At 71.8% G+C, this 57,671-nt stretch carries 44 protein-coding genes and 2 pseudogenes (1 of these 46 running past the window's edge); 22 read left to right on the plus strand and 24 right to left on the minus strand.

Translation table 11 applies throughout. From position 1 onward, the window contains the following. Positions 1–440: 440 nt before the first annotated feature. A complete protein-coding gene (locus ACZ6D7_RS34640) occupies positions 441–818 on the plus strand; it encodes a VOC family protein (RefSeq protein WP_469499749.1) in 378 nt (125 codons plus the stop codon). A 358-nt stretch (positions 819–1,176) separates the two neighbouring features. Next, the gene (locus ACZ6D7_RS34645) at positions 1,177–1,998 is read left to right on the plus strand and encodes an isocitrate lyase/PEP mutase family protein (RefSeq protein ID WP_469499752.1); all 822 of its coding nucleotides are present in this window, start codon (positions 1,177–1,179) and stop codon (positions 1,996–1,998) included. Here ACZ6D7_RS34645 and ACZ6D7_RS34650 read toward each other — a convergent pair. After that, positions 1,986–2,582 carry a TetR/AcrR family transcriptional regulator gene (locus ACZ6D7_RS34650; protein WP_469499754.1) on the minus strand — a complete coding sequence of 199 codons (597 nt, stop codon included), beginning with the start codon at positions 2,580–2,582 and terminating at the stop codon, positions 1,986–1,988. The genes ACZ6D7_RS34645 and ACZ6D7_RS34650 overlap by 13 nt on opposite strands. Positions 2,583–2,804: 222 nt before the next feature. On the opposite strand from ACZ6D7_RS34650, the gene ACZ6D7_RS34655 reads away from it, so the two are divergent. Then, on the plus strand, positions 2,805–3,929 hold the full coding sequence (locus tag ACZ6D7_RS34655) for a hypothetical protein (RefSeq protein ID WP_469499756.1): 1,125 nt from the start codon (positions 2,805–2,807) through the stop codon (positions 3,927–3,929). A 113-nt stretch (positions 3,930–4,042) separates the two neighbouring features. Here the strand turns inward: ACZ6D7_RS34655 and ACZ6D7_RS34660 are convergent, their stop codons facing one another. Together ACZ6D7_RS34660 and ACZ6D7_RS34665 are read right to left on the minus strand one after the other, a co-directional pair. Next, entirely contained in the window at positions 4,043–5,374 is a 1,332-nt protein-coding gene (locus ACZ6D7_RS34660) for a jacalin-like lectin (RefSeq protein WP_469499758.1), read from the minus strand. Between the two features lie 121 nt (positions 5,375–5,495). Then, positions 5,496–6,035, minus strand: a complete 540-nt coding sequence (locus ACZ6D7_RS34665; RefSeq protein ID WP_469499759.1) for a hypothetical protein — start codon at positions 6,033–6,035, stop codon at positions 5,496–5,498. A 125-nt stretch (positions 6,036–6,160) separates the two neighbouring features. On the opposite strand from ACZ6D7_RS34665, the pseudogene ACZ6D7_RS34670 reads away from it, so the two are divergent. Beyond that, positions 6,161–6,397 (plus strand): annotated as a pseudogene (locus ACZ6D7_RS34670) (MFS transporter); the annotation flags it as partial. An 8-nt stretch (positions 6,398–6,405) separates the two neighbouring features. On the opposite strand, the gene ACZ6D7_RS34675 reads toward ACZ6D7_RS34670, so the two are convergent. The 9 genes from ACZ6D7_RS34675 to ACZ6D7_RS34715 all read right to left on the minus strand — a co-directional run bounded on the left by ACZ6D7_RS34675 (position 6,406) and on the right by ACZ6D7_RS34715 (position 18,566). After that, entirely contained in the window at positions 6,406–7,206 is an 801-nt protein-coding gene (locus tag ACZ6D7_RS34675; RefSeq protein ID WP_469499761.1) for an ABC transporter permease, read from the minus strand. 5 nt (positions 7,207–7,211) lie between these two features. Beyond that, a complete protein-coding gene (locus tag ACZ6D7_RS34680; protein WP_469499763.1) occupies positions 7,212–8,015 on the minus strand; it encodes an ABC transporter permease in 804 nt (267 codons plus the stop codon). Then, positions 8,015–9,010: an ABC transporter ATP-binding protein gene (locus ACZ6D7_RS34685; RefSeq protein WP_469499764.1), complete on the minus strand. Its 996-nt coding sequence runs from the start codon at positions 9,008–9,010 to the stop codon at positions 8,015–8,017. Before ACZ6D7_RS34685 ends, ACZ6D7_RS34680 begins: the two co-directional genes overlap by 1 nt. Before the next feature lie 342 nt (positions 9,011–9,352). After that, positions 9,353–12,244, minus strand: coding sequence for a glycoside hydrolase family 2 TIM barrel-domain containing protein (locus ACZ6D7_RS34690; RefSeq protein ID WP_469499766.1), 2,892 nt, complete (start codon positions 12,242–12,244; stop codon positions 9,353–9,355). Between the two features lie 12 nt (positions 12,245–12,256). Beyond that, on the minus strand, positions 12,257–13,153 hold the full coding sequence (locus ACZ6D7_RS34695; protein ID WP_469499768.1) for a carbohydrate ABC transporter permease: 897 nt from the start codon (positions 13,151–13,153) through the stop codon (positions 12,257–12,259). Next, the gene (locus tag ACZ6D7_RS34700; RefSeq protein ID WP_469499770.1) at positions 13,150–14,115 is read right to left on the minus strand and encodes a carbohydrate ABC transporter permease; all 966 of its coding nucleotides are present in this window, start codon (positions 14,113–14,115) and stop codon (positions 13,150–13,152) included. The genes ACZ6D7_RS34695 and ACZ6D7_RS34700 overlap by 4 nt, the downstream gene beginning before the upstream one ends. A gap of 20 nt (positions 14,116–14,135) precedes the next feature. Further along, complete coding sequence (locus ACZ6D7_RS34705; RefSeq protein WP_469499771.1) at positions 14,136–15,398, minus strand: ABC transporter substrate-binding protein; 1,263 nt, start codon at positions 15,396–15,398, stop codon at positions 14,136–14,138. A 352-nt stretch (positions 15,399–15,750) separates the two neighbouring features. After that, positions 15,751–16,998, minus strand: a complete 1,248-nt coding sequence (locus ACZ6D7_RS34710; protein ID WP_469499773.1) for an ROK family transcriptional regulator — start codon at positions 16,996–16,998, stop codon at positions 15,751–15,753. 218 nt (positions 16,999–17,216) lie between these two features. Further along, entirely contained in the window at positions 17,217–18,566 is a 1,350-nt protein-coding gene (locus ACZ6D7_RS34715) for a D-arabinono-1,4-lactone oxidase (protein ID WP_469499775.1), read from the minus strand. A gap of 148 nt (positions 18,567–18,714) precedes the next feature. Between ACZ6D7_RS34715 and ACZ6D7_RS34720 the strand changes: the two genes are divergently transcribed. The 5 genes from ACZ6D7_RS34720 to ACZ6D7_RS34740 all read left to right on the plus strand — a co-directional run bounded on the left by ACZ6D7_RS34720 (position 18,715) and on the right by ACZ6D7_RS34740 (position 25,415). After that, positions 18,715–20,034: a radical SAM protein gene (locus ACZ6D7_RS34720; RefSeq protein WP_469499777.1), complete on the plus strand. Its 1,320-nt coding sequence runs from the start codon at positions 18,715–18,717 to the stop codon at positions 20,032–20,034. 344 nt (positions 20,035–20,378) lie between these two features. After that, positions 20,379–21,890: a cellulose binding domain-containing protein gene (locus ACZ6D7_RS34725; RefSeq protein ID WP_469499778.1), complete on the plus strand. Its 1,512-nt coding sequence runs from the start codon at positions 20,379–20,381 to the stop codon at positions 21,888–21,890. A 318-nt stretch (positions 21,891–22,208) separates the two neighbouring features. Next, a complete protein-coding gene (gene rsgA, locus ACZ6D7_RS34730) occupies positions 22,209–23,342 on the plus strand; it encodes a ribosome small subunit-dependent GTPase A (protein ID WP_469499780.1) in 1,134 nt (377 codons plus the stop codon). A 121-nt stretch (positions 23,343–23,463) separates the two neighbouring features. Continuing rightward, on the plus strand, positions 23,464–24,861 hold the full coding sequence (locus ACZ6D7_RS34735) for a bifunctional transcriptional activator/DNA repair enzyme AdaA (protein ID WP_469499781.1): 1,398 nt from the start codon (positions 23,464–23,466) through the stop codon (positions 24,859–24,861). A gap of 56 nt (positions 24,862–24,917) precedes the next feature. Continuing rightward, on the plus strand, positions 24,918–25,415 hold the full coding sequence (locus ACZ6D7_RS34740; protein ID WP_469499916.1) for a methylated-DNA--[protein]-cysteine S-methyltransferase: 498 nt from the start codon (positions 24,918–24,920) through the stop codon (positions 25,413–25,415). A gap of 57 nt (positions 25,416–25,472) precedes the next feature. On the opposite strand, the gene ACZ6D7_RS34745 is transcribed toward ACZ6D7_RS34740, so the two are convergent. Both ACZ6D7_RS34745 and ACZ6D7_RS34750 read right to left on the minus strand, forming a co-directional pair. Beyond that, on the minus strand, positions 25,473–25,955 hold the full coding sequence (locus tag ACZ6D7_RS34745; RefSeq protein WP_469499782.1) for a DUF456 domain-containing protein: 483 nt from the start codon (positions 25,953–25,955) through the stop codon (positions 25,473–25,475). A 54-nt stretch (positions 25,956–26,009) separates the two neighbouring features. Beyond that, positions 26,010–26,996, minus strand: coding sequence for a helix-turn-helix transcriptional regulator (locus tag ACZ6D7_RS34750; protein WP_469499783.1), 987 nt, complete (start codon positions 26,994–26,996; stop codon positions 26,010–26,012). A gap of 582 nt (positions 26,997–27,578) precedes the next feature. Here ACZ6D7_RS34750 and ACZ6D7_RS34755 point away from each other — a divergent pair. Together ACZ6D7_RS34755 and ACZ6D7_RS34760 are read left to right on the plus strand one after the other, a co-directional pair. Then, entirely contained in the window at positions 27,579–29,591 is a 2,013-nt protein-coding gene (locus tag ACZ6D7_RS34755) for a PP2C family serine/threonine-protein phosphatase (protein WP_469499785.1), read from the plus strand. Positions 29,592–29,851: 260 nt separating this feature from the next. Next, positions 29,852–31,483, plus strand: a pseudogene (locus ACZ6D7_RS34760) (nuclease/transposase family protein). Positions 31,484–32,008: 525 nt separating this feature from the next. On the opposite strand, the gene ACZ6D7_RS34765 reads toward ACZ6D7_RS34760, so the two are convergent. Next, positions 32,009–33,358 (minus strand): helix-turn-helix domain-containing protein, encoded by a 1,350-nt coding sequence (locus tag ACZ6D7_RS34765; protein ID WP_469499788.1) that lies wholly within the window; start codon positions 33,356–33,358, stop codon positions 32,009–32,011. A 279-nt stretch (positions 33,359–33,637) separates the two neighbouring features. On the opposite strand from ACZ6D7_RS34765, the gene ACZ6D7_RS34770 reads away from it, so the two are divergent. The 3 genes from ACZ6D7_RS34770 to ACZ6D7_RS34780 all read left to right on the plus strand — a co-directional run bounded on the left by ACZ6D7_RS34770 (position 33,638) and on the right by ACZ6D7_RS34780 (position 36,153). Beyond that, positions 33,638–34,270 carry a hypothetical protein gene (locus tag ACZ6D7_RS34770; RefSeq protein ID WP_469499789.1) on the plus strand — a complete coding sequence of 211 codons (633 nt, stop codon included), beginning with the start codon at positions 33,638–33,640 and terminating at the stop codon, positions 34,268–34,270. Between the two features lie 20 nt (positions 34,271–34,290). Beyond that, complete coding sequence (locus ACZ6D7_RS34775) at positions 34,291–34,761, plus strand: hypothetical protein (RefSeq protein WP_469499791.1); 471 nt, start codon at positions 34,291–34,293, stop codon at positions 34,759–34,761. Positions 34,762–35,667: 906 nt separating this feature from the next. Further along, complete coding sequence (locus ACZ6D7_RS34780; protein ID WP_469499793.1) at positions 35,668–36,153, plus strand: ATP-binding protein; 486 nt, start codon at positions 35,668–35,670, stop codon at positions 36,151–36,153. 116 nt (positions 36,154–36,269) lie between these two features. Here the strand turns inward: ACZ6D7_RS34780 and ACZ6D7_RS34785 are convergent, their stop codons facing one another. Both ACZ6D7_RS34785 and ACZ6D7_RS34790 read right to left on the minus strand, forming a co-directional pair. Next, the gene (locus tag ACZ6D7_RS34785; RefSeq protein ID WP_469499795.1) at positions 36,270–37,337 is read right to left on the minus strand and encodes a DUF2637 domain-containing protein; all 1,068 of its coding nucleotides are present in this window, start codon (positions 37,335–37,337) and stop codon (positions 36,270–36,272) included. 315 nt (positions 37,338–37,652) lie between these two features. Further along, positions 37,653–38,501, minus strand: a complete 849-nt coding sequence (locus ACZ6D7_RS34790) for a (2Fe-2S)-binding protein (RefSeq protein WP_469499797.1) — start codon at positions 38,499–38,501, stop codon at positions 37,653–37,655. A gap of 156 nt (positions 38,502–38,657) precedes the next feature. Here ACZ6D7_RS34790 and ACZ6D7_RS34795 point away from each other — a divergent pair, with 156 nt between their 5' ends. Then, positions 38,658–39,593, plus strand: a complete 936-nt coding sequence (locus tag ACZ6D7_RS34795) for a GntR family transcriptional regulator (RefSeq protein WP_469499799.1) — start codon at positions 38,658–38,660, stop codon at positions 39,591–39,593. 213 nt (positions 39,594–39,806) lie between these two features. Here ACZ6D7_RS34795 and ACZ6D7_RS34800 read toward each other — a convergent pair whose 3' ends face one another. Next, positions 39,807–40,580 (minus strand): hypothetical protein, encoded by a 774-nt coding sequence (locus ACZ6D7_RS34800; protein ID WP_469499800.1) that lies wholly within the window; start codon positions 40,578–40,580, stop codon positions 39,807–39,809. A gap of 147 nt (positions 40,581–40,727) precedes the next feature. Next, positions 40,728–42,401, minus strand: a complete 1,674-nt coding sequence (locus tag ACZ6D7_RS34805) for a PucR family transcriptional regulator (RefSeq protein WP_469499802.1) — start codon at positions 42,399–42,401, stop codon at positions 40,728–40,730. 396 nt (positions 42,402–42,797) lie between these two features. On the opposite strand from ACZ6D7_RS34805, the gene ACZ6D7_RS34810 reads away from it, so the two are divergent. From ACZ6D7_RS34810 to ACZ6D7_RS34830, 5 genes are all read left to right on the plus strand, one after another. Then, positions 42,798–43,688, plus strand: coding sequence for an FAD binding domain-containing protein (locus tag ACZ6D7_RS34810; protein WP_469499804.1), 891 nt, complete (start codon positions 42,798–42,800; stop codon positions 43,686–43,688). Further along, a complete protein-coding gene (locus ACZ6D7_RS34815; RefSeq protein ID WP_469499806.1) occupies positions 43,688–44,260 on the plus strand; it encodes a (2Fe-2S)-binding protein in 573 nt (190 codons plus the stop codon). Before ACZ6D7_RS34810 ends, ACZ6D7_RS34815 begins: the two co-directional genes overlap by 1 nt. 5 nt (positions 44,261–44,265) lie before the next feature. Then, positions 44,266–46,686 carry a xanthine dehydrogenase family protein molybdopterin-binding subunit gene (locus tag ACZ6D7_RS34820; RefSeq protein WP_469499808.1) on the plus strand — a complete coding sequence of 807 codons (2,421 nt, stop codon included), beginning with the start codon at positions 44,266–44,268 and terminating at the stop codon, positions 46,684–46,686. A gap of 194 nt (positions 46,687–46,880) precedes the next feature. Beyond that, positions 46,881–48,338 carry an NCS2 family permease gene (locus ACZ6D7_RS34825; protein ID WP_469499810.1) on the plus strand — a complete coding sequence of 486 codons (1,458 nt, stop codon included), beginning with the start codon at positions 46,881–46,883 and terminating at the stop codon, positions 48,336–48,338. Between the two features lie 47 nt (positions 48,339–48,385). After that, positions 48,386–49,537: an XdhC family protein gene (locus tag ACZ6D7_RS34830; RefSeq protein WP_469499812.1), complete on the plus strand. Its 1,152-nt coding sequence runs from the start codon at positions 48,386–48,388 to the stop codon at positions 49,535–49,537. Here the strand turns inward: ACZ6D7_RS34830 and ACZ6D7_RS34835 are convergent. From ACZ6D7_RS34835 to ACZ6D7_RS34855, 5 genes are all read right to left on the minus strand, one after another. Then, complete coding sequence (locus tag ACZ6D7_RS34835) at positions 49,489–50,772, minus strand: lanthionine synthetase LanC family protein (protein ID WP_469499814.1); 1,284 nt, start codon at positions 50,770–50,772, stop codon at positions 49,489–49,491. The genes ACZ6D7_RS34830 and ACZ6D7_RS34835 overlap by 49 nt on opposite strands. Positions 50,773–50,836: 64 nt before the next feature. Next, positions 50,837–51,277 carry an SRPBCC family protein gene (locus ACZ6D7_RS34840; RefSeq protein ID WP_469499816.1) on the minus strand — a complete coding sequence of 147 codons (441 nt, stop codon included), beginning with the start codon at positions 51,275–51,277 and terminating at the stop codon, positions 50,837–50,839. A 107-nt stretch (positions 51,278–51,384) separates the two neighbouring features. After that, a complete protein-coding gene (locus tag ACZ6D7_RS34845; RefSeq protein WP_469499818.1) occupies positions 51,385–52,173 on the minus strand; it encodes a polysaccharide deacetylase family protein in 789 nt (262 codons plus the stop codon). Positions 52,174–52,285: 112 nt separating this feature from the next. Next, positions 52,286–53,734 carry a family 43 glycosylhydrolase gene (locus ACZ6D7_RS34850; RefSeq protein WP_469499820.1) on the minus strand — a complete coding sequence of 483 codons (1,449 nt, stop codon included), beginning with the start codon at positions 53,732–53,734 and terminating at the stop codon, positions 52,286–52,288. 41 nt (positions 53,735–53,775) lie between these two features. Then, entirely contained in the window at positions 53,776–55,284 is a 1,509-nt protein-coding gene (locus ACZ6D7_RS34855; RefSeq protein WP_469499918.1) for a family 43 glycosylhydrolase, read from the minus strand. Positions 55,285–55,899: 615 nt separating this feature from the next. On the opposite strand from ACZ6D7_RS34855, the gene ACZ6D7_RS34860 reads away from it, so the two are divergent. Beyond that, the gene (locus tag ACZ6D7_RS34860; RefSeq protein WP_469499822.1) at positions 55,900–56,274 is read left to right on the plus strand and encodes a DUF5132 domain-containing protein; all 375 of its coding nucleotides are present in this window, start codon (positions 55,900–55,902) and stop codon (positions 56,272–56,274) included. Positions 56,275–56,709: 435 nt separating this feature from the next. Further along, a protein-coding gene (locus ACZ6D7_RS34865; RefSeq protein WP_469499824.1) for an ABC transporter ATP-binding protein crosses the window boundary here: on the plus strand, positions 56,710–57,671 show its 5' end (the start). Its footprint extends 1,150 nt past the window's final position; the window shows 962 of its 2,112 coding nt (coding positions 1–962); its start codon is at positions 56,710–56,712; its stop codon lies beyond the right edge, outside the window.

A 57,671-nucleotide genomic window follows, 5' to 3' on the forward strand; every position in this document is an offset into this window, starting at 1 on the left:
CCGGAGCAGATACGGCGACGCTCCGCGTCGCCACCATCAGATTCGCTTCACCCCCGGCGTGAACGCCGGGGCACTGCGAATGAATCCCGGTAGCCCGCCCAGCACTGCTCCCGCTGCACGACCGGCGCGGTGTCCGGGGCCCCGATCCCGGTCGAGACGAACAGGCCCGAGCGCCAGTCGTCGAAACAGAGAGAGGTGAAGGCGCCCGAGGCCTCGGCATGCAGGGCGATGCCCTCGTTGTGACTGCACCCCCAGCTCCACCCTCCGCCGAGCTTCGCCCCCTTGGCGCCGACATAGGCCGGCTTGTCGTCGTGCAGATGGCATGACCTGTGGTTGCCGCCGGGTCGGAAAGGGTTGCCGTGCCGTTTCTTCGGACGGGCCCGTTCTGTGCGGGAGAATCTCCGTTGCCCGCCGTGGACGGTGTGCAGAAGAATCCGCGCATGACTTCTGCCATCCGTCACATGACGATCGACTGCTCCGACGCCTACGTCCTCGGAAGCTTCTGGGCCGAGGTTCTCGGCCAGCCCATTCACGAGGACGACAAGCCCGGTGATCCGGAGGTGCTGATCGAGGGAGCGGGCCTGCTCTTCGTGACCGTCCCGGAGACCAAGACCTTCAAGAACCGCATCCACCTCGACCTCCAGCCGCAGGACCGCACCCGCGACGAGGAGGTCGAGCGCCTGCTCGCCCTCGGGGCCACGATGTTCGACGACCAGCGCAGGCCGGACGGCACCGGGTGGGCGGTCCTCGCGGACCCGGAGGGGAACGAGTTCTGCGTGGAGCGCAGCGCGGCGGAGCGGGCGGCCACCGCCGGCTGAGAAGGGTTTCGGTAACGGCTGCCCTGGGACGGGCGGATCGGGCCGTGGCGTCGCGAGTCAGGCAGCCTGCGGTGGGCGTGACGGTGGCGGCAGGCAGGCAGGCAGGCAGGTTGGTAGGCAGGTAGGCCGGCGGCGGCGTGACGACGAGTGCGCCCGACAGTTCGGCCGGCGCCGAAGGAACGGGGCTCTAACGTGCGCGTATGACGGCACGGGTGAGTGGGTCGAGCGGATACCGGCAGGGGTCGGCAGCGGAAACGGGGGCCGGGTCCGGTGAGGGGGCGCCGCGAGGGGCCCCGATTGCGCGGGTACGACGTGGCTGTGGTGCCGTGCGGGGTCGTCGCGGGATGCGGGAGGCGCTGTGGTGCTGACCGCATTCGCCGCCCTCCACCACGCCGACGCCCCGCTTCTCCTGCCCAACGCCTGGGACCACGCCTCCGCCCTGGCCCTCGCCGGCCTGGGCTTCCCGGCGATCGGCACGACCAGCCTGGCCGTCGCCGCGGCGATCGGTCTGCCCGACGGCGCGTCGTCGACCCGCGACGAGACACTCGGACTCGCCCTCCTCCTCGGCTCGCGCCCCTTCCTTCTCTCCATGGACGCGGAGGACGGATTCAGCGAAGACCCCGACGCTGTGGGGGAGTTCGCGCGACAGCTCGCCGCCGTGGGCGCGGTGGGCATCAACCTCGAGGACGGTCCCGGCCCGGCCGCCCGGCACGCGGCGAAGATCGCGGCCGTCAGGGCGGCGGCGCCGAACCTCTTCGTCAACGCCCGTACGGACACGTACTGGTCGGGATCCGGCGGCGACCCCGCGCGGAAACTGACCGAAACGCTTTCCCGGCTCGACGCCTACCAACAGGCGGGTGCGGACGGCGTGTTCGTTCCGGGCCTCGGCGACCCGCGCCTGATCGCCGAACTGGTCGCCCACCTCGACGCTCCGCTGAACATCCTCTACTCGCCGACGGGCCCGACCGTCCCCCAGCTCACCGACCTCGGCGTGCGCCGCATCAGCCTCGGTTCGCTGCTGTACCGGCGGGCGCTCGGGGCGGCTCTGGAGACGGTCACCGACATTCGCGAAGGCCGGACACCCGCGGGCCGGATCCCGACGTACGGCGAAGTCCAGGCGCTGGGCGCCGGGGCGCAGTCCGAAGGAGCCTCTCGGGGAGGGGCGCGTCAGTCCCCTTGAACGCCCCCGCCGCCGGCCTCGCGGGGCCAATGGGTCAGGGCCATGTGCAGGGCGTCGACGGCTTTGTCCCACGACCGCTGTACGTCCCGGGGCGCGCCGAAGCCGCCGCCGGCCTCCAAGGCGCAGTACCCGTGGAAGGTGCTGCGCAGCAGGCGGACGGCGTCGGTGAGGTCGGGTTCGTCGAGGCCGTAGCCGCGGAGCATGCCGTAGGTGATGTCGGCGGTGCGGCGCAGTTCGGGGGTGTCGGCCGCGGTGGACCGATCGATACGGATCTGGGTGGCCGCGTACCGCCCCGGGTGGCGGAGGGCGTATTCCCGGTAGGCCCCGGCGAAGGCCACCAGCGCGTCCCGGCCGGCGAGCCCGGCGACGGCCACCGCGATACGGTCGATCATCTCGCCGCCGACGAGCAGCGCGAGTCGGGTCCGCAGGTCCTGGAGGTTCCGCACGTGCGAGTACAGACTCGCGTCCTTGACTCCGAAGCGCCGGGCCAGCGCCGAGATGGTGACTCCCTCGAACCCGACCTCGTCGGCCAGTTCGGCGGCGGCCGCGACGAGACGGTCGGTGGAGAGGCCGGCTCGGGGCATGGGTTCCGCCTTGCTTGTGCTTGTGCTTGTGCTCGGGCTGGGATCGGGCCTCGGTGGATCAGGGAGGATCCTAAGGGGCGGGCTGTTCGGCGCGGCACGTCGACACCACACGCCGTGTGATCAGGTTCACATCAACCGATGGGTGATCTGGGCAACTTGTGGATTCGCAGGGACGTCCCCTAGGAGAAACAAGCCGGAGGCCGAAGAAAGGCGTTTCCCCCCGTGGTCGGCAGATCCCCTGAAGAGCCCGGAGACGGCTCGTCCATATCCGACGAGGCATTGCAGGCCTTCCTCCAGGAGAGCGAGGCGGGGACCGCCGCCCCGAAGGAGCCCTCCGCTCGCGCCCGTATGGTCACCGAGCGGCTGCGGCAGCAGGACGCCCGGGGCGAGATGCCCGCGGCGTGGCGGAGCGCGCCGGACACGGCGGCCCGCGGCGTACGGCGCCGGAAGATCTGGTCCGCCCTCGGGGTGGCCGCGGCGATCGCCGTGGTCGTCGTGGCTCTGAAGCCGTCGTTGCTGCCCGGTGACCCCTTCGGGCAGGGCGAGCCGGAGGTCGCCTCGTCGCCTCTCCCCCTGGAGACCGCCGCACCCACCGCTGCGCCTGCCCCGGCTCCCGATCAGGTCCCCACCCTCGACCGTCCGTTCGCCGGTTCCCCGGCCCTTCGCTGGGCCGACGGGGAGGCCGGGATCGTCCTGCCGGCCGCGAAAGCCGTCGGAGGGGCCTCGAAGGAGCGTGTTTCGCAAGCCTTGGAGCTGACCAGGAAACTGCTGGTCAGCGCGAACCTCGACCCGAAGACGCTGCGCGGGGAACGCCCGACGGCCGCGCTCTCGGTGCTCGACCCCAAGCAGCCGGACCTCCTCGACGACCTGAACACCTCCCTGAGGTCCCCGAGCGAGGCCCACGACCCGCTGTCGATGTTCAGCCGTTTCGATCCCGGCGAGATCAAGGTCGTCGGCGATGTGGTCAAGACGCGCGGGCGGATGACGTTCAAGAAGGGCGAGTTCGACGGCGTGGCCGTGCACGCCGACTACACCTTCGTCTACCCGGTCACCCGTGCCGACGGCTCCGTCGAGGTGACCCGCACCATCGTGCGCCGGGTGCTCGACGTGGAACTCTCCGACCCCGCGCACTACGACGTCACCGCCGGACGCCTGGTCGTCGTCAAGTACAACGAGGAGGCCGGCAACTCCGCCTGTGACGTCTACGACGGCTTCCTGCACCCGCAGTTCAGGTCCGCCGAGCCCACGGGGCCCGCGCCGACCGGCCCGACGACGGACCCGTACGACCGCAGCAAGGAAATCGGAGAGAACGCCTCCGAGGATTGCGGGACCGTGTCCCGCGTCTGATCGCGGGCGGGGAGCGCTGCCCGGGTGCCCAGGCGCCGCAGACGCCGGCGCCTCCGCCCGGGCGCTGTCCCGCCCCGGCGGAGGCGCTCTCTCGGGTTCGGCCCGGATCGGGCTCAGCCGATCGGCGCGTACAGCACGCCCAGCTTGTCCACCTCGTCACCCGAACGGCCGGTGAAGCCGACGATCTGCCAGCCGGAGGGGGCCGTGAAGGTGACGGTGTCAGCCGTCGCCGTTCCGGCGGAAAGCGTGCGGGACTTGTCGGTCGTGAAGGACGCCGAGAAGATCCTTGTGTGGCCGTCCTTCTGACCCTGGGTCAGCTTCACCGAGGTCAGGTGCTCGCCCCCCGCCAGGGTCAGCGACGTGGCCGTGCCGCCCGTGCCGCCGTGGGTCAGCGTCGTACCGCCGTCGTGCGTCAGCGCCACCGCGTCCAGGCGGGAGCCGCCCCGCAGCGTCAGGGTGCGCGGGGCCGCGGTGGCGGGCAGGTCGTCCGCGTCGTTGAACGCCGTGCCGTGCGGCCCGCCGAAGAAGTTGCCGGCCCGCAGGGAGGAGTTGAGGGTGTACGAGAAGTCGACCGTGTGCGGGAAGTGGTCCGACAGGTTGCCGCCCGCGGAGTCCAGGAAGGACGCCCACTCGTCGTTGTAACGGTTCGCGGTCAGGGAGAACAGCTTGCTGCCCCGGTAGAGGACCTTGTCGACCACCTCGCAGTCGTTCGGCGGTGCCGACATCGGGCACAGCAGCGCGTCCGCGCCCTGCGTCGGCCGCGTCCCGCCCTTGACCAGCTGCACCCAGGCGTCGGTCAGGCCGTTCTCGTCGGCGAGCGTGCGGATGTTGTCGCCGCTGCGGGTGTAGCGCGTGTTGGTGTCACCCATCACGATCACCGCGTTGCCGGACGAGTTGGCCTGGATGAAGTCCGACAACTGCTCGATGTTGGCGCGGCGGGCGGCCAGCGCGTCGTTCGAGTCGTCGGCGTTGGTGTGCACGTTGTAGAGGTCCACGAACGCCCCCTCCGCCACGCGCACCCGGGCCAGCGTGAAGCCCTTCGGGGTCAGGCAGTTGGTGCCGGTGCAGTTGTTCCAGCGCACCCGCTCGAAGTCCTCGAAGGGGTGGTCGGAGAGGGTGTTGAGACCGTCGCCGATGCCCGCGCCACCGCTGGTCGCCGTACGGTACGGGTGGTTGTCGCCCGCGTACAGCGCCGCGTGGTAGTTGAAGTCCTCCTGGACGTTGACGATGTCGTACGCCGCCAACCGCGGTGATATCAGCGGGGTGTTGGTCGCCGGGTGGCCGGAGCTGAGGCCTTCGGGCAGACCCGCGACGTTGTACGTCAGGACGTTGAAGGTGCCCGAGGCGGCGGCGTCGGAGGCCGCCTGGGCGGGGGCCGCGGCGGTCGCGGTGAGGCCCGTCAGGGCCAGCACGCCGGCCGCGAGGGTGCCGATGAGTCGTCTCATGTGAGGGTGTCTCCGGTCGGAGGGGGGAGCGGCAAGAGATGAACATTGCTCAGATTGGAGCCGACCCGGAGTGACACACAAGGGTTGTTGAGGAAACAGTGAGTGCAGGGAGGGAAATCGCTTACTGGGGCTTGTTCGCCCCACCCGGCTTGCTCTGCTTGTTCCGATTGCGCTGCTTGCGGCGCTCTCTCCGCGGGAGGTGTGGCCCCTCCAGTTCACCGATCGCCCGTACGTGGTCCGCGTCCTGTGGGTCCGGGCCTCCCGCGCAGCGCCACACCGCCCGGCCGTCCTCCTGGCTCGGGTGCATCCCGAGCCGGTGCTCGGCGCATTCGGGCCACACCTGCCAGAGACACTCCAGCACGGTGTCCTGTGCCGCCTCGGCGACGGCGGCGAGGGCGTCGTCGAGTGCGGTCCCCGAGTCCTGGTGCAGGTTGTCGCCGTGCCAGCGGCCGTCGGGCAGGGTGACGTACACGTGCTCGGACGCCTGCTCGTCGTCGGACCGTTCCTCCGTCCAGGACGGCAGCGCCATCAGGCGCAGCGGGCGCTGGTCCGGCAGCAGGGCGGTCAGGTCGCGGTTGACGACGGCCAGTGCCTCGTCCCACACCGGGTAGTCGCCGGGCCGGACCTCGCGGGGGCGGTGCGTGTCGAAGGGGTCATACATACAGGTCATCGTGGGCCATGCCGCGCGTCGGCCGCACCTGTGTATTTCTGCGGATCCGTATTTCTGTGGCCCGGTCCCGCGCGTTTCCCTGGGGGCCCGGCCCTGGCGCTCTCGCGGAACCGCTTTCTGCCTCCACGTCCTTGCGGCAGGAGGTCACCCCGGAGCCGTTGCTGGGACGGGTCACCGCCGCCTTCCGGACCCTCCAGTACGCCGCGGCCCCGGTCGGTGCGGCCCTTCTGACCTGGGCGGCGGAGCGGCACGGGAGGGCGCCGGTGGCACTGGCGGCGGGCGGTTGCTGTGTGCTCGTCGCGGGCGTGGCGCTGGTGACACCCGTCCGCGGGGCGGGGCGGCGGCTTCCGTAGGCGGCCACCTACCCGTTCACCCCCGCGTAGTGCCCCAGGCTCCACCGCCACAGCAGTCGCGAGCCCAGGTACGCCAGCACGCCCAGCAGCGGTGAGAGTGCCGCCAGCCCGTAGGGGACGCCGGTGTCATGGCCGTGGCCGGTGAGGACGGCGGCCGGGAAGTAGGCGACGAACGCGAGGGGAAGGCCGTAGGTCAGGAAGCCGCCCACCGCCCTCGGGAGCACGTTCAGCGGGTAGCTGCCGAACGTGCCGAGCAGTTCCTCCAGCCAGTTGCTCCAGTAGTCGGCGGCCGGGAAGCGCAGCGCCGCGGCGGCCACGGCCGTGAACAGGGCCGCCTCCAGGAACATGCCACCGACGACCGCGGCGATCAGGTACGAGATCCGGCCCGCCGACCAGTCCAGCTCGCTGCGGCTGAGCGCGCCCACCATCAGGCCCGCCGCCACGGTCAGGTCGCCGATCGCGTTGGTCGGGAAGTAGGCGAGCTGGACCTGGCGGTGCACCGGCATCGGGCGCACCAGATAGATGTCGATCCGTCCCTCCTGGATCTGCCGGCCCGCGAAGTGCATACGGCCCAGCAGCAGCACGAACAGGCCGTGCGCCAGCATCCGCGTCGCCGGGATGAGCAGCACCTCCGAGCTGTCCCAGCCGCCCATCCCGGTGAACCGGGAGAGCAGCACGGTCGCGAACACGATCACCGACACCTGCCAGACGGCGCCGATCGCGATCATCAGCAGAAACTCGGAGCGATACTCCAGCTGCGCGCGGAAGTTGAGGCGCGTGACGCGCCAGGCGATCCGGACGGCGTTCAAGAGCCTCAGCCTCCCTGGGAGATGACTCGGCGGGCGGCCCGCCGCCACAGGAACCGGGTGAACAGGGCGAGCACCAGGACCCAGGCCGCCTGGACGGCCAGTTCACCGGCGGCGTCCGACAGCGGGATGCGGCCGATGTAGAGGGACAGCGGCACGCTCAGCGTGGCCTGGAAGGGCAGGAAGGAACTCAGCGTCACGAACCAGTCCGGAAAGAACCACAGCGGCGCGTACACCCCGGACAGCAGGTTCTGCGCGAAGATCAGGATCATCATCGCGGCGTTGTTGCGCAGGGTCCAGAAGCACAGCTGGTCCAGGGCGAGCATCACGTAGTACAGCACCCACTGGCCGAGCAGCAGGCTGGGCGCGAACACCCCGGCCGCCGCGGCCGACGCGGGCGGCTCCACCGCCCCCACCGCGAGACACACCGCGAATCCGCCCAACGCCCAGGCCAGACCGTACAGTTGCTCGCCGAGAGCGCGCAGGGCGTAGTAGCGCTGGGGCGGCAGCGGGCGCAGATACCAGTAGACGATCGTGCCGAAGTGCATGTGCTGAAGTACGGTGTCCCGGCCCGTGTACTGGTCCAACTCCCGCACCCGGGAGGCGAGTACGGCCAGGACGGCGTAGGTGACCGCCTGGTCGCGGTCGAGTCCGGCGGTCGTCCCGGTGTGCGCGTACAGGCCGTTCCACAGGGACGCCACCAGCACCACCTGCACCGTCAGCCGGAGCAGGACGGCGGTCATCCGGGGCGGGGCGTGCAGCTCGCCGAGCGGGGTGACACGGGCGGCGCGCCAGCCGTGTGGCACGGCCATCACGCCACCCCGGCCTGGATGTAGGCGGCTCGCATCACGTCCTCGAGGTCCGCCTCGTCGATGGCGATGCCCGTCACCTCGTACCGTTCGATGACCGCCTTCAATGCCTGGTGGACGGTCGGGGCGTCGGCACCCTCCGGGCCGAACACCACCCGCGGACCGTCGTGGCCGAGCACCGCGATGCCCGGCAGCGGCACGATCTCGGAGTGCGGGTCGGCCAGCGTCGCCCGCACCTTCCAGGTCGAGCCGAACTTTCGGCGGATCTCGTCGAGCCCGCCGTCCAGGACGAGCCGGCCGTGGTTGATCAGCACGACCCGCTCGGCGAGCCGCTCGACCTCCGTCATGTCGTGCGTGGTCAACAGGACGGTACGGCCCCGCTGTTCGACCTGGTGCCGGAGGAACTCGCGTACCTGCTCCTTGACCACCACGTCCATGCCGATCGTCGGTTCGTCGAGGAAGACCACGGGCGGGTCGTGCAGCAGGGCGGCCGCCAGGTCGCAGCGCACCCGCTGACCGAGGGAGAGGTGCCGCACCCGGGTGTCCCAGAACGACGAGAGGTCGAGGAGATCGTCGAACTCCCCGAGACGGGTGGCGTGTTCGGCCTGCGGGACCTCGTAGATGTCCCGCAGGATCGCGAACGACTCGCGGGCCGGCAGGTCCCACCACAGCTGGGTGCGCTGCCCGAAGACCGCGCCGATGTTACGGGCGTTGCGCTCCCGCTCCCGGTACGGCACCACGCCCGCAACGCGCGCCTCGCCGGAGGTGGGGGTGAGGATGCCGGTGAGCATCTTGATGGTGGTGGACTTGCCGGCGCCGTTCGGGCCGAGCAGGGCGAGGAGTTCGCCCGCGGCCACGTCGAAGGAGATGTCGGACACCGCGTGCTTGGCGACCCGCTCCGGGTTGACCAGGGAACGCAGCGCCCCGGCGAAGCCGGGCCGGCGGACGGTGGTGTGGAAGGTGCGGGACAGACCGCGTACCTCGATACTGCCGCTCACTCGTTCAACCTCCAGAGAAGCGGGGGGGGGGGGGGGGGGGGGGGGGGGGGGGGGGGGGGGGGGGGGGGGGGGTGGGGGGGGGGGGGGCGGGGGGGTGGGGGGGTCGGGGGGGGGGGGGGGGGGGGGGAGGAAAAGCCCGCCCCCTCAGGCTCCCCCCCCCTCCTGTCCCCCCCCAAAAGAGTTGAGACGGCAGGAGGGGACCCCCCCCCCCCCCGGGAGACGTCCTCACGGTGTCGGAATGTCGATCAAACGGTCGATCGATCGGTCAGATGGTCAGATGGTCAGATGGTCAAACGGTCGATCACTCGATCACTCGGTCGATCGACTGACCGGAAACAGCTGTCACTCGCCCGCCGAGAACACGAACGAGAACTCGGCCGGTGCCACGTTCAGCCAGTACGGCGGCAGCGGGCCCGGGCCGCAGGACTGGGAACCGATGCCGTGCTGGCCGTGGTCGAGATTGACCCACACCGTGTCGCCGGGGGTGAGGTCGGTGCGGTGCCGGGCGGCGTCCAGCTGCTCGTTGGTCCAGCGGCGGGCGCTGAACCAGAACTCCGGGTCGCCCTCGATCAGCAGTCCGCCGAGCCGCGCCCAGCGCACGTCGGCGCGGGCGCCGTTCTCCTGCGGACGGACGTACGGCGTCTGGAGCGCGTCCACCGTCGACCGCCAGCGGCCGACCTCCGAGGCCGTCCTGCTGTCCGGGTACGCCTCGCCCGGACCGCCACCGAACCAGGTCACCGCGTCGGCCTCGGACAGCCCGAAGCGGATGCCGAGCCGGGGCAGCGGCACCGTCCAGTCGCCCTCGGGCGTCACGGAAACGGTCAGTCGTAGCCGGTTTCCGTCGGACGTCCACCGGTACACCGTCGACAGGCCCACCTCCGCGGCCGCCGGTGCCACCCGGGTCCGTACGGTCAGCGCGTCGTCGCCGGCCTCGACCGTGTCCAGGCGGTGCCGCATCCGGTGCAGGCCGAGCTTGCGCCACACGTCGCCGAACCGGAGGTCCGTCTGCCACTCGGCGCCGTCGTCGTTGTCGGTGGTCGCCCGCCACACGTCCAGCCGCAGCCCGGTCACCTCGACCGCGCCGATCGACCGGAGCGCGCCCGTACGGGCGTCGAAGGAGGCCGGGCCCAGGGTGATCAGCCGCTCGGCGGCGACCGGGCCGTCGGTGCGGTCCACGGACGGCACCACCCGTGCCGTGACCGGCACCTGGCCCCACGCCACCTCATGCCCCCGGGGCGCCCACGCGGTGTCCCCGGCGAGCACGGCCCGGATCGTCCACCCGGTCTCCGCGCCGGCCGGGACGCCGGCCGGGTTGTCGGTCGGCGGCTCCGGCAGCTTCACCTCGGCCGACTCTCCCGGCGCGAGCGCCGGCACCGGCAGCACACCCGACGCGACCGTCTCCCCGTCGGCCTGGAACGCCCAGGTGAAGGCGAGCGCCGCGAGGTCGGTGAAGTCCTGCTTGTTGGTGATCCGGACCGTGCCGTTGTCGGAGCCCTCGACGGAAACCGGTTCGATCACCTTCTTGAACTCGGCGAGGCCGGGGGAGGGGGTGCGGTCGGGCAGGACCAGGCCGTCGCAGACGAAGTTCCCGTCGTGCAGTTCCTCGCCGAAGTCACCGCCGTAGGCGTAGCCGAGGGTGGGGTGCGCGATGCCGTGGTCGATCCACTCCCAGACGAAGCCGCCCTGCACCCGGTCGTGCGCCTCGAAGACGCGCTGGTAGTCGGCGAGTCCGCCGGGGCCGTTGCCCATCGCGTGGGCGTACTCGCAGAGGATGAAGGGGAGCCGGCGCCGTTTGTGGGTGCCGCCGTCCAGACCCCGGCCGATCCGCTCGACCTCGGCGTGGTTCGCGTACATCCGCGAGTACATGTCGGTGTCACGGCAGTCCCGGTCGCCCTCGTAGTGCACGAGGCGCGAGGTGTCGCGGGTGTGGATCCACTCGGCCATGGCGGTGAGGCCGCGCCCGGTGCCGGCCTCGTTGCCCAGCGACCAGATCACCACCGACGGGTGGTTCTTGTCCCGCTCCACCATGCGGGCGGCGCGGTCCAGCAGGGCCGGGGTCCAGCGGTCGTCGTCGACGGGGTTGTCCCGCCAGTCCTGCTCGACGAAGCCGTGGGTCTCCAGGTCGCACTCGTCGATCACCCACAGGCCGTACTCGTCGCACAGGTCGAGGAAGGCCGGGTGGGGCGGGTAGTGGGAGGTGCGGACGGCGTTGACGTTGTGCCGCTTCATCAGCAGCACGTCCTCGCGCATCGTCTCCGGGTCGAGCGCGCGGCCCCGCTCGGGGTGCCACTCGTGCCGGTTGACGCCCTTGAACAGCACGGGCCTGCCGTTGACCTTGATCAGACCGTCGGCCAGTTCCACCGTACGGAAACCGATGCGCAGCGGGACGCGTTCGCCCTCGGTGGCGAGGACACCGTCGTAGAGCACCGGGGTCTCGGCCGTCCACGGCCGAACCGTTGCCGTCACCGCTTCCCCGGTCGCGACATCGATGTCGAGGGCGGGCACGGTCACCCGTCCGTCGACGTCGGAGTCGACGCGCAGGGTGCCCTCGCCCGTGACGTGGTCGTAGGAGGCGTGCACGAAGAAGTCGAGCGCGCTACCCGCCGGGCGGTGCAGCAGGGTCACGTCACGGAAGATGCCGGGCAGCCACCACTGGTCCTGGTCCTCCAGGTAGGACCCCGCCGACCACTGGTGGACGCGGACGGCGAGGACGTTCCCCGTGGCCTTGAGCAGATGTCCGACGGCGAACTCGTGGGCCAGCCGCGAGCCCTTGAACTCGCCGAGGTCCGTGCCGTTCAGCCACACCCGGGCACAGGACTCGACGCCGTCGAACCGCACGACGGCACCCCCGTCGGCGGGCCAGTCCGCCGGCAGGTCGAAGGTCCGCAGATGGTCGCCGGTCGGGTTCTCGGTGGGGACGCGGGGCGGGTCCACCGGGAAGGGGTAGAGGTGGTTGGTGTAGATCGGCGAGCCGAACGCGCCGTCGCCCTGGAGGACCCAGTGGCCGGGGACCGTGACCTCGGCCCAGTCCCCGGCGTCGTAGCCGCTTTCGGCGAACGCCTCGTCCTCGGCGTCCGCCGTCGGGGACAGGCGAAAGCGCCAACTGCCGTTCAGCGACAGGTTCGTCGCGTCCGAGGACGCGTACCAGGCGCGGGGCGGAAGGGCCCCGCCGCCCGGTGAGACGTCCTCGACGTAGTCGACGGCGGACGTGGTGCCGGTGGTGCGCAAGGACATCTGTCTCCTAGCTCAGCCCTTGATGCCGGTCTGCGCGATCCCCTGCACCAGCCAGCGCTGGAGGAAGAGGAACACGCACAACAGGGGCAGGATGGAAATGGCCGTGGCCATGAAGATCAGGTGGTAGTTGACGGTCTGGTTGGTCATGTACGACGACAGCGCGACCTGCACCGTCCAGGCGCTCGGGTCCTGGCCGATGACCAGGGGCCACAGGAAGGAGTTCCAGCCGTTGATGAAGGTGATCGTGGCGATCGCGGCGAAGAAGTTCAGCGAGTTGGGTACGACGACCCGCCAGTACGCGCCCCAGTAGCCGAGCCCGTCCACCCGCGCCGCCTCCTCCAGCTCCTTGGGGAACCCCAGGAAGTACTGCCGGAACAGGAAACACGTGAAACCACTGAACAGGCCCGGGATGATCAGACCGCGGTAGGAGTCGATCCAGCCGAGGGACGACACCAGCACGAAGCCGGGCACGAACGTGACGGCCGTGGGGACCATCAGCGTGAACAGGACGGCGTAGAACACCTTGTTGGCGTGCCGGAACGGGATGCGGGCCAGGCCGTAGCCGGCCAGCGAGCACACCAGCAGGGTGCCGACGGTGTGCAGGACGCCGACGACGAGGGAGTTCCACATCGACCGGCCGAAGTCGACGGTGGTGTCGTCGAAGGGTTCGGTGATGTTGCCCCACTGGATGTCCGTGGGGAAGAACGTCCACTCCTCTCCGGTGATCTCGGGGTCCGTGGCGAAGGCGTTGCGGATCAGCACGTAGAACGGGACGAGGAAGAGGAGGGCGGCGACGCCGACGGCGACGTACAGGCCGGTGGAGCCCATCACGGAGCCGCGCCGACCGCCGCGCGGGGTGCGGGTCCGCGCGGTCGCGGCGTCCCGCGCCTTGGTCACGGTGGTGGTCACTTGGACTCCTCACCCCTTCCGAATCCCATGATCCTGCCCTGGAACAGGGTGACGAGGATGATCAGCAGCGTGAGGATCACGGCGCCCGCGCTGCCCGCGCCGTAGTCCTGGTTGTCACCGAGAGCGGTGTAGTAGAGCTCGACGAGCGGCGGCCGGCCCCAGGTGGTCTTGGACAGCAGGTTGAAGAACTCGTCGAAGGCCTGGTAGGCGGCGATCAGCAGCAGCAGGATCACGGCCGTCGAGGTGGCCCGCAGCTGCGGCAGCGTGATGTGACGGAAGGTCTGCCAGCCGGGCTTGGCACCGTCGAGCGCGGCGGCCTCGTACAGCTCGTCCGGGATGTTCTGGAGCGCGGCGAGGAAGAGAATCATGTAGAAACCGGATTGCAGCCACAGGCGCGCGCTGACGATGACCAGCCAGTACCACGGGGGGTCGGGGTTGGCGAGCCAGGCGATGTTCTCGACGCCGAACCAGCCGATCACCGTGTTCGCCAGACCGAAGCGGACGCCGTTGAAGAGGGACATCTTCCAGATGAGGGAAGCGGCTACGTAACTGCACGCCGTCGGCAGGAAGAAGACCGACCGGAAGAACGCCCGCATGAACCGCAGCCGGTTCACCAGCAGGGCCAGACCGAGCGAGAGCGCCCAGGTGGTGGGCACGATGATCGCGGCGAAGACGGTGAAGGTGCCGAGGGCGCCGGTGAAGTTGTCGTTCTCCAGCATGAAGCGGTAGTTGTCGAAACCGACGAACGTGCTGGGGGTGACGGTGAAGCGGGCCTCGAAGAAGCTGAGCCAGACGCTCCAGCCGATCGGGACGTAGACGAAGATCAGCAGGCCGATGAGGAACGGCCCGGTGAAGAGCCAGAAGTTGAACGCTGGGCTGCCCCGCAGCCCCCGCCGCGGCCGGGCCTGGGAGGCCTTGGCCGGGGCGGCGGGCGTGCGGTCGAGCTTGGTCGCCGTCGACATGTCGGGATCCGTCCGCCGGCCTATCCGAACAGCTTCTTCAGCTCGGCGCCCACGACCTTGTCGCACTTGTCGAGCGAGGCCTCGGGGTCACCGCCCTTGCGCACGGAGTCGGCGAAGACGTCCTCCGTCGCCTTGATCATGGCCTGGGTCCAGCCGATGTTGTCGAAGTGCCCGTAGTCGCTGAAGAGCTTGACGCCCTCGGCCGGCAGTCCGGACTTGAGCTTCTCGGCGGACTGCGCGATCGAGGTGCGCGGCGGGATGTGGAAGCCGTAGGAGAGGGACCAGTCCTCCTGGTACTCCTTCTGGTCGATCCACAGCCACTTCACGTACTCCTTGGCCTCGTCGACCTTGTCGCCCTTGGCGTTGACGAACATCGACCAACCGCCGTTGTAGACCGCGGGCTTGCCCGCGTCGCCGACCTTCGGGAAGGGGAAGATGCCGAGGTCGTCGCCGAGCGCCTTCTGCATGACGGGCATGGCCCACATGCCGCAGAACTGGATGGCGGTGAGGCCCTGGACGAGCGCGGACGGGTCCCAGTAGTCGGCCGGTGCGTCGAGGAGCAGGTCGCCGCTGGTGAACAGCTTGCGCATCTGCTTGATGCCGCCGACGACACCGTCGGTGTGGTAGGCGGGCTGGTTCTGCGCGTCGAGGGTGTCGGCGCCGGCCGCCCAGATCATCGGACGGATGACCGCTTGCAGGGTGTTTCCGAGGTAGACGCCCTTGACCTTGTCCGTGGTGAGCTTGGCGGCGGCCTCGAGCAGCTCGTCGAGGGTCTGCGGGACCTCGACGCCGGCCTTCTCCAGCAGCGACTTGCGGTAGAAGAAGAACTGCGGGTCGTCGATCATCCGGACGCCGTATATCTTGCCGTCCACCGTGTGCGACTGGATGTCGGCCTGGTTGAAGTCGTCCTTGACCGGCTCGATGATGTCCGTCAGGTCCGCCACCTGCCCGCTCTCGACGAGCTGGATCTGCGGGTGGAACTCGAAGAGGTCGGGCGCGTTGTCGGTGAGCAGCGACGCGAAGAGCTTGCTCTCGAAGTTCGAGCCGGTGATCCACTGCGTGGTGACGTTCGCGTCCTTGTAGGCCTTCGCGTACCGCTTGATGGCCTGCTCGGTGCCCGCCTCGCCGTAGGCGTGGAAGTACTGGACGAGCGCGTCGCCCGAACCGCCTCCGCTTCTGCCGTTGTTGCTGCCGCAGGCGGCGAGCGTGCCGGCCGCGGCCATGCCCGCGGCGGCCCGGAAGAGAGAACGGCGGGACCAGTTGCTGTTGCTCATTGCCGACATGCTGACGTCCTTGTCTCGAAGTGCGGCTACGGCTCGATGGCTCAGCGCCAGGTGGCTCAAATCTGGTTGCGGAGCGGGACGTTAACCTTCGGCTAAGGCTTCGGCAAGGGGTTGGACGAAGTCTGTTCGAAGCGTTGCGAAGTGTTCGGGATAGCGAACGTGAGGGGTGGAAGGGGGTGTGTAGCGCCGTCGGGAACGGGGAACGCGGGCGCGGTGGAGGGCAGTTGGGGAGCGGTGGGGGAGGGTGGGGGGACCGTGAGGGGGGAGGGTGAGGGTGAGGGCCGCCGGGTCAGGGTCCGACGGCCCTCGGCTCAGGGGTGGCTACCGTTCGCATGCCTGGACGCCCGCTGGTTCAGGCGGACGGCGCGGTGCGGCTCCGTACCGCGGTCGGGCGCTTGGTGCTTCTCTGCCCGACCGACTGGAGCGCCCCTTCGAGCGCGAACGTCGCCGCGCCCAGGCAGACCGGGTCGGTGGGGATCGGGGACAGGACGATGCGGTTGGCGGCCAACGGCCGTTTCAGCGCGTGCCGGGCGACGGCCTCGCGCACCTCTTCGAGGAGGGGCTCGCCGAGCCGGGCGGCGACCCAGCTGCTCAGCACGACCACCTCGGGGTTGAGCACGTTGACCAGGACGGCGATGCCGGCGCCGAGGTAACGGGCCGTGTCCCGGAGGACCTTGACGGCCACCGGCTCCTTCGCGGCGACCCCGGCCGCCAGCGCGTCGATGGTGGCGGTCTGGTCCTCCGGGTGCAACAGGGCGCTCTGCGGGCTGAGTTCACGGAGGTTCTGCATGATGCCGAGCGCGCCGACGTACGTCTCCACGCAGCCGTGGTTGCCGCAGCGGCACAGGCGTCCGTCGAGCACCAGCGTGGTGTGCCCCCACTCGCCGGCGCTGTTGCTGACGCCCCGGTGCAGCCCGCCACCCAGGACGAGTCCGGCGCCCACGCCCGTTCCGAGGTTGACCACGACCGCGTCGCCGTGGCCGCGCGCCGCCCCGAACCACAGCTCCGCGACCGCGCTGGCGCGCAGCGGGTTGTCCAAGTGCAGTGGATACGCGATGTGTTCGGAGAGCAGGTCGAGCAACGGCACATCGTGCCAGTCCCAGTTGGGTGCGTACTCGGCGATGCCGGTGTCGCGGTCCACCTGACCCGGCACGCTCACTCCGACGCCGAGCACCCGGGCCGCCTCGACCCCGGCCTGTGCGACCACCGAGCCGACGGCCGCCGCGACATGGCCGACCACCTGTTCCGGCCGGCTCTCACCGGGGCGCATGTGCTCCTCGGCGCGGGCCAGGACGTTCAGCGCCAGGTCGAACAGCTCGACATGGACGTACGTCTCCGCGATGTCGACGCCGATCAACGCGCCCCCCGACGCGTTGACGGCCACGAGGCCCCGGGGGCGGCCGCCCGCCGAGTCCTCGAACCCGACCTCCGTGATCATGTGGAGGTCGAGCAGCTCACCGACGAGGGTGGCCACGGTGGCGAGGGAGAGACCGGTGGCGGACGCCAACTCCTGCCGGGAGGTGGGGGAGGCGGCGATGATCTGGCGCAGCACCTCATAGCGGTTCGCGGTGCGGATGTCACGTGATGTGCCGCGCTTCATCGAGCTCCTCTCGCCGCCGACCGCCACGGGTGTCGCGGGTGCCACAGGTGCCCCCGGTGTCGCAGGTGCCACAGCTGTCGTGGGACACGGGTGACATGATGCCGACGACCGTGAGACGGCACCGGCGCGGCGTCAGGCTATTGCGGCACCCGGACGTTCGACAAGGGGTTAGGAAAGGGGCTTTATAAAGTCCGTCCCTCCGGCCCGGGGTGGCCGGTTCAGCCCTCCAGGACGTTCCGCACGAACGTGTTGGTGAACGTCCCGGCCGGATCCAGCTCCCGTGCCAGGGCCACGAAGTCGTCGAGCCGCGGATACCGTCCCCGGATCACGGCGGCCGGCATCTCGAACACCTTCCCCCAGTGCGGTCGCGGCGCGAAGGGCTCCAGCGCCGCCTCGACCGCCCGCACCACCGGCAGGACGGCCGCGGTGTCCTCGATCCAGGTGAAGTGCACGGCGACGGAGTCCCGCCCGTACGCCGGGCTCAGCCACTGCTCGTCGGCGGCGACCGTGCGCACCTCGCAGGTCTGGAGAACGGGGGAAACCGTTTCCCGGATGCTGTCGATCGCGTGCAGCACCCCGAGGGCGTGCTCGCGCGGCAGCAGGTACTCGCTCTGGAGTTCCTGGCCGCTGCTCGGCGTGAACTCCGCCCGGAAGTGCGGCAGTCGCTCGTGCCACGGCCCCGGCACCCCGAACTGCTCGGTGCAGTGGACCGCCGGCATCCCCGGCACCGGATGCAGCGCCTCGGTCGCGGGCGCGGCCCACGGGAAGGCGGCGAGCGGCTGGTCGGTACGCCGCTTCAGCCACACCTGACGGAAGCCCGGCGCACCCCAGTCGGTGAACAGGCTCACGCTGTACGCGGCCCCCGCGACCGCCTCGAAGTCCAGCTCCTCCAAGGGGAGTTCGGTGAACAGGTGCTGCTCGACCTCGTAGCCGGGCGCCAGGTCCAGGGTGAGCGCGGTGACCACGCCGAGCGCGCCGAGGGAGGTGACGGCCCCGCCGAACCGCGGGTCGTCCCGGCCGACGACGACGGTCGAGCCGTCCGCCGTGACGATCTCCACCTCCCGCACGGGCGCCGCGAGCGGGCCGTTGCCGACGCCCGAGCCGTGCGTACCGGTCGCCACCGAACCGGCCACCGAGATGTGCGGCAGGGACGCCATGTTCGGCAGGGCGAGCCCGTGCGCGTGCACCCGGAGCGCCAGCTCGGCGTACCGCACCCCGCCGCCGACGCGCACGGTCCGCGCCGCCGTGTCGACGTCCACCTCCGCCGGCAGGGCGTCCAGCGACAGCAGCACGCCGTCCGCGCCCGGTTCGGCGATCGGGTTGAACGAGTGCCCGCTGCCCAGCACCCGCACACGCGTGCTACCGGCGACCAGCGAGCGCAGCGCGTCGAGCGTGCGGGGGCGATGCAGCTCCTTCGCGGCGAAGGTGATGTTGCCCGCCCAGTTCGTTCTCGCCCAGGTCGTTTCGGACCGGTTCGATTCCGACTGGTTCGTTCCCGCCCGGTTCGTTTCCGACCCGGTCGCTCCCGTCGAGCGTGGTTCCGCCGGCTGCGGCGCGGTCTCGGCCATACGGCTGCTGCCCTCCCGAGGAGATCGAGAACCCTGAGTTCCCAGGTGGAACCTACCCTGCCCGCAACACGAGGCCCCCCGCCCCCACGGCCGCGCCGCCGGGGGCATACCGTGAGGAGTCGTACGCCTGAGCCGGGAGGAGAGACGGATGGGCAGCCGTACCGCGCTGGTCGAGGATCTGATGGAGCGGTTTCCGCATGTTCCGCGGGAGGCCGTGTTCAAGGAGGACCTGCTGCGCGGGGGAGTGGCCTTCGACCCCTCGGCCCTCAGCGACAACGAGTCGGGTGAGGTCAAGCCGAAGTCGTACTTCATCTTCTCCTTCGACCACGGCACCCTGCCCGAGCTGGGCGAGGCCGCGCTGCGCCGGCCGCCGGAGGAGATCATCCTCACCGGCGGGCCGTACGACCTGCGGCGGACCGTGGTGTCGGTGCGGGTGAACCCGTCCTCGCCGTACCGGGTGGCGGCGGACGACGAGGGACTCCTCGGGCTCTACCTCGACGGCGCGCGCATCGCCGACGTCGGGGTGCCGCCGATGCCCGAGTACTACCGGCACACCCTCTCCAACGGGAAGTCCGTCATGGAGGTCGCCCCCACCATCCAGTGGGGCTACCTGATCTACCTGACCGTCTTCCGGGTCTGCCAGTACTTCGGCGCCAAGGAGGAGTGCCAGTACTGCGACATCAACCACAACTGGCGCCAGCACAAGGCGGCCGGCCGGCCCTACACCGGCGTCAAGGACGTCGAGGAGGTGCTGGAGGCGCTCGAGATCATCGACAAGTACGACACCGCGAAGGCGTCCACCGCCTACACCCTCACCGGCGGCGCCATCACCAAGACGGTCGCCGGACGCGACGAAGCCGATTTCTACGGCCATTACGCCAAGGCCATCGAGGAGCGCTTCCCGGGCCGCTGGATCGGCAAGGTCGTCGCCCAGGCCCTGCCGCGCGACGACGTGCAGCGCTTCAAGGACTACGGGGTGCAGATCTACCACCCCAACTACGAGGTGTGGGACCGCCGGCTGTTCGAGCTGTACTGCCCGGGCAAGGAGCGCTACGTCGGCCGCGACGAGTGGCACAGGCGCATCCTCGACTCCGCCGAGGTGTTCGGCGCGCGCAACGTCATCCCCAACTTCGTGGCGGGCGTGGAGATGGCCGAGCCGTTCGGCTTCACCACCGTCGACGAGGCGATCGCCTCGACCACCGAGGGGCTGCGCTTCTTCATGTCGCAGGGCATCACGCCGCGCTTCACCACCTGGTGCCCGGAGCCGACCACCCCGCTCGGCAAGGCCAACCCGCAGGGCGCGCCGCTGGAGTACCACATCCGGCTGCTGGAGGCCTACCGGGCCACGATGGACGAGTTCGGGCTCTCCTCGCCCCCCGGCTACGGCCCGCCCGGTCCCGGCCGTGCCGTGTTCTCCGTCAGCTCCTTCATGGACAGCCTTCCGGCGCAGGAGACGTCGGCCGTATAGTCCCGGTGGGCTGCGGTGGGCCCCTGGCGGTCCTCGCAGTCCCCGCACGGTTTCTGAAACCGCTTCCGAAACGGCAGTCCGAAACGGCCGCCACCGCCGCGTGCGGCCACCGGGAGCGGTTTCTGAATGTTTCCGGCTCCGGCGTTGAGTCACCGGGCGTCAGCGTCCGTACAAGAGGCCGGAGAAGTGGGTGCGGTGCCTGTCCGGACGTTCTGACATGACATCTGAACAGGGCGCTTGTCAGTTGTGTGGGTTACGTGAAAAGCTCTGCCACTGCCGCGAGGTTCCCCCCAACTCCATTGCCGTCATGGTGAGTTGACCTCGCTTGTGGATGCAGGAGACTCATGCCCGACCTGCCGACCCCGAAGGACGCCGCCGAGGCCGCGCTGTTCTCCGAGTGCTGGGACGCCGTCCTGTCGTACGCGGACCTGTGCACCTCCGGCTCGACGGCGGCGAATCAGCTGGCCCGCGAGGCGTTCGCGTTCGGCATACGCGAGGCCCGCGCCGCCGAGGACGGTCCCGCACGAGGCACCGGCCGTCGCTCGTCCCGGCTGCCCCGTATCCCCCTGCTGCTGACCGCCGTACGCACCACGGCGGCCGCCTGGGAGACCATGGGACAGGGCCACAAACTCGACCCCGATCTGCGGCTCTGGCTCAACTCGGAGAAGGCCGCGCGCTTCACCGGGCCGCCGCTCAGCCGCCCCATCGCGCTGCGCGGACTGCGCGACATGCAGGAACAGGACGCCACCCTGCTGTGGCTGGCGGAGGTGGAGGCGCTGCCCCTGCACTCCGTGGTCCGCCGGCAGGGCCTCGACCCGTCCGCCGCCGTCGAGGAACTGAACCAGGTCCGCGGCCTGTTCCGGGACCGCTGTCACCGCAACCACCTCGACACGCCGATGTCCGCGGAGTGCCGCAGCTACGTCCGGCTGCTGGACGCCGTCACCCGCTCGGGCGCCGCCGAGACGCCCGACGACCTCTCCCGGCACCTCGCCACCTGCGTGGAGTGCGCCGAGGCCGCCGCCTGTCTGCGGCTGCACGGCGGCGGCCTGCCCGCCGCGCTGGCCGGCGGTGTCATCGGCTGGGGCGGCCTCGCCTACCTGGAGCGCCGCCGCCGCGCCGCCGAGGTGCGCCTGGGCGCCGGACGCCCCGACGCGCCGGACCCCGAGGGCGAGGCGGGACGGGCCGCCGCGGGCCGCGCGCGCGTCCTGCGCAGCGGGCTCGCCGTCGCCGCCGTCATGGTCTCCGTGCTGGCCCTCGCCGTGTCGATGATGCCGGGCGACAACACCAACGGCACCGTCAGCGACGCGCAGGGTGGCCCCACCGACAGCACCCCGGTGGCCGGGCCCGGCGTCCCCTCCCTGCCGACGGTCGGCCCCGCCACCTCGGCCGCGCCGTCCGCCACCGACCCGACGCCGTCCGGCGGCGGTACGCCGAGCGCCGACGGCGGCCGGACCGACCCCGAGCCGCAGGGCACCTCCTCGGCGACCGCGGGCGCCGGCTCGCCCACCCCCGGCGCCGGCGAACCGTCCGGCTCCGACGAGGCCTCCTGCACGGTCGCGTACAACCTGGTCAACCAGTGGCCGGACGGCTTCCAGGCCACCGTCACCGTGACCACCGTCGACGCCCTGGACACCTGGCGCATCGCCTGGTCCTTCCGCGACGGCCAGCGCGTCGACCAGATGTGGGACGCGAGCTTCGCGCAGGACGGCTCCCGCGTCGTCGCGACCGCCGCCGACTACAACCGTTCCGTCGCCGCCGGCGGCAGCCTCTCCTTCGGATTCCTCGCCTCCTGGCAGGACACGAACACGGCACCGACCGGGTTCTCGCTCAACGGGCAGGAGTGCACGGGGGGCTGACGCGGCGGACCTGTAAATGAATGGCGCCCGTTCGCGCGCCTTCATATCCTGGGCGGGCTCCACGCGGAGGCCGCCGGCCGCCGCCGTCAGCCGTGCACGGAACGGGAGGTGTGACCGATGACTGTCGCCACGACGGGTGCTGCTCGCCGCAGCCACCAGACGATCGTCCACTCCACCTCCGCGGTCTCCGGCTGACCCTTCGAGAACCTCCGCGCGCTCATCAGCGCGCCGCCGGGGCCGCCCTGTGAAGGGTTTCCCTTGCAGTCTTCCTCTCTTTCTTCTCCTTCCTCCGTTTCGTCTGTTTCTTCTTCGTCCTCCTTGTCCTCCGCGTCCGCCGCGGAGGAGGCCCCGCCGTCGCATCCGCTCGCCGTCTACGGCTGGGACGAGGACTGGGCGGCCGAGTTCGCGCCGTACGCCGAGCGGGGACTGCTGCCGGGCCGGGTCGTACGGGTCGACCGGGGCCTGTGCGACGTCGTCACCGAGGTCGGCACGGTCCGCGCCGACACCGAGTTCGTCGTGCCCCACGACCCCATGAAGGTCGTCTGCACGGGGGACTGGGCCGCCGTCGACCCCGAGGGCCGCGATCCGCGGTACGTCCGGACGCTGCTGCCGCGCCGCACCGCGTTCGTCCGCTCCACCTCCTCCAAGCGGTCCGAGGGCCAGATCCTCGCCGCCAACGTCGACCACGCCGTCGTCGCCATGTCCCTCGCCGTGGAACTCGACCTCGGCCGGATCGAACGGTTCCTGGCGCTGGCCTGGGAGTCCGGCGCCCAGCCCGTCGTCGTGCTCACCAAGGCCGACCTGGTGCCCGACCCGGTCGCGCTGTCGTACCTCGTGCAGGACGTCGGGACCGCCGCGCCCGGCGTCCCGGTCCTCACCGTCAGCGCCCGGGACGGCGAGGGCGTCGGGGAACTCGCCGGCCTCCTCGGGCGAGGCACCACCGTGCTGCTCGGCGCGTCCGGCGCGGGCAAGTCGACGCTCGCGAACGCGCTCGTGGGCGAGGACGTGATGGACGTCCAGGCCACCCGTGACATGGACGGCAAGGGACGGCACACCACGACCACCCGCAACCTGCTGCTCCTGCCCGGCGGCGGCGTCCTCATCGACACGCCCGGCCTGCGCGGCGTCGGCCTCTGGGACGCCGGCGGCGGCGTCGGACAGGTCTTCTCCGAGATCGAGGAGTACGCCCTGCGGTGCCGGTTCCAGGACTGCGCGCACGAGCGCGAGCCGGGGTGCGCGGTGCTGGCCGCCGTCGACGCCGGCGAACTGCCCGTGCGGCGCCTGGAGAGCTACCGCAAGCTCGTCCGGGAGAACCAGTGGATCGTCGCCAAGTCCGACGCCCGGGTCCGGGCCGACATCCGCCAGGACTGGAAGCGCAAGCGGGCCGAGGGCCGGGCGGCGGGCGAGGCCAAGCGGGGCCGCGGTCCGTGGCAGCCGGCGCCGCCCCGGTAGCCCGTACGGGGCCGTGTCCCGGCGATCGGTACGTGCCGTGTCCCGGTCGCCGTCTCCCCGTCCCAGAGCCATGTCCGATTCCCGCTAGCACGATCACGGTCGCGGGCGAAGACTGGAACCCATGATGGACCAGGACACGGATCGGGACACCCGGTACGAGGCCGTACGCAGCCGGGACGCCAGGTTCGACGGTGAGTTCTTCTTCGCGGTCGAGACGACCGGCATCTACTGCCGGCCCAGTTGCCCCGCCGTCACCCCGAAACGCCACAACGTGCGGTTCTTCCCGACGGCCGCCGCCGCGCAGGGCTCGGGCTTCCGGGCCTGCCGGCGGTGCCGTCCGGACGCCGTCCCCGGCTCCGCCGACTGGAACGTGCGCGCCGACGTCGTCGGCCGGGCCATGCGGCTGATCGGCGACGGCGTCGTCGACCGGGAGGGCGTCGCCGGGCTCGCCGGGCGACTCGGCTACAGCGCCCGCCAGGTACAGCGGCAGCTCACCGCCGAACTCGGCGCGGGCCCGGTCGCGCTCGCCCGGGCGCAGCGCGCGCACACCGCGCGCACGCTGCTCCAGACGACCGGCCTGCCGGTCACCGAGATCGCGTTCGCGGCCGGGTTCGCCAGTGTGCGCCAGTTCAACGACACCATCCGCGCCGTGTACGCGGCCACGCCGACCGAGCTGCGGGGCGCCGTCCGCAGCGCCCTGCGCTCGGCCACCCCGACCGCCGGGATCCCGCTGCGGCTCGCCCACCGCGGCCCGTACCGGGCGAGTCCCGTGTTCGACCTGCTGGCCCGCGAGGCCGTGCCCGGAGTGGAAGAGGTCAGCGGTCCGGCCGGTGGCCGCACCTACCGCCGTACGCTGCGACTGCCGTACGGCACCGGGATCGTCGCCGTCGACGAGCGGTCGGGCGGGACGGGACGCGCCTCGGCCGTCCACCCCGGCGGCTGGCTCGACGCCCGGCTGAGCCTCACCGACCCGCGCGACCTGACCACCGCCGTCCAGCGGCTGCGGCGGCTGTTCGACCTGGACGCCGACCCGTACGCCGTCGACGAGCGGCTCGGCGCCGACCCGCGGCTCGCCCCGCTGGTCGCCGCCCGGCCCGGGCTGCGCGCGCCGGGCGCCGCCGACCCGGAGGAGTACGCCGTACGGGCCCTGGTGGGACGTACGGCGGCCGCGGATCTCGTCCGCGCCCACGGCAAGGCCCTCGACGCGCCCTGCGGCACCCTCACCCACCTCTTCCCGGAGCCGGGCGCCCTCGCCGGCCGTCCCGGCCCCCTGGGTACCCTCGCGGCGGCGCTCGCCGACGGCGCCGTCTGCCTCGACCCGGGCGCCGACCGGGACGACGCGCAGGCCGCGCTGCTCGCGCTGCCCGGACTGGACGCCCGTACCGTGGCGGCGGTCCGGGCCCGCGCGCTCGGCGACCCCGACGTCGCGCCGCCCGGCGCGGACGTCCCCGACACCTGGCGTCCCTGGCGCACCTACGCCCTTCACCATCTGCGCGCAGCGGAGGAATCCGCCCCATGACCGTGAACGAGACCGTGACCGTGAACGAGACCGTGACCCTGAACGAGACCGTGACCATGACCGTGTACTGGACAAGCGTCGACAGCCCCCTCGGCCCCCTGCTCCTCACCGCCGACCCCGAGGGCGCCCTGACCTCCCTCTCCATGCCCGGCCAGAAGGGCGGGCGCACCGTCCAGGACCACTGGCGGCAGGACCCCGGGCCCTTCCGCGCCGCCCAGGAACAGCTCGCCGCGTACTTCGCCGCCGAGCTGAAGGAGTTCCGGCTGCCGCTGCGCGCCGAGGGCACCGCGTTCCGCGAGCGCGTGTGGAACGCGCTGGACACCGTCCCCTACGGGGCCACCACGACGTACGGCGAGATCGCCGCCCGCATCGGCGCCTCCCGTCCCGCCGTCCGGGCCGTCGGCGGCGCGATCGGGGCCAACCCGCTGCTGATCCTGCGCCCCTGCCACCGCGTGATCGGTGCCGATGGCTCCCTCACGGGGTATGCGGGCGGACTGGAGCGCAAGACGCGGCTGCTCGAGCTGGAAGGGACGTTGCCGATGCCGTCGGTCTGATACGCCGTCCGACAGGTCCGTCCGACAGGTCCGTCCGACAGGTTCGTCCGATGGTCCTCAGCCCCACAACTCCGCCCCCACCCACGCCCCCGCGATCAGCAGGCAGGTGAACAGTTCCGCGAGGACACTCCAGCCGCCCGAGCGCATCGCCGTGCGCAGGGCCGCGCGGGCCTCGCCGTGGCCGCCGAGGCGGAGGCGCTCGGAGAGGTAGATACCGCCCATGAAACCGGGGATCGCGCCGATCACGGGCACCAGCACGAACCCGAGGAACGCCCCGACACCCGCGTACACCGCCATCCGGGGGGTCGCCCCGGCCGCCCGCAGCTGTCGCGGCGGCAGGGCCCAGCGCACCACCTGGGACAGGAGCAGGGCGACGGTCGCCCCGACGAGGACGCCCCAGGCGACCGGCCGCGGGTCCTTCAGCGCCCACCACAGGACCGCGGCCCACACCAGCCACGACCCGGGCACGCCGGGCACCAGCACTCCGCACAGGCCGAACAGCAGGACCACGCCGACCAGCAGGAGTTCCCACACTCCCATCTGCCCAGGGTGCCCGAACAGTGGAGAACGCGCAGGTCAAGCCGCTTGGGACGGTCACCGCTCGCGGGCCACCCACCCGCGCTCGTACGCGTGCCAGCCCAGCTGGAGCCGGGTCGACACCCCCGTCAGCTCCATCAGGCCCTTCACCCGGCGCTGTACGGTCCTCAGGCCCAGGTCGAGCTGCTTGGCCACGCTCGCGTCGGTGAGCCCCGCCAGCAGCAGGGAGAGGATCTCCAGGTCGGTCGGGTCCGGGCCGTCGGGAGCCTCCTGCTCGGCGGCGCCGTCCGCGCCCAGCCGCAGCGGCAGGGCGTCACGCCACACCGACTCGAACACTCCCGACAGCAGTTCCAGCAGCCCGCTCGCGTGCACCACCAGCGCGGCCGGCTCCGCCGAGCGGCCGGTCAGCGGGACCAGCGCGAGCGCACGGTCGGCCACGACCAGCTTCGTCGGCACCTTCTCCACGACCCGCACCTGCTCGTCCCGGCCGAGCGCGGCGGTCAGTTCCGTGACCCCGTCCGGCTGGTCCAGCACCGCGCGTTCGAGGACGACGCGGTAGCGCACCCCGCGCTCGGCGGCCTGTTCCTCCGCGTCGTTCTCCATCCCGGTGACCGCCACCGGCGTGCCGGTGACCAGCGCGCACACCTCCTCGCTCGCCCCGAGCTGGATCTGGAGGAAGCGCTGGGCGACGGCGGCGGCACCGGTCACCACCTCGACCAGGTCGTGCACGGAGGGCTCCGCGGCCGCCGCCCGGTACTCCTCGGCGAGCAGCGCGGCCGCCAGCTCCGCCTGCTCCAGTTCGTGCCGCCGCTGGGTGAGCAGCGCGCCCAGCGCGACGCCCGGCGGCGCGGCGACCCAGCGGCCCGGCCGCCCCGAGGACTGCGCGGCGAGACCGTGCCGCTCCAGCCGGCGCAGCGCGCGCTCGGTGTCGTGCTCGCCGAGCGTCAGCCGGCGCGCGAGATCGGGCACGTCGGCGGCGCCCACGGACACCAGTGCCCGGTACGCCGCCTCGTGCGTCCCGTCGAGCCCGATCGCTCCCAGCATCGCCGCAGTCCCTCCTGCACTCCCACCGCCGTCCCTGGTACAGGGCCGTGGCGGGAAACCGCCACGGCGTATACCCGCCGCGGTACATCGTCGCCGTACCGGCGTTCACTCTGCCAACCTGTGGCCACGGCAGGAAGACGTGATCATCAGCGATCGGTGGCGATCGGCCACGGTCGACGATGATCATCCGCGGACCTCCGGGCCATCCGACACAGCGGATCACCGGGAACGTCCGGCACGCCCGGCACACGCGGCACACGCGGCCCGCCCGGTCGACCCGGCCCGCCCGGTCGACCCGGCCCGCCCGGCCGATCCGGCCGATCCGGCCGACCTCGCCGGTACGGCGGCCGAGGGCACCTGGAACGTGGTCCGGACTCATGACGCGCAGGGGCGCATAGGGGATGTGAGTCCGGGTCACCTCGTGTCGCCGGACGGTTCTCCCGTGGGGGGTGGGACCGTCCGGCGACCCTTGTCGCACTGGTGTCCAACACGTCACTCGACCCGCTGTTCGACACCGGATCCCGGGTCGCATTTTCCGGATGCCCCGTTTTCAACCGGCCCGTGCGGTGGACAATTGGGGGCATGAGCCAGCAGGGGGGAAGGCCCACCGGTCACGAGGACGACTGGTGGGGGCAGCTGTACGACGACTCCACCGCGGACACGGGCCCGACGCCCACCGCCGACTCCCTCGACGACCGCTTCGCCTCGGCCTCGGGAGCGGTGCGCTCCGCGGGTACGGCGGGAGAGCCGGGCGACGTGGGTGACACGGGTGACACGGGTGACACGGGTGACACGGGTGACTCGGGCCGGTCGGGTGACTTGGGTGACGGGGGCGACGGGGGCGACGGGGGTAACTCGGGCGGGTCGGGCGGATCGGTCCCGGAGCCGCGCGCGGAGAGCGGCGCGGCGGCCGGTGTTCCGGGTGTTCCCGGCGGGCAGGCCGACTGGTGGCGGGCGGACGACGCGACGCTCGCGCCACCGTCCCCCCGGGCCGTGGTCCCACCACCCCGCGGCCGGAGCGGGAGCGGGAGTGCGACTGGGGCCGGGAACGGCACCTGGAGCGCCGCGGCCTCCGGATGGGACGACGACTTCGGCGAGCCAGGTACGGGCTGGGACGCGGACGCCGACGCGGACGCGGACGCCGCCTCCGGCACAGGGCGCGACGCCGATCCCGACGTACGACGCGATAGGACCCCTGCCGCGCCCGCCACAGCCCCCACCACAGCCCCCATCACCCCTGCCGCGCCCCCCACGCCCGCCACCACCCCCGCCACGAATCCCGCCCCCCTCCCCGCCGATGTGCCTCCCCGCACCGCCCCACCTCCCGGCGTTCCGCCCCGGGCTCCCGGCAGCCCACCCCGCGCCCGACCGCCCGTCCCCCCGCGCGCCCCCTGGGAGCCCCCACCGGACACGCCTCCCGTCCCCACGACCTTCCCGCCGGGCCCCCTGCCCCCCGGCTTCACCGGGTACGCCCCCGCCGTCCCCGCACCACCGCAGGCACCGCCCCTGGTCGGCGGCCCGCCCGGGCGCGTACCCTCCGCCCGCACCACCACCGCCCTCGACCTCCCCACCCTGAAAGACGCCCCCGAGGGCGCCCCCGAGCCCGCCCCTGACGGCACCCCCACCCCACCCCCCAAGGCCTACGTCGGCTCCGGCCCTCCCACCTACGACGCCGAGCCCACCGCCCTCCCCGCCGCCGATCCGGACGACCTCGACGACCTGGTCGCCGACACCGTCCTGGACGGCGCCCGGTACGGGGCGTGCGCGCTGCGGGCCGTGTCGCTGCGCGGGGACTCCGCGCGGTACCGGGGCGAGCCGCGCCGTGACTCCCTGCTCACCGCCCGCTTCGGCACCGGCGACCAGGCCCTGGTCCTCGTCGCGATGGCCACCGGTGCCCGCGCGACACCGGGCGCGCACCGGGCGGCCGCCGAGGCGTGCCGGTGGATCGGCCGGGCCGTGGGCCGCAGTCACGTCCGGCTCGCGGAGGACATAAGGGCCGCCCGGCGCGGCGACCTGAAGTCCGGCCTGCACCGGCTCACCGACCGCAGCCTCGGCCGGCTCCGCGCCAGCGCCGCCGAACAGGGCCTGGACCCCGAGGAGTACGCGGCGACCCTGCGCTGCCTGCTGCTGCCGGCCGACCCCGACTGCCGCACCCGCGTCTTCTTCGGCGTCGGCGCCGGCGGACTGTTCCGGCTGCGCGGCGGCGAGTGGCAGGACCTCGAGCCGCGGGTGGGCGAGGTCGCGGGCGAGCCGGTCGTCGGCTTCGGGTCGCTGCCCGCCGAGACGCCCGAGGGCGACCGGCTCACCATGGACCTCGGCATCACCACCCCGCCGAACCCCTACGAGCAGCCGCCCGAGCCGCCCCGCGAACCCTTCCGCTTCCGGGCCTCCGTGGCCCGCCCGGGCGACACGCTCCTGATGTGCACCGGGGGCCTGGCCGAACCGCTGCGCGGGGAGTCCGAACTGTCCGCGTACCTCACCGGACGGTGGTCGGGCCCGACCCCGCCAGGCCTGGCCGCGTTCCTCGGGGACATCCAGGTCAGGGTGAAGGGCTACGCCGACGACCGCACGGCGGCGGCCGTCTGGGAGGCGTAACCGCGCCGCCCCGGCCACTGTGGAGGGAGCGAACCCGACGAGACCGAAGGGGTTTGGAGCTGCTGCCGCTGGAGTGTGCTCAAGCGTGTTCTGGTGAGCAGGAGCGAGTGCTGGCGGTCTGGGCCGTGCGCGCGTCGGCCATGGGCTGACCCTCTCACGAGAGAACGAGTGTCCTCGCATCGAATGCGTGACCTTTACCGGCGGGCCTCGTTGGATGCGGTGACGGGATTTCTGGACGGAGCCGGGCAGGGGGTGACGGGGTGGGCGGGCTGCGGTCACTGGCCAGGCCGTTCGTCGCGACCGGCCCGAGCGGTGTGACCGTGCGGACCCGCCTCAAGCATCTGACGCCGCAGGACGAGAAGGTCCTGGGGCTGGTCGGCGCGCATCTCGGCTCGCTCGCCGCGAAGGACCTCAAGGCCCGCTGCGCGGACGGTCTGGAGCACTCCGCGGACACGTGGGCGGTGCGCAAGCGGGAGCTGACGGCGGTGTCGTCGTCGCGGTGGGCAGGCAGTATCACCAAGGCCACCCATGATCAGTGGGCGCTCGCCCGCCGCTGCCAGTCCGCCTACATCCAGGGCTTGGAAGCGGGCATCGCCACGATCGCGCACCGGTTGTCGCTCCCGGTCGGGGAGAAGGGCGGCAAGAAGACGCCGGGCGGCTACCGTTCCCGTCAGGAGTGGCACGCCAAGGCCCGCCGCCTGCACGTCCTCGAAGACCGCCTGGCCGTCGGGCAAGGTGACCACGAGGCCGGGATCGTGCATGTGGTCAGAGGCGGCAAGCGCCTGGCCCGCACCCGCCACCACCTCGACACTGCCCAGCTCACCGAGCACCAGTGGCGCCGACAGTGGGAAGCCGAACGCTGGTTCCTCGCCGCCGACGGCGAGTCCGGGAAGCGCTACGGCAACGAGACCATCCGTGTCAGCCCCCAGGGCGAGGTGAGCATCAGGCTGCCCGCCCCGCTCGCAGACCTGGCGAACGCGAAGCACAGCCGCTTCGTGCTCGCCGCCCGTGTGAGCTTCCCGCACCGGGGGCAGGAATGGGCCGACCGCGTCGAGGCGAACCGAGCCGTGGCCTACCGCATTCACTGCGACGTCACACGCGGGCGCTGGTACCTCACCGCGTCCTGGCAGTACGCACCGACGCAGACGATCCCGCTTCAGGCTGCCCTGGCCCAGGGCGTGATCGGCGTGGACACCAACGCCGATCACCTCGCCGCCTGGCGCCTGGATGCCCACGGCAATCCGATCGGTGCCCCGCGCCGCTTCTTCTACGATCTGTCCGGCACCGCGCAGCATCGCGACGCCCAAGTCCGTCACGCCCTCACCCGATTGCTGAACTGGGCAAAGACCTGTGGCGTCACGGCGATCGCGATGGAGGACCTGGACTTCGGCGCGGAGAAGACCCGGGAGAAGCACGGTCGCAGGAATCGCTTCAGACAGCTGATCTCCGGCATGCCCACCGGGAAACTCCGCGCCCGGCTGATCTCGATGGCCGACCACACGGGCATCGCGATCATCGCCGTGGACCCGGCCTACACCTCCCGATGGGGCGCCCAGCACTGGCAGCGCCCGCTGACCTCGAAGAACCGCACCACCACTCGCCACGACGCGGCCGCCGTGGCGATCGGCAGGCGCGCCCAGGGGCACCCGATCCGGCGACGGACGGCACCGCCCCACGACGACCGGAGTGATCGTCGTGGGCATCGGACCGTCCAGGCCAGGCCGGAGGCCCCCGGGCGTGAGGAAACCCGCCCCCGCATTCCCGGACCACGCACACGATGCGTGCCGCCCGGACGCGGAGCGCACGCGGGCGACCAGAACGCCCAACACCGTTCGGGGCGTTCGGCTGAGCATGCGTCCTGGCAACAGGACTCACTCCCGCTCAGTCTTTAGGAACGGTGCGTCCCTCCATGGCCAAGCAGGGCAGGTGGAACTCGCCGGGAAGATCAAGTCGCCCGTGGGCCACGTCCTGTGCGGCAAGGAATCGGTCCCGCGCTCTGTGCCGGGCGGTGTGGGTCGGTCGCGAGCTGCTCGTGCCTCCTCGCCCGCCCCCTCGACGTCGCGCGGCAGCCCGGACACCGATGACCATGGTGCTGAAAGGGTTAGGGCGCGTCCCCGATGATCCGCGCAGGTCGGTTCGACGAGCAGCCGCCTGCCGTGAACGGTCAGCCGGGCATTACGGTGGGACACGAAGACCTCCTGTGCGGTGCAGTCCTAGACAGCTCCACCACACCGGAGGTCTTCGCCATGATCAAGCACCGGCGAGTGTCAACAACGCTCGTGATCAATACAACTAGGGCCTTTCTGATGGCTCTTGGACCAGTGCGTTGGCGTCCTGGACGGCGGAGTCGGCCGCATGCTCCAGATGGCCCGCTCCAACCTCCGCAACGTGCCCAGGCCGTAGGCCGTGCCCGGCGGTCAGGTGTACGGCCTCCAGCGGCGGTTGCCGGTGTCGTACATGTACCGGGGCAGGCCCTTGATGCCGCTCGTGCGGAACGGGCGGCCGTGGTCGTCGATGCGGACCGTGCCGGTGCGGCCCTGGGAGGACCAGTCGAGTTCGAGGTACCAGTCGCAGGCGCAGGCCTCCGTCCGGGCCGTGACCAGCAGCACCTCCGGGTCCTCGGCGGACACCCGGTAGGGCAGCCGCACCGCCGGGATCGGGGTGCCCGTGTCGTTGCCGGGGACCGAGCGGGCGATCGGGCGGTCCTTGTCCAGGTCGACGGCGAAGTAGCGGGGGCTGATCGAGCTGCCGCAGCCCTGGTCCATGGCGTACGACGTGCCTGCCACGGGCGCGGCGCGGCCGACGACCCGCACCCGCAGCGCCGTCAGGACGACCGCCGTGGAACTGCGCCCCTGCACGGAGATCTCCACGTTGGTCTCCCGCCCGTGCACCGCGCCCTGCGCCGCCGCCCAGACGCCGGCGTCCTGCGCGGCCGGGGGCGGCGGGACCCGCGTCGGCGGCCGGTCGACGACGTAGTCGTGACCGCAACCGAGCGCCCACACCTGGGAGTCGGCGGTCCAGGTGAGCGGGACGGCCGACCCCGAGGACGGGGCCGGGGCCTTGCTCGGGGTGGCGTCGGGCGAGCCGTGGGGACGGGGCGAGGCCGGAGCCGAGCCGGTGGCCGGGGGCGGGGTGGTGGAGGTGGGGGAGGACGGGGGTGTGGTCGTCGGGGCCGTTGCCGAAGGGGACGGCCGGTGTGCGGTACCGGCGGTCGTACCGGAGGCCGAGGGGCGGTCCGACGGGTGGTCGGCGGGCAGTGCGGAGAGCGTGCCCACCGTCGCGAGGAGCGCGCAGGCGACACCGAGGAGGACGGCACCGCGGCGACGGCGGTACCAGGGGGTGGGGTGGGTGGGGCGGGGGTGCGTGGTGTTCGGCGGTGGCGTTTCTGTTTCTGCCGGTGTTTCCGGTGTTTCCGGTGTTTCCGGTGCTTCCGGTGTTTCCGATGCTTTCGGTGTTTCTGGCGTTTCAGGTACCGCTGTTTCCTGCGGTGCCACCTCCGTTCCCCGCCCCCGTGCCTGTCGTGCCGCCACCGCGCGCAGCCACCGGCGGTGCAGTTCGAGCCGCTCCTCGGGCGTCGCCCCGCAGAACTCCGCCAGCCGCTCCACCGGCGCGAAATCCTGAGGAACCGCTTCCCCCGCGCAGTAGCGGTGCAACGTGGACGTGTTCATGCCCAGGCGGCGGGCGAGGGAGCCGTAGCTGCGCTCCGTACGTGCCTTCAGTTCCGTCAGCAGCGCCGCGAACTCCGCGACGTCCTCATCGCTCGACACCGTGACCCCGCGCCCCGTCCTCGTCCTCGCCCCGGCCCTGCCCGGCCCGGCCCGGCCCGGGACGGTCATCCCAGGCACTCATATACCTGCACGTCAGATGGCCTGGGATGGTTCCACCCGGGCCGATCGGGCGAAGACCGTTGCCCCGGACCGCCGGGACCGCCGATGCTCTTGGTGTCGCCGCCGAGCACGGCCGGACCCGACCACCCGGTGTCCCGGCGGCGCGCCGTTCCACGAACTCACGGACTCACTCACTCACGCACTCACGGGGGATCACCCATGTCCAAGCACACCCGGTCGACCGCGCTCACCGCGCTCACCGCACTGGCCGTCACGGGCCTCACCCTCGGCACGGTCCTCTCCGCACCGGCGGGCGCCGCTGCTCCGAAGGCGCCCGGCTTCCTCGCGGCCAAGGACCTTCCGCCGCGCGCCGGCTCCTCCTGGACGGCCGGCCGGGTCACCAGCGGCGTACCGGAGGTGATCGAGCTGGACACCTGTCTGGGCAAGGCCCTGGGCGGCGGTTCGGACTCGTGGTACCGCGAGTTCCGGACCGACCTGGACACCGGCGCGCGTCAGGTCTCCGTCGAATCGCCGAGCGTCAGCGCGGCCAAGGGCCGGTTCTCGCGGGTGAACAAGGACATCAAGTCCTGCGCGACGCGGATCGAGCGGGCCGACCCGGAGATCGAGGCCACGCTCCGGGACTACGGCACGCTCGACGTCGAGGAGGGCGCCCACGTCTACGGCCTGCACCTGGAGACCTCCTGGGGCGCGACCGACATCCGCCTCCTCTCCGTCGGCCGGGACGGCCGGACCGTGACGGTCGTCGACTGGGGCCAGATGGGCGACTTCGGGAACGCCCCGGTGAAGGCTTTCAAGAAGACCACGACCACGGCCGTCAACAAGCTCCACTGACGGGCAACGGGGAACCTCGGATGACCACCAGGAACACGACCACCCGCCGTCGCACCGCGCTCGCGGCCGGCCTCGCGCCGGCCCTCGGTCTCGGCGTCACCGCCCAGGCCTCCGCCGGCGGCCCGCGCACGGTCACCGGCAAGCCGTCCGACTCCGTCACCCGCATCGCCGACTTCTACGGCGCCTACATCGACGCCCGCAGCGATCCCGACCAGGGTGGGAAGCTCGCGGACGCGCTGCGCCGGCACTACATCGGCGCCGAGTACCTGAAGAAGCTGGAGGCCTGGGAGGCCAGGAACCACGCCGACGGCGTCCTGCGCGCCCAGAACACGCCGGTCCAGTGGAAGGTCACCGACAACGGCACCGCGAACTTCACCGAGGCCGGCATCACCCTCACCTGGGGCGACGGCACCACCACCAGGCTGGTCGTCGACATGACCCGCGACCACAAGATCTTCCACATCGGCCCGAAGGGAGCGGACGGCAGCTAGGACAGGCTCCAGCCCCGCACGCACACCCGGCGGATCCAGGGGAACCACCGCGCCCGCCGGCCGCCTGTCGTCCGCCTCGACGCGGTCGATTTCGGCCAACTTCGTCCGGGCGGGGCCGGAGCGCCTCGATGAAGCCGGCCGCGGGTACCGACCGCCCCATCCCTTCCGGGCCTACGGCGAGGTCGGCAGGGGCGGGTCGGCGAAGGAGCGGATGCCGGGTGGTCCGTCCGTCGGCCGGGTGTGCAGTCCCGGGCGCGGGCGGGGCGGACGGGGGGGGGGGGGGGGGGGGGGGGGGGGGGGGGGGGGGGGGCCCCCCCCCCCCCCACCGCCGTTCGCGGGGGGAGGCGAACACCGGGTGCGGGACGCGCGGGGGCACGCCGGCGCGGGGCGCCCACGGCGCCGTACGGCAGGCCCTTCGTCGGGTGGCCCGCCGCCTCCTCGTACCACCTGTCCCACCTTCCGCGACCGGGCCGCGGACCAGTGGTTTCCTCCGATCGAAACCGGTTACCGAGGGCGCGCGGGGCGGTTCGCCGGAACGCGCGCGCCGGGACCGGCACACCCGTCGCGTGTCCCCCGGACGGGACATGCCGCCCGCCCGCCCCGCATCACCCGCCCCGCACGGACCGCCGCACGGGGCGCTCCCGGCCCACCGGTACGCGCGCACGAGCGGCGACAGCCGTACGAGGCCGCAGGAGGTCGTACGAAGCCGGCGTGCGCGGCGTCGCCGTCGCGGCGGCCGATCGGGTGCCGCCACCCCTCACACCTCCCCGCCGGGAACCGGTCGAACATGGCCGAACACCCGGTCGTTGACGATTCGACATGACTGGCCCGCTGTCGACCGGGCAAGGATCCCCGTGAACGTGTTCGAGCAGGAGGGGAACCGACATCGGCACGCGGGCGGGGGTCATGAAGAGGCAGGCACGAGGCAGCGGTCCGACGGCGATCGCGCACACCTCGGCGACACGGCAGAACGCGGAGGACGAGGACGAAGTCGGCGCCGTCGAGCGGGCGTCGCGGCTCAGCCGCAGACTCGGGCGGGCGGACCTGCGGGCGGTGCCCGAGGCGCGCCGGGCGCTGCGCGAGCTGTTACAGGGCTGGGGGAAGCCCGGATGCTCGGAGACGGCCGAACTGCTCACCAGCGAGCTGGTCACCAACGCGCTCGTCCACACCGACCAGGACGCGGTCCTGACGGCCACTGTGTCACCGGCCGGACTCCGGGTGGAGGTACGGGACTTCGTCGCCCGCCGCCCGCGGCCGCGCGTGCCGATCGCCGACGACGGCACGCACGGCCGGGGCCTGATCCTGGTGCAGTCCCTCGCGGACGCCTGGGGGGTGCGGGCGCACGGGGTCGGGAAGTCCGTGTGGTTCGAACTCGGCGCCGGAGCGGCGTAGCGCGACACCGCGCCGAACGGAGAGACCAGGACAGGAAAACGGGAAGGGGCGCGGCCTCCTGCGAGGTCGCGCCCCTTCCCGTCTGTCGCCCGTATGTCACCCGAGGGCCCCGTGGGTCAGCCGAACTGCTGCTCCATCTCCTTGAGCTTGCGCTCCAGGGAGTCGAGCCGCGGCAGGGCCATGGTGTCGTCCTCGGCGGTGAGGTCGACGGTGATCGGGTCGGAGCCCTGCCGGACCGGCTGCAGGGAGGGCCGTGAACGGACCGGCAGCTGCTCGGCCGAGTTGGCTATGGCAGGCTCCGCGGAAACGCGCTCGGCGGTGGCCCGCTCGAGGGCGGCCTGGGCCTCCAGCTGGCGGCTTCCGCCGCCACCGCCGCCACCGCGGCCGGGCCAGCGGCCGTGGCCGCGGCTGATCGCCTTCAGCTGGGCGCGCTCGACACGCTGCTGGTCGCGGCGGCGCATCTTGGTCTCCTCCTTGCGGGCCTTGTCGTCCCGGACCTCCTCGACGGCCTCGTCCAGGCTGCGCACGCCCTCCAGGAGCATCAGCGACCACGCCTTGTAGGTCTCACGGGGGGCCCGCACCCAGCGCACCACGCGGATCTGCGGCAGCGGACGGGGCACCAGGCCCTGCTCGCGCAGCGCGGCGCGACGGGTCTGCTTCAGCGCGCGGTCGAAGAGGACCGCCGCGGACAGGGACATGCCCGCGAAGAACTGCGGAGCGCCGTCGTGTCCGATGCCCCGGGGCGCGTGCACCCAGTTGAACCAGGCCGCGGCACCCGCGAACGTCCACACCAGTATCCGGGAGCCGAGCGCCGCGTCACCGTGGCTGGCCTCGCGCACCGCGAGGACGGAGCAGAACATGGCCGCACCGTCGAGGCCGAAGGGCACCAGGTATTCCCAGCCGCCGGAGAGGCTCAGGTTCTCGCGGCCGAAGCCGACGAGTCCTCGGTAGGAGAGCGCGGCCGCCACGGCGGCGCAGCAGAACAGCAGCACATAGGAAGCGATTCCGTAGATGGCTTCCTTGCGCCTGCGGCGCTCCTCGCTGCGCTCCCACGAGTCGTCCGCGCTCGTGTCCTTCCCCGAGGAGTTCTTGCCGCGCCGGAGCACCGCCACCGCCGCCAGCATGCCCAGGAGCAGTACGGCGCCCGGAAGCAACCAGTTCAGCGATATGTCGGTCAGTCTCATCTGGGGTCCCTTGCATTGGGATAGGGCGTAACGCCCGCCATAGTGGCCCAATCCCGCCGTCCCTCAGGGGGTTTCGGGGCAAGAGGCCGCCAAGGAAGTGCAAGGGGATGCCCAGGGCGACGTTCTGCTCGAACTGCCGCTTGAGGGGCGGGAGTTGAGTTCGAATAAGACTACCCGTACGGGTGGTTCAACGGAAAGTTCCCGCGACGAGTGAGGAAGTTGTGAAGTAGCTGTAACCGCAAGGGGAGTCTTCTCGTCCGGTGATCCTACGGGACATCGGACGGCCCGCCGACCCGGGGAATGTCTGATGATCCCTCAACTGGCGGCGGCCGCAGTGAGCTTGGCGACCCGGTCCGCGTCGCAGGTGCGCGGGCAGGTGTCGCAGGTGTCCTCGGGGCGCACGGTGTAGAACATGCAGCAGCTCGCCCGGTCCCGGGTCGGCAGCGCCTCGCCGTCCGGTCCGGCCAGCTCGCGGAAGGCCGCCGAGCCGACGTAGGGCCGTGTCGTGCCCGGCAGCAGCAGCTCCAGCTCGCGCCGGGCCCGCTCCTGCTCGCCCTCGCCGAGCAGCTGGGCGACGTACCAGAGGCCCTCCACCACCTCGTCCGTCACCATGCCCCACAGGGCGCGCCCACGCCGCCGGGCCCGCGGCCCGAAGCCGGCCAGGACCGGCTCGTGGTGCTCGGCGACGGCCTCCCGCACCTGCGCCCGCAGCGCCTCCTCGTCCGCGACCACCCGGGCGCCGGGCAGCGCCGCCGCCGGATCGTCCGGCAGGCAGGCGAACGAGACGGGCGGGCGCACGGCCATCCGCATCACCTCGCCCGTACGGTCGTACGAGACGTGGGTCACGGGGTAGCGCGGCACCCGGCGGTGCAGGAACCACGGGACGGTGATCAGCAGGCAGGCGGGCCAGGCGTACCGGTGCAGTCCGAAGCTCGCGACGACGTCGGGGCGCGCCCGCTGCCCGTAGTCGCGTACGACCTGGGCGTCGTCCCAGGCCAGGAAGGTGTCCAGGTCCGCCCCGCCCGCCGCGAGCGCGGCCGCCGCGACCCAGCCGCCGCCCCGGGGCGGGGGCTCGTCGGGCGCCAGCTCCGTGACCGTCAGGCCGGGGAAGACCTCTGTGAGACGGGCGTACGCCGCCGCTGTGACCGACGGGGCTGTGGGCATACCGGACCACCGATCCGCGCGTGATTAAAGGTAAGCCTTACCTTACTCATTATGTTTGGGATTTGAACTGACGGCCAGTAGGCCTAAGGTGCTTGACGGGCGAGTAACAACCCGCCGTAATGACCCCAAGTACCGACACATCCGCTGGGAGGACCCGTGAAGCAGGGCACGCAGGGCGCCGCCGCTCCGGGACTCCCGCAGGAAAGCCCTGGTCGGGCGTGGGTTCCGGCGCAGTCCCGGGCGGCCTCCGCCGGGGGCTCGGACCGCGAGCGGTGCGCCCCGCAGGGCGGTGTGCGCGGTGAGCACACCCACAGCGAGATCCCGATCCCGCGTCCGGCAGTCCCCCGTTCCGAGATCGCGCGCCCCGAGGCCGTACGTCCCGAGGCCGTGCGTCCCGGCGTCGCGCGTCCGGAGGCTGTACGTCCCGAGGCCGTGCGTGAGGCCGTGCGTTCCGAGGTCCCGCGGCCCGTCGTCCAGCGGGCCTCCGTGCGCGGCCAGATCCTCGACGCCCTGCGCACCGCGCTGGTCTCCGGGGAGCTGCGGCCGGGCGAGGTGTACTCGGCGCCGGTCCTCGGCGAGCGCTTCGGGGTCTCCGCGACGCCGGTGCGCGAGGCGATGCAGCAGCTCGCGCTGGAGGGCGCGGTCGAGGTCGTGCCCAACCGAGGGTTCCGGGTGATCGTGCGCGGCGCGCGGGAACTCGCCGAACTGGCCGAGGTGCGGGCGCTGATCGAGGTACCGGTGATGCTCCGACTCGCCCGTACCGTGCCGGCCGAGGGGTGGGCGGACCTGCGGCCCCTCGCGGAGGCGACGGTGCGCGCCGCGGCCGGCGGCTGCCGCGCCACGTACGCGGAGGCCGACCGTGTCTTCCACCGTGCCGTGCTCGCCCTCTCCGGCAACGAGCAGCTTCTCGGCATCGCGGAGGACCTGCACCGACGCTCCCAGTGGCCCCTGACCAGCGCCGCGACCCCCCGGAGCCGGACGGAGCTGCTCGCCGACGCGACGGAACACCTGACCCTGCTCGACGCCCTGACCACCGGCGACCTGGACACGGCCCAGGCCCTGGTCCGCGACCACTTCACGGCCACGATCTGACCCGGGGCCGGTCCACACCGCCACCAGGCACGTACGGACGTGCCTCTTGTGAGGCCGCGCACATGGGCAACGCCTGCGCCGGGAGCAGGGAGCCGGGAGCAGAGCGCTACACCGTCCGGCCGCCTCCAGGGCGTGCGAGGGTGCGTCGGTTGCTTACCCAGCCGCCGTCGGACCCCCGACCACACCCCACCCCCAGCCAACCCACCCCCCCGCCTACGCCGTAGCCGCCGGCGGAGCCAGTTGGTGAGCCAGCCAGGTCGGTACGCCGCCCAGGAGCCGGAAGAGCCGGCGGGCCTCCTCGCGCAACCGTGAGGCCTCCGGCTCGACTTCGGCGTCGGCGAGGGACGCGAGGGCCGGGGCCGTGCCCACCAGGTAGCCCAACTCCTCCCGGATGCGCAGGGATTCGGCGAAGCCGTGCCGGGCCTCGGCCACCTCGCCGTCCCGCAGGGCGAGCCCCGCGAGATGGCGCCAGGTGAACGACAGCAGCAGCGAGTCGGAGTGGGCCGCGGCAGCCGTGTGGGCGCGCCGGTACGCGGCCCGGGCCGCCTGCGGGGAGCGCGCGATGTTCTCCGCGAGCAGCCCCCGCCGGAAGTCCAGCAGGCCCCGCCCGGCGGCGTCGGGCGGGATCAGCGCCGCCGCCCGGCCGAGCGCGGCCCGCGCCTCGTCCACCCGGTCGCGCACCCCGTGCACCGTGGCCGCGTACGCAAGGTGCCCCCGTTCACAAGCGGCCGCGCCCCGCTCCTCGTCGCCGTGCGCCAGCGCCTCCGCCGTACGCAGCGCGTCCTCGGCCTCCTGCCAGCCCTGCTCGGTGTACAGGCACCGCTCCACGAGCAGCCCCGCCCGCTGGATCGCGCCCGGCGCGGTGTCCGCCGGCAGCAGCGCGGCCGCGTCGGCCCAGCAGGCCCGCGAGCGCAGCCGCCACACCGCCGTCTGGAGAGGATCCTCACCTGAGGTCGTTCCGGTACCGGACATGGCGGAATACGCCACGTTGCCCTCCCCGAGCGCGCCGTCGAGCTTTGAGTGGTGGCCGCATCTCAGCACGAATCGCGGTACCGGGCCAAGGGGGCGGGTGAAGGATTTCACAAAGTCGTGGGACTCTGCGCCCCCAAGGGTTTCAGCGGACGGCAGCCGGTGTCAGCTCATCCGCAGCGCCAGGAAGAAGTCGAGCTTGTCCTCAAGCCGCGACAGATCACGGCTCGTCAACTGCTCGATCCGGCCGACCCGGTAGCGCAGCGTGTTGACGTGCAGGTGCAGCCGGGAGGCGCACCGCGTCCACGAACCGTCGCAGTCCAGGAACGCCTCCAGCGTCGGGATCAGCTCGGCGCGGTGACGTCGGTCGTAGTCGCGCAGCGGGTCGAGGAGACGTGCGGTGAACGCTCTGCGCACGTCGTCCGGGACGAACGGCAGCAGCAGCACATGCGAGGCCAGCTCCTGGTGCCCCGCCGCGCACACCCGCCCCGGCCGGGCCGCCGCCACCCGCCGCGCGTGCCGTGCCTCCTCCAGCGCCCCGCGCAGCCCCTCCGCCGAGTGCACGGCCGCGCTGACCCCCAGCGTGAGCCGCCCGTCGCCGTCGAGACCGGCCGAAAGCGGTTCCCGTACGGCTGTCAGGAGCGCGTCGGCGAGTACGCCCGTCTCGGAGCCGTCGTGCTCGGTGGACACCGCCGGCAGCGGGACCAGGGCGACGGCCTCGTCACCGGCGTGGGCGACGGCGATCCGGTCGGAGGGCTCGGGCCCGGTCGCCAGCGGGTCGACCAGGATCTCCTCCAGCAGCGCCTGGGCGAGCGGCCCGGCCTCCAGCTCCCCGCCGTCCCAGTCGACGCGCGCCACCACCACCTGCCAGTGCGGGGCCGCCCCGAGGCCCGGCAGCAGCACCGGCGCGGCCACCCGCAGCCGTGCCGCGATCTCCGCCGGGGCCGCACCCGTCTGGACCAGCTCCAGCACCTCCTGGGCCAGCCGCCTGCGCACGGTGCGCGCGGCGTCCCGCCGCTCCCGCTCGACCGCGATCAGCTGGGTGACGCCGTGCAGCAGGTCGAGCCGCTCCTCCGCCCAGTCCCCGGCGTCCGCCTCCACGGCCAGCAGCCAGTCCGACAGCACGCTCTCGCGCACGTCCCGGGCGCCCTGCGGGGACCGGCCGCCGCCGCGCACGGCGAAGAGCGAGTACGTCGTACCGTCGACCACCACCCGGTGCGGTCCGCGCCGACCGGTGCGCACGGCCGCCAGATGCTCCGCCGCGAGCCGGCCGCACAGGTCGGCCGGCAGCGCCGGGCCCGCCACCTTCGGGCCCGCGATCAGCCGCCCGGTGGGGGAGAGCACCCAGGCCCGCAGGTCCAGGTCGGAGCCGAGCAGGTCCAGCACCACGTCGGGGCCGCCGCCCGCCGGGCCCGAGGTCATCATCCGCCGGTGCCGGTCGACCACGGCCGCGAGATCCCCGGCCCGCTCGCCGCTGACCTGCCGTACGACGTGCTCGGTGATCGTCGCGAAGGCCACCGACTCGTGCACCGCGAACAGCGGCAGCCGGTGCCGGGCGCAGGCCAGGACAAGGTCGTCCGGCACGGCCCCCAGCTCGGCCTCGCCGGCGGCCAGCGCGGCCACGCCGGCCTGCACCAGGATCCGTACGAACGGCTCGGAGTCCGCCGCGTCCCGGCGCCACGCCAGGCCCGTCAGCACCAGCTCGCCGCCGGAGAGGTAGCGGCTGGGGTCCCGCAGGTCGGTGGTCATGACCCCACGCACGGCACGGTCCAGTTCGTCCTCGCCGCCGAGGAGCCTGAGGCCCAGCGCATCGGTGTCCAGAAGTGCGCGCAGCCGCATCTCGTCGCCGCCGTTCCTTGTCTCGAAATCTACGATGAATGGTGCAGGGTCACGTGGAAAGGGGTCGCCGTCGGCCCTTTCGCAGGCCCGTCGGCGGAGCGTCGGCCACCCTCCCGGGCGGTCACGAGCCGCATTCTTCGATTGCCAGGTTGTTTCCTACGTTTCCACAGGAAAACGAGGAGGTTACTGAAGGCCTCCGTTCATACGAATCTACAAGATGGCTGCCCCGACCAGCCAACTCCTTCATGGTTTCCGTGACTGACCCGGTCGGAGTACCGCGCTGTGTACTGGCCCCACTCCGCGTGAACAGCACATGAACGAGCCGGCCCGCCGCACCCGATTCTGGCTCGAACCGAACGACTCACGAGACTCACGAGACGAAGAAGAGAGCCGGTCATGGACTTCCTTCGCCCCGCCAGCTGGGAGGAGGCGCTCGCCGCGAAGGCCGAGCACCCCACCGCTGTGCCGATTGCGGGTGGCACCGATGTGATGGTCGAGATCAACTTCGACCACCGGCGGCCCGAGTACCTGCTCGACCTCAACCGCATCGGTGACCTCTACGAGTGGGAGGTCGGCGAGGACAGCGTGCGGCTCGGTGCCTCCGTGCCCTACACGAGGATCATGGAGAACCTGCGGTCCGAACTCCCGGGCCTGGCCCTCGCCTCGCACACCGTGGCCTCCCCGCAGATCCGCAACCGCGGCGGCGTCGGCGGCAACCTCGGCACCGCCTCCCCGGCCGGCGACGCCCACCCCGCCCTCCTCGCGGCCGGCGCCGAGGTCGAGGCCGCCTCCGTCCGGGGCACCCGGCTCATCCCGATCGACGACTTCTACACCGGCGTGAAGCGCAACGCGCTCGCCCCCGACGAGCTGATCCGCGCCGTCCACGTCAAGAAGGCCGACGGTCCCCAGCAGTACTCCAAGGTCGGCACCCGCAACGCCATGGTCATCGCGGTCTGCGCCTTCGGCCTCGCCCTGCACCCGCAGACCCGTACGGTCCGCACCGGCATCGGATCCGCCGCCCCGACGCCGGTCCGGGCGAGGACCGCCGAGGAGTTCCTCGACGCGGCACTCGAAGAGGGCGGTTTCTGGGACAACGGAAACATCATCACCCCGTCGGTCGCCAAGCAGTTCGCGGACCTCTGCGCCGCCGCCTGCAACCCGATCGACGACGTCCGGGGCACCGCGAGCTACCGCCGCCACGCGGTCGGCGTCATGGCCCGCCGCACGCTGACCTGGACCTGGGAGTCGTACCGCGGCGCCCGCCGCCACACCGAGGGAGCTGCGTGATGCGCGTCAACTTCACTGTCAACGGACGTCCGCAGGAGGCCGACGACGTGTGGGAGGGCGAGAGCCTGCTCTACGTCCTGCGCGAGCGCCTCGGCCTGCCCGGCTCCAAGAACGCCTGCGAGCAGGGCGAGTGCGGCTCCTGCACCGTCCGCCTGGACGGGGTCCCCGTGTGCTCCTGTCTCGTGGCCGCCGGTCAGGTCGAGGGCCGCGAGGTCGTCACCGTCGAGGGGCTCGCGGACTACGCCAAGCAGCGCTCCTGCGGTACGGGCGCCTGTGGCACGTCCCTCCAGGACGCCCAGCAGTGGGCCGCGAAGAGCCAGGACTCCCAGACCGGCGAGGGCGCCGAACTCTCCCCGATCCAGCAGGCGTTCATCGACGCCGGCGCCGTCCAGTGCGGCTTCTGCACGCCCGGTCTATTGGTCGCCGCCGACGAGATGCTGGAGCACAACCCCAATCCGACCGACGCGGACATCCGCGAGGCGCTCTCGGGCAACCTGTGCCGCTGCACCGGCTACGAGAAGATCATGGACGCGGTCCGCCTCGCGGCCGCCCGGCAGGGAGAGGGGGTCTGAGCGACATGCCCTCCCCCACTCTCGGCTTCGCTCGAGCGGGAGGTGCCCCCACCGGCACCCCCACCAAGATCACCCAGGGCTCGCAGACCAAGGGCGGCATCGGTGAGTCCACCCTCCGCCCGGACGGCACCCTCAAGGTCACCGGCGAGTTCGCGTACTCGTCCGACCTGTGGCACGAGGACATGCTCTGGGGCCAGATCCTGCGCTCCCCGGTCGCCCACGCAGAGATCGTCTCCATCGACACCGCCGAGGCCCTCGCCACCCCCGGCGTGTACGCCGTCATGACGTACGACGACCTGCCGACCGATGTGAAGAACTACGGCCTGGAGATCCAGGACACCCCGGTTCTGGCCCACGGCAAAGTCCGTCACCACGGCGAGCCGGTCGCCATCGTCGCCGCCGACCATCCGGAGACCGCCCGCCGCGCCGCCGCGAAGATCCAGGTCGAGTACCGCGAGCTGCCCGTCATCACCGACGAGGCCTCCGCGACCGCCCCGGACGCGATCCTCGTCCACGAGAACCGCGACGACCACCACATCGGCCACGTCCCGCACCCGAACATCGTCCACCGCCAGCCGATCGTCCGCGGCGACGCGGCCGCGGCCGCCGAACGGGCCGACGTCGTGGTCCGGGGCGAGTACACCTTCGGCATGCAGGACCAGGCCTTCCTCGGCCCCGAGTCCGGCCTCGCCGTGCCCGAGGAGGACGGCGGCGTCCATCTCTACATCGCCACCCAGTGGCTCCACTCCGACCTGCGCCAGATCGCGCCCGTCCTCGGCCTGCCCGAGAGCAAGGTGCGGATGACGCTGGCCGGCGTCGGCGGCGCGTTCGGCGGCCGCGAGGACCTGTCGATGCAGATCCACGCCTGCCTGCTCGCCCTGCGCACCGGAAAACCCGTCAAAATCGTCTACAACCGTTTCGAGTCCTTCTTCGGACACGTCCACCGCCACCCGGCCAAGCTGTACTACGAGCACGGCGCCACCCGCGACGGCAAGCTGACCCACGTCAAGTGCCGGATCGTCCTGGACGGCGGCGCGTACGCCTCCGCCTCCCCGGCCGTCGTCGGCAACGCCTCCTCGCTCGGCATCGGCCCCTACGTCGTGGACGACGTCGACATCGAGGCCATCGCCCTCTACACCAACAACCCGCCCTGCGGCGCGATGCGCGGCTTCGGCGCGGTCCAGGCGTGCTTCGCGTACGAGGCGCAGATGGACAAGGTGGCGAAGGAACTCGGCCTGGACCCGGTGGAGTTCCGCCAGCTGAACGCCATGGAACAGGGCAGGCTCCTGCCGACCGGCCAGCCGGTGGACTCACCCGCCCCCGTTGCCGAACTCCTGCGCCGGGTCAAGGCGATGCCGCTGCCGCCGGAGCGCCAGTGGGAGAGCAGCGAGGGTGCCGACGTACGGCAGCTGCCCGGCGGTCTGTCCAACACCACGCACGGCGAGGGCGTCGTCCGCGGAATCGGTTACGCGGTCGGCATCAAGAACGTCGGGTTCTCCGAGGGCTTCGACGACTACTCCACCGCCAAGGTCCGGATGGAGGTCGTCGCCGGCGAGCCCGTGGCCACCGTACACACGGCGATGGCCGAGGTCGGCCAGGGCGGTGTCACCGTGCACGCGCAGATCGCCCGCACCGAGCTGGGCGTCACCCAGGTCACCATCCAGCCGGCGGACACCCAGGTCGGCTCCGCGGGTTCCACCTCGGCCTCCCGGCAGACCTACGTCACCGGCGGCGCGGTGAAGAACGCCTGCGAGCTGGTCCGCGAGAAGGTCCTGGAGATCGGGCGCCGCAGGTTCGGGACCTACCACCCCGCCTGGGCCACCGCCGAACTGCTCCTGGAGGGCGGCAAGGTCGTCACCGACGGCGGCGAGGTCCTCGCCGACCTGGTGGACGTCCTCGGCGAGGAGGCCGTGGAGGTCGAGGAGGAGTGGCGGCACCGGCCGACCGAGCCCTTCGACCTGCGCACCGGCCAGGGCAACGGACATGTGCAGTACAGCTTCGCCGCCCACCGCGCCGTCGTCGAGGTCGACACCGAGCTGGGCCTGGTCAAGGTGATCGAGCTGGCCTGCGCGCAGGACGTCGGCAAGGCACTCAACCCGCTGTCCGTCATCGGCCAGATCCAGGGCGGCACGACCCAGGGTCTCGGCGTGGCCGTCATGGAGGAGATCATCGTCGACCCGAAGACGGCGAAGGTGCGCAACCCCTCCTTCACGGACTACCTCATCCCCACCATCCTCGACACGCCGACCATCCCCGTCGACGTGCTCGAACTCGCCGACGACCACGCCCCGTACGGGCTGCGCGGCATCGGCGAGGCCCCGACCCTGTCGTCCACCCCGGCGGTCCTCGCGGCCGTCCGGAACGCGACCGGGCTGGAGCTGGACAGGACGCCGGTCCGACCGGAGCACCTCACCGGCACGGCGTAGCACCGAACCTCCGGGCGGCGCGCGGAACGTCACACACTCCGCGCCGCCCGGAGCACCCCAGATCGTTCGTCTCGGGCCGTCCCCCGGGTCGTGCGGCCGAAGCACCTTCCCAAATCCCGCAGCCACGACGGTGGTTGGCGCGCCGTCAGGCGGTCGGACGCGGGTGCCCCTATGAACCTTGGGAGTAGGCCCACATGACCCAGCAGTCACTGGAGCCGAGGACCACTGCCGACGACGCGGGCGAAGGCACCCGCGTCCCGGCCGGACGGTCCTGGCTCGACCGGTACTTCCACATATCCCGGCGGGGATCCACCGTCGCGCGCGAGGTGCGCGGCGGCGTCACCACCTTCATGGCGATGGCGTACATCCTGCTGCTCAACCCCCTGATCCTGTCCGGCAAGGACGCGGCGGGCGACACGCTCGGCCAGAAGGCGCTGATCACCGCGACCGCGTTCGCCGCGGCCTTCACCACCCTGCTGATGGGCTTCGTCGGCAAGGTCCCGCTCGCCCTGGCCGCCGGCCTCTCCGTCTCCGGCGTCCTGTCCTCCCAGGTCGCCCCGGAGATGACCTGGCCGCAGGCGATGGGCATGTGCGTGATGTACGGCGTCGTCATCATGCTGCTGGTCGTCACCGGCCTGCGCGAGATGATCATGAACGCGATCCCGCTCGCGCTGAAGCACGGCATCACCATGGGCATCGGCCTGTTCATCGCCCTCATCGGCTTCTACAAGTCCGGTTTCGTGCACCAGGGCGAGGCGACCCCGGTCACCCTCGGCCCGGCGGGCGAACTGGCGGGCTGGCCCGTGCTGTTGTTCGCCGGCACCCTGCTCCTGATCTTCATGCTCCAGGCCCGCAACGTCCCCGGTGCCATCCTCGTCGGCATCGTCGGCGGTACGGTCGTCGCCGCGGTCCTCAACGCCGCCGGTGTCGTCGACCCCAAGCAGTGGGCGGCCGGCGCCCCCGAACTGCACGGCAGCGCCGTGTCGATGCCCGACTTCTCGCTCTTCGGGAACGTCGAGTTCGGCGGCTGGGGCGAGGTCGGCGCGATGACGGTCGGCATGATCGTCTTCACGCTCGTCCTCGCCGGCTTCTTCGACGCGATGGCCACGATCATCGGCGTCGGCACCGAGGCGAAGCTCGCCGACGACCAGGGCCGGATGCCCGGACTGTCCAAGGCGCTGTTCATCGACGGCGCCGGCGGTGCCGTCGGCGGCGTGGCGGGCGGCTCCGGCCAGACCGTCTTCATCGAGTCGGCCACCGGCGTCGGCGAGGGCGCCCGCACGGGCCTCGCCTCGGTCGTCACCGGCGCCTTCTTCGCCGCCTGCCTCTTCTTCACCCCGCTCACCGCGATCGTCCCGCAGGAGGTCGCGTCCGCCGCCCTGGTCGTCATCGGCGCGATGATGCTGATGAACGCCCGACACGTCGACTGGGCCGACCGGGCCACCGCGATCCCGGTCTTCCTCACCGTCGTCCTGATGCCCTTCACGTACACCATCACCACGGGCGTGGCCGCCGGCGTCATCTCACACGTCGCCATCAGGACGGCCCAGGGCAAGGCGCGGGAGATCGGGGCGTTCATGTGGGTCCTCACGGGGATCTTCCTGGTCTATTTCGCACTCAATCCCATTGAGGGCTGGCTGGGCGTCCACTAGCCGCACTCACCGCCGACTCAGCACACCGCCGTCAAGGAGACCGAGACATGCTGGACATCGCCGAGGAGTTGAACCGGTGGACCGCGCAGGGCCGTGACTTCGCCGTCGCCACCGTGGTGGCCGTCGGCGGCAGCGCGCCCCGCCGGCCGGGTGCCGCCCTCGCGGTGGACGCCGACGGCACGGCGATCGGCTCGGTCTCCGGCGGCTGTGTGGAGGGCGCGGTCTACGAGCTGTGCCAGCAAGCACTCCAGGACGGTGAGACCGTTCTCGAACGTTTCGGCTACAGCGACGACGACGCCTTCGCCGTGGGCCTCACCTGCGGCGGCGTCATCGACATCCTCGTCACCCCGGTGCGGGCCGGCGACCCGGTCCGCCCGGTGGTCGCGGCCGCCCTCGAAGCCGCCGCGAGCGGCACGGCGTCCGCCCTGGCCCGGATCGTGTGCGGCCCGGCGGACCTCGTCGGCCGCGCGCTGCTGGTCCGCCCCGACGGACGCGGTGAAGGCGGTTTCGGCGCCCATCCCGAACTCGACCGCACGGTCGCCGCCGAGGCCGGCGCGTTTCTCGACGCGGGCCGCACCGGCACCCTGGAGATCGGCGAACAGGGCTCCCGCTGCGGCGCCCCGCTCACCGTCCTCGTCGAGTCGTCCGTCCCCCCGCCCCGGATGATCGTGTTCGGCGCGATCGACTTCGCGTCCGCGCTGGTCCGGGTCGGCAAGTTCCTCGGCCATCATGTGACGGTGTGCGACGCCCGCCCCGTCTTCGCGACGAAGGCCCGCTTCCCGGAAGCCGACGAGATCGTCGTCGAGTGGCCCCACACCTACCTCGAACGCACCGAGGTGGACGCCCGGACCGTCCTGTGCGTCCTCACCCACGACGCCAAGTTCGACGTCCCCCTGCTGCGGCTGGCGCTGCGTCTGCCGGTCGCCTACGTCGGCGCGATGGGCTCACGCCGGACGCATCTGGAACGCAACGAGCGGCTGCGCGAGGTCGGCGTCACCGAGCTGGAGCTGGCCCGGCTGCGCTCGCCCATCGGCCTGGACCTGGGCGCCCGTACGCCCGAGGAGACCGCCCTGTCGATCGCCGCGGAGATCGTCGCGAACCGGCGCGGCGGCAGCGGGGTCTCCCTCACCGGCGCGCACACGCCGATCCATCACGACCTGACGTCGGCCCCGGCCGGCCGGATCGGTTCGGTGGCCTGAGCCCGTGCCGCCGGCTGGTCGGGCCAGGCGAACGCGTAGGCCGGGTCGCCGCCCCCGGTGATCCGGGCGTACCGCAGCAGCTCCCGCACGATGCCCGCGTTGCCCATCGCCCACCCGGCCTGCGGTTCCAGCGCGCTCGGGTCGGCCCGGTGCTCGACGTTGGACCAGCGCGCGCCCGCGGCGTCCCTCGTCGCGCGTGCGAGCAGGTCCGTCACCAGGACCTCGGCGAACGCGGGGGAGTCGCCCTGCTCGGCGATCCGGTCGCAGGCCAGTGCCAGCACGCCCGCCGTGCCGCAGCAACGGCCGTTGTTGTCCCAGAAGCCGGGCCGCAGGCGTTTCGGCAACCCGGACCGCGTGACGGTGTGCCAGCAGCGGTCGGCGAGGTCCGTCCACCCGGGCTCGCCGAGGACGTCCCGCAGCAGCCGGAACACCTGGGCGTCGCCGGCCGGGCCGTGACACCAGCCGTAGCTGTGCCGTTCGATGACGTCGGGCCGGTAGGGCGGGTCGGAATGCGGGATCAGCAACCCGTCCGGACCACCCTCGTTCCGGGCCACGACGTCGGCGACCCCGGCCCGCGCCAGCTCGACGAGATCGGCGCGCCCGGCGGCCGCCCCGACCGCGGCGAGGGCGTACGCGATCCCGAGCGTGCCGTGCGAGACATGGTGCAGCCGCTCCGCGATCCCCGCCCTGAACTCCCAGGTGACGCCCGCCGTTGTCGGCTCGGCGGTCCGCGCGTACGGCTCCAGGGCCAGCATCGCCAACTCGGGGTCCCCGGCGGCCCAGGCCCCCAGCCCGATCCCCGCGTTGCCGCCCATCAGCTCGAACAGCTCGCCCCAGCGCGTCCCGTCGAACCGCGCCCGCACCCCCGCGAGCGCCCGCCCGGCCGCCGAGTCGGCCTCCGGGGAGTCCAGTTCACGGTGGACGGCGCGCAGTACGAGGGCGATCCCGGTGCGGCCGAAGTAGAGCGAGTCGTCCGGGTGGGTGTCGACCGCGTCGGCGAGGGAACGGGCCGCGCGCAGGGCGCCGTCCGCGTACACGTCGTCCCCGAAGTGCCGCCATGCCTCCAGCAGCACGGGCACCACCCCGGCGGTGCCGTTGTAGAGCATCGGATCGACCTCGCGGTCCGACGGTCGGACGGGCCATCCGAGCCCGCCGCCGCCCGTGTCCCGCGCGGTCTCGAACAACCACCGCAGCCCGTCCGCCGCCAGCGCCTCGATCTCGCTCGCATCCGCCATGGAAACACCCTGACATGCGGTGACGACCGTTGCCCAGACCGCCTGGCAGGCCCCCGCCGGGGTCTCAGGGGCGGCGCAGCAGGCGGTTGACCGCGCGGCCGAACATCCGCCGGGCGGCGGACCCCAGCAGCGGGTCGAGGAAGGCGGGCAGGAGACGTACGCGCAGTTCCTCCCGCCAGATCACCCGGGCCCGGCCGCCGGGGCCCGGCCGGACCTCGATCTCGGCCCAGCCCACGATGACCCGGCCCCGCTTGTCCAGCCGGCACAGCCCCGGCTCGTCCTCGGCCGGCGGGCACCACACGGTGACCTCCATCCGGTCGTCGAAGGTGAACGGGCCGAGGCCGGTGCGGGCCACGAACACCGTGCCCTCGCGGGTCGGCGGGGGAGTGACGACGGTGACGCGGGTCAGCGGGACCACGTCGCCGTGCCGGTGCCACTCGGTGAGCCGGCGCCACGCCTCCTGGAGGGGGAGGGGGACCGTGCGTTCGAGCTGGAAGGTGACCACACAGTGATCGTAGGGAGTCCGCGAGGCCCGGCGGACGGTTCCCCGGCGGCTCACACAGTTGGCGCAGTCGCGCGGTCCCTTGACATGCGCGCACCCGGGCCGGCGCGTCAGCGGTAGACCTCGCCCGGCTTCGCCTCGCCGGGCGCCAGCAGTTGGGGCACGGTGACGAAGACGTAACCGCGTTCCTTCAGCGCGTCGATGATCCCGGGGACCGCCGGCACGGTGCCGTCGTAGATGTCGTGCAGCAGGATGATGCCGTCACGGTCGGCCTGGTCGAGGACGCGCTCGCGGATCAGGTCGGAGTCGGTCGTCGTGTAGTCCTTGGCGGTCACCGTCCACAGCACCTCGGCCAGGCCCAGCTCGCGGCAGATCCTGTGCACGGTGTCGTCGGTACGGCCCTGCGGCGGGCGCATCAGGGTGGGCCGGCGGCCGGTGAGGCGCTCTATCGCGTCGTTGGGACGCTCGAGTTCCTCGCGTATCCCGTCCTCGTCCAGCTCGGTGAGGATCTTGTGGTCCCAGGTGTGGCTGGCCACCTCGTGCCCCTCGTCGGCCATGCGTGTGACGAGGTCCGGGTACTTCTCGATGTGCCGTTTCCCCAGCAGGAAGAACGTTGCCGGAACCTGTTTCTCCTTCAGGATGTCCAGCAGCCGCGTGGAGTTCTCGCTGGGTCCGGCGTCGAAGGTGAGCGCGATGCACTTCGCCTCGCGGCAGTCGACGGTGCCGAACCGGGCGGCCTGCGTGGTGGTCGAGGGCGCGGCGCGGACGGAACTCGGCGCGGTGGTGTCGAGTCCGCCGCAGCCGCTCAGGACGACCGCCAGAGAAGCGGCCGCCACCGAGACGGCGACGGCGCGCAACCCGGCCCCCGTTTTCTTCATCTTCCTGGTCAGAGAAGGCATGCCGAGACTATACATAAGGTGTATACACCCCATGTATAGTCTCGAAATCATGCCGCCGGGCGCCTCGCGGGGCGCTTCACCGGGCGCCTCACGGGGCACTTCACCGGGCGCTTCACTGGGCGTAGAAGGTGGCGTCCCCCCGGTCCGTCGCCGTGCTCGGTGTCTGCACGAACAGCAGGTAGTTGTAATGACGCAGGTACCGGCCGGCGTAGTTGTACGACTCGTAGGAGATGCCCGCCGAGTCCGCGAGCCCCGACCGCCGGTGGAAGCTCGCGTCGGAGGCGAAGGCCGCCGTGCCGTCGTTCTTCTCCAGCCACACCTCGAAGTTCTTGTGCCGCAGGTAGTAGCCGGGGAAGCCGGCCGACTCCAGCGAGACCGTGCCCGTGCCGGCCAGCCCGGTCACCACCCGGAACTGCGAGTCCGCGAGCGGGCTGACGTTCGCCTCGATCCTGGCGCGGTACTCCCAGTGCCGGATGAAACGGTCCGCGTAGTTGTACGACGAGAACCGCTGCGGGGTGACCCCGTCGGCGACCGGGATGCCGAAGTCGGGTGTGCCGTCGGCCTTCCAGTACACCTTCTGCACACGGGTGCGGCGGTTGGGGTCGTTGAGCGGGTCACCGCTGATGTCCTTGTAGCTGCGGTCGTGGTAGACGAGGATGTCCGACTTGCCGTCCTCGGACACCGTGAACGAGTTGTGCCCCGGCCCGTACTGCGAGGTCGCGTCGCTCGACTTGAACACGGGCGACGAACTCTTCGACCAGGACACCGGGTCGGTGAGGTCGGCCGTCGCGGACGCGGTCAGCATGCCCATGCAGTAGTTGGCGTCGGTGGCGCTCGCCGAGTAGGTCATGAAGACCTTGCCGCCGCGCTGGATGAGCGCGGGGCCCTCGTTGACCTTGTAGCCCACCGTCTCCCAGGACAGCGTCGGCTGCGAGATCTCCGCCGGAGTGCCGGAGACCGTCCAGGGGTTGGCCATCTTCGCGATGAACAGGCTGGTGTTGTTCGCCTCGGCCGGGTTGCGCTGCGCCCAGGCGAGGTAGCGGACACCGCCCACGACAAAGGTCGTGGCGTCGAGGGAGAAGCTCTCCCAGGTGGTCCTGATCTGGCCCTTCTCGGTCCAGGTCGCGGTCAGCGGGTTGCTGCCGGTGCCCTCCAGGACGTACATCCGGATCGCCCACACGTCGTCGGTGGCGCCGGCCGCGAAGTACACGTACCACTTGCCGTCGATGAAGTGGATCTCCGGCGCCCAGATGTGGGCGCCCATGACCCCGCTGGTGTGCTTGGTCCAGATGGTGACCTCCTGCGCCGTCGACAGGCCCTGGATGGTCGTGGCCCGGCGCAGCACGATGCGGTCGTACGCGGGGACCGTGGCGGTGAAGTAGTAGTAGCCGTCCGTGTGCTTGAAGATGTGCGGGTCGGCGCGCTGCTCGGCGATCGGGTTGGTGTACGTCACCGCGGGGGAGTCGGGCACCGCGGCCTGGGCGGGGGCGACCGTGCCGGTGAGGACGGCCGCGAGGGCGACGAGGACGGCCAGGAACAGCCGTACGGCGTTGCGTCTCAAGGGGGGTTCTCCAGACGAGGGGGAGTGCTGCGCGGAGGGGGTCAGGTGGTGGGTACGAGGCGCCACTGCTGGCAGGCGTTGTTCAGCCAGGTCCACTGCCGTACGTCGGTGCCGTTCGCGGTCCCGCAGTCCGCCGCGTCGGCGACCTTGCCGCTGTTCTCGTTGACGATCCGGACGTGGTCGCCGCTCGCGGTGAAGACGAGCCGGAACCGCTGGCACTTGTTGTTCAGCCACGACCACTGGCGCAGGTCGGCGCCGTCGGCGGTGGAGCAGTCGGCGGTGTCCAGCACCCCGCCGCCGGCCACGTTCACCAGCCGGCTGGTGTCGTCGCCGAGATCCTCGATCCGCCATCTCTGGTTGGTCCCACCGGTGCAGGTCCACTGGAGGACGTTGGTGCCGTTGGCGGTGGAACCGCTCGACAGGTCGAGACACTTGCCGCTGTTGCGGTTCACGAGGGTGTACGAGGTGGGGGTCGCCGCCGTTTCGCCGGAGGGGCCGGGGAGGGTGGTGCCGAGCGCCACCGGGGTGCCGAAGTTCGGTGTGCCGTCGGCGTTCCAGGTGAACTTCTGGGCCCGGGTCGTCCGGCCGTTGCCGCAGCCGCCACCGGCCGAGGAGTTGGCGTGGTAGACGATCCAGTTCTCGGTGCCGTCCGGCGAGGTGAAGAAGCCGTTGTGCCCGGGGCCGTAGACACCGCCCGCGTCATTGCGCTGGAACACGGGCGTCTGGGTCTTCGTCCAGGAGGCCCGGTTCAGCGGGTCGGAGCCGGTCAGTTCGAGAAGACCGAGTTTGTAGTCGGCCGTCTGGCAGTAACTCGCGGAGAACGTCAGAAACGTCCGGCCGTCGTGATACAGCGGCTCCGGCCCCTCGTTGACCGGCGCGCCCGAGGTCTCCCAGCTCAGCGTGGGGCTGGAGATCACCGTGAAGGTACTGCTCGCGAGTGTGTACGGATTGCTCATCGGGGCGATGACCAGGCTCTGCGTGCTCCCGTTCACGAATCCGCTTCCGACGAGATACAGGTTGCCGTTCGCCCGGAGCACGCTGGCGTCGATCAGCCAGCCGCCCGGCGTCAGATTGGAGCCGGTGAGCGAGCCCTTGTAGGTGTAGGGGCCCAGCGGGTCGGTGCCGGCGCTCTCCAGGACGTGGGTGCGCTGGGAGTCGCAGCAGGCCACCCCGCTCTGCCCGGCCGAGTAGTACAGGTACCAGCGGCCGTTGAACCGGTGGATCTCCGGCGCCCAGATGTTGGTGTTGCGGGTCGAGGTCGTGTCCGACCACACCTGCACGCTCGGCGCGGTGGCCAGGCCCGCCAGGGTCGGCGCCTTGCGCATGGCGAGGACACCGGTGAACGTCGTGGTGATCAGGTAATAGTTGCCGTCGTAGTACTCCAGCCAGGGGTCGGCGCCCTTGGCCGACTTCAGCGGGTTGGTGTACGGGCGGCCCTCCGCCGCGGACACCGGCTGGGTCGCCGCCACCAGGGCGACGAGGAGCGCGAGCACGCAGACGAGCAGAGGTCTGCGGCGCGTTGCGGGCGCGCCGGGGCGCCGACGAACCATCCGAGGCATACGGGACCGTCCCTTGTCCGTGAAGTCGCCTTATGTGGTTGTTCGAGGATTGCGCGTGTCGATATTCGTGAGCTGTTCGTGATTTCGAACGTGGTTCGTAACTTCGGCCAGAAGATAGGGGGTGTGCATGACCCCGTCAATGGTTTCGGCTCGGGACGTCCTCCCTCGCGCCGCGCGCCGTTGGGCGGTAACGATTCTCCGTTTCCGTTTCCGGACCTCCCTTACTGGCCACGTGTATGCTGCACGCTCCGTGAAATTCCTGGGGAAAGGTGGCGGCTCGGTCGCCTGATTCCGCCGCCCTCGATGGCCCCGGCACCGATCCGATCCGGAAGGCCCCTGGCCTGAAGTCATCGGTTTCCTGTGGGCGGATTACTCTTCCGGGTGACGGCACGGGTCTCGGCTTGGTTTCTGCGGACACGCCTCGGATAGGCTGACGCAGGTTCGCACATGCCGGGGTAAAGGGACCCCGGTCGCCGACTCGGAAACCGTGAGCGGCGCAGCGCGCCAGCGCGAGCGAGAGCGCAAGAAGAGAGCGCGAGCGAAGAGCGCGAGCAGATTCGCGCGGAGAATCCACGCGAGCAATAAGGAAAAGAAGGGGTGCGCGTCATGCCGCCTGTAGTTCCCCCGTTCCTGATCGGCCTCATCGCCGCCCCTCTGGCCAAGCGCGTCGTCAAACCGCTGATGCGCGGCCTGGTGAAGACCTCGGTCGGGCTGGTGATGGAGGTGAAGCGCGCCGCGCACGAGGCCAGTGAGGGGCTCCAGGATCTCGCGGCCGAGGTCACCGCCGAAGTCGTGGCCGCGCAGATGACGGGGGGAGACGGGCCCGCACCGGCCGCCGCTCGGCCCGCCCCGTCCGCCGCCGAGCCCGCGCCGTCCGCTGCCCAGTCCGGCCCGGCGCCTCAGGCCGCCGCGGGCGACGGCCATTCCAAGTCGTCCGGCAAGGGGCGCACGCCGGCGGCCGTCACCGGCAAGGCGAACTGACACCCCACGCCCCGAAAGAACCGTCACGCCTCGAAGAGAACAGTTCGGGATCTGCGAAAAATGACTTTGCTGGTGGGGGATCTGGCCGTACGCGGGCCTGCCCCGGAGAAAACGGAAACGGCGGAAACCTACTCGCTGAGAATGTGCTCCGTGATTCCGGGGCGGCAGCGCTGGAAAATTCCAGAAATGGCGGGGAAGAGACATCTCGCGGACGTGTTCCAAGAGGTGCTGAGGAAATCCCCGGGAATCAGGTCGGTCAGGGTCAGCGAGGTCACCGGAGGCGTTCTCGTCCTCCATGAACCCGGCCTCGGAACCGCCGACATCGGACGCTTCATCAGGAATTCACTGGCGGCCGTCTTCCACTGCCCCCGGCCGCGTACGGATCCGCCGTCCGGAGCAGTGTCCGGGCCGCCGTCCGGAGCCGGGTCCGGGGACGTGTCCGAGGCGCTTTCCGGAGCGGCTCGGAAACCGCGACGCACGACGGATCAGCCCGCCCCGTCCCGCAGCGGGCGTCTCCCGGGCACCGCCCTCACCCTCGCCGGAGGCGCGACGGCCGCGGCCCTCGCCCTCGGACCCGGCAAGCTCCTGCGCAGGCCGCTCGTCGTGCTCGGCGCCGTGGTCACCGCCACGGTCGTCGTCGTACGCCGTGCCGTACGAGGCGCGGCCACGGCAACGGCTTCCCTCGGCACTTCCGGCGGCTCCGGTGGATCTGATGGCGTCGGCGCCTCCGCCACCGGCCGGGCGGCTCCCACGGCCGACGAGACGTCACCGGCCCGACCGGCCTCGTCCCTGCGCTCCCTGCTGGACATCGTCGGCCCGCACAGACCCCGCCTCTGTCTCGCCTCCGCGCTCTCCGCCGTCTGCCAGCTCACCGAAGTGGCGCTCGGGCTCTTCCTCGGCTGGATCGCACTGGTCCTCATCAAGGGGCAGGCCGCCCCGCTGCTCGCCCTCGGACTGACCACCGCCTCCGCCCAGTTGTGGTTCCTCGCGGGCGCCGCCGGCGTGGCCTGCGGCGCCGTCGCCGGACTCTCGTACGCCGCGAACGTCGAATGGCGCAAGCTCGGCCAGGCCGTGCAGCACGACTGGCGCAACACCACCTACACCCGGGTGCAGCAGCTCGAACTGCGCCACCTGGAAGGCGAGCGCACCACCCGGATCGCCGGCGTCCTGACCGAAGAGGTCTCCCAACTCGGCGCGTTCTTCACGAACTCGGCCAACGACATCGTCCAACTCGCCACCAGTTTCCTGGTGTTGGTCCCCGCGTTCCTTCTCCTCGCGCCCGAGATCGCGTGGATCGCCTTCCTGCCGATGCCGATCGTGGCCTGGCTGTCCTTCCACTACCACGACCGCGTCGCCGCCGACTACGCCGTCTCCACCGAGCACCGGGCCGAACTGCA

The sequence above is a fragment of the Streptomyces sp. NPDC041784 genome (assembly GCF_055591025.1).

Excerpts from the sequence above, each read along its gene's own strand:
- ACZ6D7_RS34640 (WP_469499749.1), top strand. The coding sequence starts at position 441 with ATGACTTCTGCCATCCGTCACATGACGATCGACTGCTCCGACGCCTAC.
- ACZ6D7_RS34650 (WP_469499754.1), bottom strand. The coding sequence starts at position 2,582 with ATGCCCCGAGCCGGCCTCTCCACCGACCGTCTCGTCGCGGCCGCCGCC.
- ACZ6D7_RS34660 (WP_469499758.1), bottom strand. The coding sequence starts at position 5,374 with ATGAGACGACTCATCGGCACCCTCGCGGCCGGCGTGCTGGCCCTGACG.
- ACZ6D7_RS34665 (WP_469499759.1), bottom strand. The coding sequence starts at position 6,035 with ATGTATGACCCCTTCGACACGCACCGCCCCCGCGAGGTCCGGCCCGGC.
- ACZ6D7_RS34680 (WP_469499763.1), bottom strand. The coding sequence starts at position 8,015 with ATGGCCGTGCCACACGGCTGGCGCGCCGCCCGTGTCACCCCGCTCGGC.
- ACZ6D7_RS34690 (WP_469499766.1), bottom strand. The coding sequence starts at position 12,244 with ATGTCCTTGCGCACCACCGGCACCACGTCCGCCGTCGACTACGTCGAG.
- ACZ6D7_RS34700 (WP_469499770.1), bottom strand. The coding sequence starts at position 14,115 with ATGTCGACGGCGACCAAGCTCGACCGCACGCCCGCCGCCCCGGCCAAG.
- ACZ6D7_RS34705 (WP_469499771.1), bottom strand. The coding sequence starts at position 15,398 with ATGTCGGCAATGAGCAACAGCAACTGGTCCCGCCGTTCTCTCTTCCGG.
- ACZ6D7_RS34710 (WP_469499773.1), bottom strand. The coding sequence starts at position 16,998 with ATGAAGCGCGGCACATCACGTGACATCCGCACCGCGAACCGCTATGAG.
- ACZ6D7_RS34715 (WP_469499775.1), bottom strand. The coding sequence starts at position 18,566 with ATGGCCGAGACCGCGCCGCAGCCGGCGGAACCACGCTCGACGGGAGCG.
- ACZ6D7_RS34720 (WP_469499777.1), top strand. The coding sequence starts at position 18,715 with ATGGGCAGCCGTACCGCGCTGGTCGAGGATCTGATGGAGCGGTTTCCG.
- ACZ6D7_RS34725 (WP_469499778.1), top strand. The coding sequence starts at position 20,379 with ATGCCCGACCTGCCGACCCCGAAGGACGCCGCCGAGGCCGCGCTGTTC.
- ACZ6D7_RS34735 (WP_469499781.1), top strand. The coding sequence starts at position 23,464 with ATGATGGACCAGGACACGGATCGGGACACCCGGTACGAGGCCGTACGC.
- ACZ6D7_RS34740 (WP_469499916.1), top strand. The coding sequence starts at position 24,918 with ATGACCGTGTACTGGACAAGCGTCGACAGCCCCCTCGGCCCCCTGCTC.
- ACZ6D7_RS34745 (WP_469499782.1), bottom strand. The coding sequence starts at position 25,955 with ATGGGAGTGTGGGAACTCCTGCTGGTCGGCGTGGTCCTGCTGTTCGGC.
- ACZ6D7_RS34750 (WP_469499783.1), bottom strand. The coding sequence starts at position 26,996 with ATGCTGGGAGCGATCGGGCTCGACGGGACGCACGAGGCGGCGTACCGG.
- ACZ6D7_RS34755 (WP_469499785.1), top strand. The coding sequence starts at position 27,579 with ATGAGCCAGCAGGGGGGAAGGCCCACCGGTCACGAGGACGACTGGTGG.
- ACZ6D7_RS34770 (WP_469499789.1), top strand. The coding sequence starts at position 33,638 with ATGTCCAAGCACACCCGGTCGACCGCGCTCACCGCGCTCACCGCACTG.
- ACZ6D7_RS34775 (WP_469499791.1), top strand. The coding sequence starts at position 34,291 with ATGACCACCAGGAACACGACCACCCGCCGTCGCACCGCGCTCGCGGCC.
- ACZ6D7_RS34780 (WP_469499793.1), top strand. The coding sequence starts at position 35,668 with ATGAAGAGGCAGGCACGAGGCAGCGGTCCGACGGCGATCGCGCACACC.
- ACZ6D7_RS34785 (WP_469499795.1), bottom strand. The coding sequence starts at position 37,337 with ATGAGACTGACCGACATATCGCTGAACTGGTTGCTTCCGGGCGCCGTA.
- ACZ6D7_RS34790 (WP_469499797.1), bottom strand. The coding sequence starts at position 38,501 with ATGCCCACAGCCCCGTCGGTCACAGCGGCGGCGTACGCCCGTCTCACA.
- ACZ6D7_RS34805 (WP_469499802.1), bottom strand. The coding sequence starts at position 42,401 with ATGCGGCTGCGCGCACTTCTGGACACCGATGCGCTGGGCCTCAGGCTC.
- ACZ6D7_RS34810 (WP_469499804.1), top strand. The coding sequence starts at position 42,798 with ATGGACTTCCTTCGCCCCGCCAGCTGGGAGGAGGCGCTCGCCGCGAAG.
- ACZ6D7_RS34815 (WP_469499806.1), top strand. The coding sequence starts at position 43,688 with ATGCGCGTCAACTTCACTGTCAACGGACGTCCGCAGGAGGCCGACGAC.
- ACZ6D7_RS34820 (WP_469499808.1), top strand. The coding sequence starts at position 44,266 with ATGCCCTCCCCCACTCTCGGCTTCGCTCGAGCGGGAGGTGCCCCCACC.
- ACZ6D7_RS34825 (WP_469499810.1), top strand. The coding sequence starts at position 46,881 with ATGACCCAGCAGTCACTGGAGCCGAGGACCACTGCCGACGACGCGGGC.
- ACZ6D7_RS34830 (WP_469499812.1), top strand. The coding sequence starts at position 48,386 with ATGCTGGACATCGCCGAGGAGTTGAACCGGTGGACCGCGCAGGGCCGT.
- ACZ6D7_RS34835 (WP_469499814.1), bottom strand. The coding sequence starts at position 50,772 with ATGGCGGATGCGAGCGAGATCGAGGCGCTGGCGGCGGACGGGCTGCGG.
- ACZ6D7_RS34845 (WP_469499818.1), bottom strand. The coding sequence starts at position 52,173 with ATGCCTTCTCTGACCAGGAAGATGAAGAAAACGGGGGCCGGGTTGCGC.
- ACZ6D7_RS34855 (WP_469499918.1), bottom strand. The coding sequence starts at position 55,284 with ATGGTTCGTCGGCGCCCCGGCGCGCCCGCAACGCGCCGCAGACCTCTG.
- ACZ6D7_RS34860 (WP_469499822.1), top strand. The coding sequence starts at position 55,900 with ATGCCGCCTGTAGTTCCCCCGTTCCTGATCGGCCTCATCGCCGCCCCT.